A 57,671-nucleotide genomic window follows, 5' to 3' on the forward strand; every position below is an offset into this window, starting at 1 on the left:
ATACGTCAATATACTTACACACAGAAAATTATTTAGGATTGTTTATAAATATAGAAAATCATTTAGGATTGCTATAGAGAAGTTTCAGCACTTAAAAAGGAGCTATTTAGTGGGAGGGAACCTGAAGACTGGGAACTTAAGGGGCGCGATATTTGGCAAGGTGTGGGTTCATTTAAAAATTTTCCAAGGGAATTCCGTCTTCGAGCGTTCAAGAAAGTTTCTGAAACTATGAGTCAGTTACCTGGCAATATATTCGCTGTTCAAGTCAACAAAACAAGATTGCGCGAAACCAACGAAGATATTAAAGATGAAACTGGTTTGTATCGCTTAACTTTCAATCTCTTATTAGAGCAGCTAGATGCTTATCTAAAGCAATATAACGAAACTGGAATATTACTTATGGATTCGCGCTCAACTCAGCATACCAGTATTCAGGATGGGAGATTGCTCAGAGTATACCGAGATTGGAAATCACAAAAAAAATCTTCTAACTTTGTGGAACTACCTTTGTTTGGCTTCTCAGAATTTTACACTGGTTTGCAGTTAGCAGATTATGTGGTGTACTTGATCGATCGTAGTTCAAAAGAAGCAGGTACAGCCAGTGGTTCTACTGAATTGGAGGAAGCATTCAATCTACTTGAGCCGAAAATGCAGTTGTTGAAAATTCCTATTTTCCCGCATAAAATCAACTTTGAAGACCGCTAAAATGAACGGTAAGTTTAAATGCGAATCCACGACTATAATAGTCGTGGATTTCGCCCTTATTGAGAGCTTAACCTTCTTTTAAAAGGGGCTTAAAATAACTCTCTACGCCTTGGCGGGGCGTTATTTTGGTAGGGATGGTTTCTTTCAGGGAAAATGTATTTTTCAGGTTGACAGGCGCGCGGCATCTCAACCGCACCATAACTCCCCGTGCAGTTCGGGGCACCTTGTCTCTGACAGGCGCACGGTATCTCAACCGTACCATACCTCCCCGTGCAGTTCAGGGCACCTGTCATTTAATACCATTATATAGTATAGTAAGAGGTTTGGTCAAATATCGAACGCTCATAATTGGGGGATATTAATTGAGATTAAGATGATGCGATCGACAGCCAGCGAGCAAAAGAGCAAAATTACCACAACCTTGTTAGGGCCCCATACACATTTGAATGGTTAGAACTTTCTGACCCTATAGAGTCGCTGTGACGAGTATTGCTCCTCGAAATGCTGGGAACTGCACTCAACTTGAAAAACCTAAGATTGGAGGTTTTGCCGATTAGCCAGACCGAAACTTATCTGACAATTCTGTAGATTTACCCCCAACAGCTTGCAGATTACCTACATCTTCTCTACTCTTCCTTTCTACTCTTCCTTCGTGTCATAAGCGTCTTCGCGGTTCAATCATTCCGTACAATTGCAGTTTTGCGCTATGTTAGACAAAAAAATCTCAACAAGCGTACACAAGTGAAATACTTCTTCTTATCCGACGGCTGGAAAGTTGGGCGCGTCTGGGGCGTAGGCGGCGAGTGGAGTCACGCCGCCTGGAGGCGGGCGCCGGACATCCAACAGCTCAACCTCTGTCTTTTCGATCGCAACGAAAAAATGTGGCTCTACCGCGTAGAAGACGCCGTACTTATGGTAGAAGTCCAACCAGCAGTCCGTCCCGATCCCGCCGATCCCGCCAAAAATATCGGCAACGTCACCCTCACCAGACTGATCGATGCCGAGCAAGTCCTCGAACGCCTCGGGACGATCGCCGCCCGCTGCGAAATGGGCAACCCGCAACTAATGTAATGCTCAACATATTGCAATCGGTTCTAACACTCGATACACTTCTTTAAATAACTTTCATTTTTATGCCTCCACCTTTGAAGGTAGATGGCAGTCGGCAAAAGGCAGAGTTTAAACCCTGCAGGTAACTGCTGGGGATTCAGAATCTGATTTTTCCGTAAAAATAGACATCATCACTTACACCTTGGAGAACCGCAGTCAATGGGACTACCCTGGTATCGCGTACACACAGTCGTCTTAAATGACCCAGGCCGATTGATTTCTGTACACTTAATGCACACAGCCCTCGTGGCAGGTTGGGCCGGCTCAATGGCCCTTTATGAACTAGCAGTTTTTGATCCCACAGACCCAGTTCTGAACCCGATGTGGCGTCAAGGGATGTTCGTGTTGCCCTTCATGACTCGCTTGGGAGTTACGGGTTCTTGGGGCGGTTGGAGCATCACTGGCGAAGGTAACGTCGATCCGGGCTTCTGGTCCTTTGAAGGCGTCGCTGTCGCTCACATCGTCCTCTCGGGCCTGCTGTTCTTAGCAGCAGTTTGGCACTGGGTATTCTGGGACTTAGAACTTTTCAGAGACCCTCGCACCGGTGAACCAGCCCTCGACTTGCCAAAAATGTTTGGCATTCACCTGTTCCTCTCCGGCTTGCTCTGCTTCGGCTTCGGCGCATTTCACCTTTCGGGACTTTTTGGTCCGGGAATGTGGGTGTCCGACCCCTACGGCTTGACTGGTCACGTCCAGCCAGTGGCGCCTTCTTGGGGCCCTGAAGGCTTCGATCCCTTCAATCCGGGCGGCATCGTGGCTCACCACATTGCAGCGGGCGTAGTCGGCGTAATTGCCGGTTTGTTCCACTTGACAGTGCGGCCGCCGGAACGTCTTTACAAAGCCCTGCGGATGGGGAATATCGAAACTGTACTTTCTAGCAGTATCGCTGCCGTGTTCTTCGCAGCCTTTGTGGTTGCGGGTACGATGTGGTACGGTTCTGCTGCAACTCCGATCGAACTTTTTGGCCCGACTCGCTATCAGTGGGACAGTGGCTATTTCCAACAAGAAATCGATCGCAGAGCTCAAGCTAGCTTGGCCGGTGGCCAAAGCTTCCAAGAAGCTTACGAACAAATCCCCGAAAAATTGGCTTTCTACGACTACGTGGGCAACTCTCCTGCTAAAGGCGGTTTGTTCCGGGCCGGCGCGATGGTCAATGGCGACGGTATTGCTAAATCTTGGCTGGGCCATCCAGTATTTACTGACAGCGAAGGTCGGGTATTGTCGGTTCGCCGCCTCCCCAACTTCTTTGAAACTTTCCCAGTAATTTTGACGGACAAAGATGGGGTCGTTCGTGCTGACATCCCCTTCCGCCGTGCTGAATCAAAATACAGCTTTGAACAAAGCGGAGTTACCGTCAGCTTCTACGGCGGCGAACTTAACGGTCAAACCTTTAATAATCCTCTAGATGTTAAGCAGTTTGCTCGCGCTGCTCAAAAAGGTGAAGTATTTGAATTCGATCGCGAAACCTTGAACTCTGACGGGGTGTTCCGCACTTCGACTCGCGGTTGGTTCACTTTCGGACACGTTTGCTTTGCTTTGCTATTCTTCTTCGGCCATATCTGGCACGGTTCTCGGACAATCTTCCGCGACGTGTTTGCTGGAGTTGAGGCTGACCTGGAAGAACAAGTCGAGTGGGGCCTATTCCAAAAACTGGGCGACGTGACCACCAGAAGACAAGAACCTCTCTAAATTTCGCCAGCCTCGGGGTAGAGGGGAAACTTCCCCGCTACACAAAAACCCGGTTTCTTCAAGAAACCGGGTTTTTTTAGTTAATAATAAAACCAACAATTAAGATAAAATAATACGGCAAGGGAAGATAGGGAAAATTTAACATGGAAAGTGTTGCTTACATTTTGATTCTGGCTTTAGCCATAGGCGTACTATTTTTTGCGATCGCCTTTCGGGAACCTCCCCGGATTGGCAAATAATTAGCTATACGCCTGCGGCAAGTCCAAAATATCCTGAACCGGACTGCGGTTAGCCCGCATCATAAGTGATCCTCTTCGAGGGCTGCGCTAACGAATTTGGTGCGGGACTATTTTACCGCTGTTTGCTAAGTTATTTTTCTAGTCCAGCCATTCATCAGACCCTAAGCGGTTAGATGAATGGCAATTTGCTGGCAACGCCTGTTAAAATCAGCAATCATGCGCTGTTCCTCCTGCCAACACACAAATAGTCGCGTTCTAGAATCGCGTTCAGCCGAATCAGGTCAAAGCATTCGTCGGCGGCGTGAGTGTTTGAGCTGCCAGCACCGCTTCACAACTTACGAACGCATAGAATTTGTGCCGATTACGGTGATCAAGCGGGACGGCAAGCGCGAATCTTTTGACAGGTCAAAATTAGTCAGGGGATTGATTCGGGCCTGCGAAAAAACAGGTTTGTCTTCCGGGCATCTCGAAACCCTCGCAGAAGAAATCGAGGCGCAACTCCAAGGTCGATCGCTCCGAGAAATCGCCAGTTCAGAAATAGGGGAACTGGTGCTGTTGCACCTGCGACCCCTCAGCGAAGTCGCTTATGTCCGTTTTGCCTCCGTATATCGGCAATTTCGAGGTATCCGAGATTTTGTAGATACTCTAAATCACCTTCAGAATCCCCTCAACGAAGCTGAAGTTATAGAAAATGAGACAAATTTTGACGCAGATTTGCCTGATTCCGAAGCAGTCGATCGAGAAAGCCCAGCATCCTGCGCTACTCCCAGCTAAGCTCGCTTAAATTAATTTTAAACCAGTATGCGCGTAAGTTATAATGGTCTACTTGACTCGGAATGTTAAGATTAAACGTTTTAACACAGAGTATGGAGTAACAGTAATGGCAAGCGCTGGTGTGCAGTTGCACCCGGCAAAAGTTAGCAAAAACTGACTTTAGTAAAAGATTTGGAAAAAAGTTAACCGCTTTTTCACCAAAATCTCTAATATCTGCCGGCACACGAAAAACATGAAGGAGAGAAATCCTAGGAAACTATTCGCATGGTCAATCTCAAAACCACAGTCAAAGACATCGGCTTTACTCACGAAGATTTTGCAGCCCTACTTGATAAATATGACTATCACTTTAGCCCGGGCGATGTAGTAGCGGGTACAGTTTTTAGTATAGAACCCAGGGGCGCTCTGATTGATATCGGTGCTAAAACAGCAGCGTACATTCCCATTCAGGAAATGTCGATCAATCGAGTCGAAAGCCCTGAAGAGGTATTGCAATCAAACGAAACCAGAGAATTTTTCATTCTAACCGATGAAAATGAAGACGGACAATTAACCCTGTCCATCCGGCGCATCGAGTATATGCGGGCGTGGGAAAGAGTGCGACAACTGCAAGCAGAAGATGCCACAGTACGATCGCAAGTATTTGCCACCAACCGTGGGGGCGCACTCGTGAGAATAGAAGGCTTGCGAGGCTTTATTCCCGGTTCTCATATAAGTACCCGCAAACCGAAGGAAGAATTAGTCGCCGAAGAATTACCATTAAAATTCTTAGAGGTAGACGAAGACCGCAACCGCCTAGTGTTGAGTCATCGTCGCGCCTTAGTTGAGCGCAAGATGAACCGCCTCGAAGTCGGGGAAGTCGTCATCGGTACAGTACGCGGTATCAAGCCTTACGGTGCCTTTATCGACATCGGCGGCGTCAGCGGCTTGCTGCACATCTCGGAAATTTCACACGATCACATCGATACGCCTCATAGCGTCTTCAATGTCAACGACGAAGTGAAAGTGATGATCATTGACTTGGATGCCGAGAGGGGCCGGATTTCTCTCTCCACCAAGCAGTTGGAACCGGAACCGGGCGCGATGGTTAAAAATCGCGAATTGGTGTACGAAAAAGCTGAGGAAATGGCAGCTAAGTTCCGGGAGAAAATGCTGGCTCAAAAGCAAGCTAAAGCAGGCATAGACATTCCTGTAGACTCCATCGATGGTGATGACATCTCCGACGAAATACTCGAAGACGTGCCCTCAGCAATGGAAGAGGATGTGCCCGAAGCCGCACCCGAAGTAGCAGCAGAAGCCACACCCGAAGCAGTATTAGATGTAGAGGAAGAAATCCCTCCTGCGACGGAAGAATAACATCGCAGTTAGTGTGATTAAAAGAGGGAATTTTCCCTCTTTTTTTTTGAGTTATATCGCTCTGTGACTGTTGACTGTTGACTGTTGACTGTTGACTGTGAGTCAAAAAAATGAAAATTGCGCGAATTATTTGTGGGCAGTTTGATACGACTTTACGCCCGACTCCGGAAGCACGGATTTGATATCATTCCGAGGCAGCGGGAATTGATATTAGTCATTAGTCATTAGTCGCTGCTGGGTGGTTGACAATTCCCAATTCCCCATTTCCAATTGCCAATTGCCAATTCCCAATTCTTAATTACCGAGATTTAAGATATTACTGTAGACCGATGCAGCGATCGCACTTTGAATTAAAACAAGTGAAAGCGCGCTCAATCTGCCTAAATAGGCATGGCTTTTATGTTGCTAATTTGTTAACTTTTATAAAGGCCAGAGACATCCGCACAGGTGCAAACTCATCAGAATTCTCACGCCAGAACCAACCAGACGAGCAAAGTATACAACAAAATTATTATACATTTCTTGCCCTGACGCTCAAAGGCAAGTGGATCATGAACATTGAACTATTAAAAGAAAAATTAGAACAGCTAAAAAAACGTCCCAATTGTAGCAAAGGAACGATCGACCAAATCGAAAACTGGTTGACTGGTTCCCACATTTTGCAGAGATTGAGAATTAATCCTTATTACGTAGCAGGCGATACAGTCAAGAATGTTAAAAAAATTACTTCAGAATTTCTGCACGGAGTAAAAGCTGGTGTCTTCGACTTGCACTGGGATATCCACTGCCCCCACTGCAACATGATTACAGAAGAATTTAAGGACTTGGCAGACACATCAGAAATGTCTTTTTGCCCGATGTGCGAGCGCGAGTTTAAAATTGATTTGCTCGATCGTGTCGAAGTTACTTTTTCCCTAAACAAAGAAATCGAAGACCCGCAACTGCGGCCCGTCTGCGCTCCCCCCCCCGTACTCCAGAGCAAACTGCAACTGGTAACGCCTTTATACTGCACCGAATCCCAGACTGTCACCTTAGAAAACGGTCGATATCGGTACTGCTGTCCCCTGACTTTAGCTAAAGGGATTTTAAAGGTTGAAGGCGAAGAAACAGAAGACATACAAGAAATTAAACTCCAGCAGTTAGCCGGCCCAGATTTTGACAAAACAGAGCTAGCCGTGCGTCCGGGAAAAGTTAAGCTGGAACTAACTAATACCGATCACAATTTGTCCGGGTTGATTTTGCATTCAGATGAATTGCCCGATGAACTGACATTAGAACAACTGCCCCTGCGGCTATCAGGAATGCAACTGCTTCATCACCCGGATTATAAGCGTTTGTTCGGCTCTCAAGTAATATCGGAAAGAGAGCGAGTCAAGATTCGGGCGCTGACTATTATGTTTACCGATATTACCGGTTCTACCAGAATGTACGAAACGCTGGGAGATACGAAAGCTTACAATATTGTGCGCGATCATTTTGAAATTTTTTTTGAGTCTATTGAAAAATTTGGCGGGAAAGTAATTAAAACCATCGGCGATGCCGTCATGGCTTCCTTTATCAGCAACGAACAAGCAATTATGGCGGTCGTCGGTTCTGTGGCCCGTTTAAGAGAATACAATTCAACTCGCCAACAAGCAGAGTGGATTCAAGTCAGAATTGGTATTCACCGAGGTACGGCTTTGCTCGTAAATCTCAATAATTCGATCGACTATTTTGGTTCCACAGTCAACAAAGCTGCCCGGATTCAAAATCTTTCTAAAAGTGACGAAGTTTCGTTTTCCGAAGAAGTTTACAGCGACGAAGCATTTTTAACAGCATTAAAAGCTGCTGGAGTGTCCGAAATTCACAAACGAGTTGAAGATTTAAAGGGCATACAAGGCCCACAAGTCACTTATACTGCTAGAATTAATACGGAATCAGTAATCGCGCTGTCTGCTACACAGGTCGCTGAAAGAAGCTAAGTAGGTAAGCAGATATACTACTTAGTTATTGCCAGCCTCTCGTTGCGATCGTCCCAACAGCAGATATAGGTTTTCGATTGCCCTCAGATAATGGCTCCAACAGTTAGCTCATCCTGAAGCGACTGCCATTATGATGGCAACCTAAGCTCTGATAAAAATAGTCTGAATTAATCAGCAGCAGGCTTACCAGAGATGTTTGCGGCTCAATAACTGAAGTCGAGGACTTCACATCATGACTTCTCCTCAATTATCTCCAGAAAATACACCCGAATCGATCGCACCACCTGCCCTCGACATCGAACAATCAGCAAAAACCGATGCCCCCTTTCCCATTGTTGGGATTGCCGCCTCAGCAGGAGGGTTGAAAGCATTCACGCAGTTACTCAGCCATTTACCGCTAGATACGGGTATGGCGTTTGTGCTGATTCAGCATTTAGACCCCAATCACAAAAGTTTGCTGACCGAGATTCTCACCAGACAGACGCAAATGCCTGTTAGTGAGGTAAAAGACGGGATGGTTGTAGAGGCAAATCAAGTCTACATCATTCCGCCCAACACCAAGATGGTGCTATGTGAAGGCGTGCTACAACTATTACCACGCGAGAAGATTTATGGCAAATATATGCCCGGAGATGCGTTTTTTACGTCATTGGCGATCGATCGCGGGTACAAAGCAATCGCCGTAGTTTTATCCGGGGGAGACGGAGACGGTTCACTCGGGCTCAACGCCATCAAAGCAGCCGGAGGCATGACTTTTGCTCAATGTCAAGGCACGGCAAAATTCGACAGTATGCCGAATACCGCTGTTGCCACAGGCAATGTCGATTTCGTTCTGCCACCGGAAAAAATTGCCGAGGAACTGGCAAACTATAGTCGCCATCCCTTTCTCACGGGTTCGCTTCACCTGACACAAGTTGAGGAATCGCTCGCAGAGGGAGATGCCCTGGCAAGTATTTTTGCGCTGCTAAAATCGACCACAGGCGTAGATTTCAGCCACTACAAACCCACGACGATCGCTCGACGCATCCAGCGACGGATCGTGTTGTACAAGCTCGAAAGCTTAGATGATTATGCCCAACATCTTCGACACAATTCGGCTGAAGTCACAGCCCTGTATGGAGAAATCTTGATCCACGTTACCAGTTTCTTCCGTGACAGCGAAGCCTTTGAAAAGTTAAAAGAGCTGGTTTTCCCCACTATTACCCAAAATAAATCGGCCGAAACTCCGATTCGGATTTGGGTGGCGGGATGTTCCACAGGTGAAGAAGTTTACTCGATCGCCATTTGTTTGTTAGAGTTTTTGAGCGATCAAGCTATCCAGCCACCGATCCAGATTTTTGCCACGGACATTGGCGAACAGGCGATCGGCAAAGCGAGGTCTGGCGTCTACTCAGAAAACCAGATGGTAGATGTTTCACCAGAGCGACGTACTCGCTTCTTTATTCCCGAAGCAAGAGGTAGCTATAGAATCAGCAAGGCAGTCCGCGAACTCTGTGTATTTGCCCGACAAGACTTAGGCAGCGACCCGCCTTTTTCCAATATCGATTTAGTTAGCTGTCGCAATGTGCTGATCTACTTGGGAGAGTCATTGCAAAAAAAAGTGATGCCGATTTTCCATTACAGTCTTAAGTCAACGGGCTTTCTCCTGTTAGGCACTTCTGAGAGTACCGGAGAATTTTCCTACTTGTTTACTTCAGTGGATAAAAAGTCTAAAATTTATGCCAAAAAGTTGACGGCGACTCGTCCCAATTTTTCGTTTACGCCGAGTTCCTATCCCGTAGCTAAAGCACGTGAACGGCAGGAAGTTAAGGACAATTTTACGAATAGCTTTGATTTACAAAAAGAAACTGACCAACTGATTTTAAATCGATATGCCCCAGCCAGTGTGGTTGTCAACGAGCAGATGAAAATCTTGCAAGTGCGGGGAGACATCGATCCTTACTTGAGAGTGGTAGCCGGAACGCCTGACTTAAACTTGCTGACAATGGCAAGGGCAGGCTTGCTGGTTGAGCTTCGCACCGCGATTTATCAGGCACAAACGCAGAACGTAAGCATTAGAAAAGAAAGGGTATTGCTGGAATTGAGCGGACGATCGAGTATCGTCAATTTTGAGGTGATTCCCTTCCTGCCACAGGCAGCCGAAGGACGCTACTTTTTGGTGGTATTTGAAGAGGCTTCACCCCCGGTGCTTAACTTCAGCACTCTCCCTTCTGAAAGCTTCGAGCAAGCTGATTTAGTGCGCGAAATTGAGCTGATGAGGCAGCAAATTGCAGTCGCTAACCAAGAAAAAACTGCGGCTCAAGCCCAACTGCAAGCGGTGATCCAGGATCAGGAAACTCTAAACCAAGACCTTAAAGTTGCGAACGAAGAAATCCTATCGAGCAACGAGGAGTTACAAAGCACCAATGAGGAGTTAGAAACTGCCAAAGAAGAGATTCAAGCCACTAACGAGGAACTCACTACCACTAACGATGAACTTCGCAGCCGAAATATTGAACAAAGCCTGGTGAATAACGATCTGATAAATTTGCTTTCCAGTATCAATATCCCTATCTTAATGCTGACAAACGATTTACAGATTCGACGTTTTACGCCAACGGCACAGCAAATTTTTAGTGTGATTCCCACAGATGTTGGACGACCTTTTAGCGACATCCGTTCAACTCTAAACGTTCCAGACTTGGAACAGATGATTTTGGAGGTGATTGATACTCTCCAGACGAAAGAACAAGAAGTTCAAACTTTATCGGGATATTGGTACAACCTCCGCATTCGTCCTTACCGGACAACGGAAAACCAGATTGACGGTGTGGTAATGGTTTTGCTCGATATTGATGCTCTTAAACGCAGTGCCAGAACCTTGGAAGAAGCGCGAAACTACGCTGAAACCATTGTGGAAACTGTGCAAACGCCTTTAATCGTGCTAGATCCTGATTTCCGAGTGAACAAAGCAAATCGATCGTTCTATGAAACATTTCAGGTTTTATCCTCAGAAACAGCAAATATTTCGCTGTTTGAGCTAGGAAACGGGCAGTGGAATATCCCCCAATTGCGATGGATCTTGGAAGATATTCTAGTTAGTGATGTTCAGCTTGAAAACTTTGAGTGGGAATACCTGTTTGACCAGATCGGGCAGAAAACTATGCTGCTGAATGCTTGTAAACTTCAACGAGAAAATGAAGCTTTAATGATTCTGTTGTCGATCGAGGATATCACGGAGCGCAAGCAGTTTGAGGCAGTACGCTCGCAGTTATTACTGCAGGAACAAGTGGCCCGCCAACAGGCAGAAATGGCAAACCGTAGTAAAGATGAATTTCTGGCGAATCTCTCCCACGAGCTCCGCAATCCCCTGACTCCGATCCTGGGGTGGTCACAAATTCTGCGCTCTGGCAAGCTTAATGAAGCACAGGCTATTCGCGCCCTAGATGTGATCGAGCGCAGCGCGAGGGGGCAATCTCAGTTAATCGAAGATATGCTGGATATTTCCCGGATTACCAGTGGCAAGCTTCAACTGTGCATTTGTCCGATCGATCTGCGGTTAGTGGTGCAAGCCGCGCTGGAGGGGGTTCAATTATCAGCCGAAGCAAAAAACATTCAAATTGTTTCGCAGTTGATTTCTACGACTGTTTTAGGAGATATCAATCGCTTGCAGCAAGTTGTGTGGAATCTTCTGTCGAATGCGATTAAGTTTACTCCGGCGGGGGGACGAGTGGAAATCATGCTATCGACGATCAAGAATCATGCTCAACTTCGAGTCAGCGATACGGGAAAAGGAATTGGGGCACAATTTTTGCCATATATTTTCGATCGTTTCCATCAAGGCGATTCCTGCAGCACTAAGGCGAATCAAGGGCTGGGATTGGGTTTGTTGATCGTGCGTCACCTGGTTGAATTGCACGGGGGAACGGTGCAAGCCGAAAGTCCGGGCGAGGAACAAGGAACTACAATGACTCTGAGATTGCCGTTGCGATCGCTGCCTCCAGAGTTGACATCGGCGATCGATTTAAAGTCAACTGCTTTGGTAGGGCTTTTAAACGCCTCTAGCGAGCGCGTCCCCTCTTTAAAAGGCTTGCACATCTTAGTTGTGGACGATCGGATCGATACCCGGGATCTCTTAGAATTTGTATTCGACAGCTACGGGGCTGAGGTTTTGACAGTTGCATCTGCCAGAAGTGCGCTCGTTGCTATGAAGGAAAACCCCGGCAGATATGACGTGCTAATTTCCGATATCGGAATGCCAGAGGAGGATGGGTATTTCTTAATTCGAGAAGTGCGAGCTCTTGCTGCAGAAGCCGGAGGAGAAATCCCAGCCGTTGCGCTGACTGCGTATGCGAGCGGTAAAGAACGCGCAAGGGCGATCGAAGCAGGTTTTAAAACCCATATTTCCAAACCTTTTCAGCCAGTTCACCTAGCATTAATAGTTGCTAATTTAGCGGAAAGATTTTAATTTTTTGATTGTAGAGACACAACAACGTTGTGTCCTAATTTGGTAGGGTTACAACAAGAGTCATCTCCACAAAAGCCTGTTTTGAACAGGCAAGATGCCTGTTCCACAATAATTATTGGAGATGTCTAATGTTGTCTCATGATTTTGTAGGAATACAACGAGCGCGGGCAATTAAGAATTGCCAAAAATAGCGCAATATGGGAAAATAAAAAAATAAAAAAATTACGGAGTTCAGATTCTTGGTAAATATTAAATGTCGGGGTATTACCTTCTCAAATATCGAAGCCGTAATCTTTGACAAAGACGGCACTCTAGAGGATTCTCAAGAATTTTTGAGACTGTTGGGGATGAAGCGAGCGCGCCTCGCAGACGCTCAAATTCCGGGCGTTGGAGAGCCTTTGCAAATGGCTTTCGGTATCGAAAGCGGCAGCATTGACCCCACGGGCTTGCTAGCAGTCGGTAGTCGTAGGGAAAATGAGATTGTGGCGGCGGGATACATCGCCGAAACCGGCAGGGGATGGCTGGAATCTTTAACTATTGCGCGCCGCGCTTTTGACGAAGCTGACGAAATGTTTAAAAATAGTGCTGTTTCTCCTTTATTTGTCGGCAGTTTGGAAGTGCTGAAATATCTTTCCGAAGCGGGTTTAAAACTGGGAATTCTTTCGGCGGCTACAACAGTATCGGTGGAAAAATTTGTGAAACACCACGCATTAGCCGAGTGGATTCAGTTAGAAATGGGAGTGGATTCAACGGTTCATAAACCCGATCCGAAATTATTTTGGCAAGCTTGTGAGAAACTCGGAGTAAATCCCGCAGCAACTTTGATGGTGGGAGATTCAGCGGGCGATATTCAGATGGGTAAAAATGCGGGCGCGGCTGGCTGTATCGGGATTTGTTGGGGTAAGGCTCAGGTTAGTCATTTGGAAAATGCTGATGTGGCGATCGCATCTTTGGATGAACTTAAAATTTTAGCAGATTGAGCCAACCTCACATCAATTCCGGTGCCACCGGAATTGATATCAGTTCCTACGGACAACGCAAACCCAGAATTACGACATCTCTTTCAACGCCGTCAAGTTCGGCAACTTGCGGCAGATATCCCCAGCGCTGAAAGCCAAATTTCTCAAACAATCTTACACTAGGCTGATTGTGAGCAAAAATTATTCCTATTAGAGTTTTAAGCTTCAATTCTGGACTCCGCACAATTGCCGATTGCAATAATTTTTGTCCGATTCCGCAGCGTTGGCGATCGGGTGCAACGTAGATGCTAACTTCTGCTGTATGCTGATAGGCAGCGCGTCCGTAAAAAAGCTGAAAACTCAGCCAGCCAACAATATTTTGTTCTGATTCCATTACCAAAATCGGCCAGGAATTGGGGGAGTGTTCTCTGTACCACGGGAGGCGGCTTTCGACTGAGACTGGTTTTAAATCTGCTGTGGCCATTCTGCCCGGTATTGCTGCGTTATATATTTGGACAATTGCTGGCAAATCGCTTTCTACTGCGGATCGGATTTTCATCGTTTGGTTGACTGTTGACTGTTGACTCTTAACTAATGACTCTTGTACAGTTCCATAATATCGCTGACAGCCATCCGCGAATTTGGTCCCAAAGTCAGCGGCGATGTGTGTCCTCGCTGCAAGTGTTCTGCCGCCGCACAGCCGATCATTGCTGCGTTGTCTGTACAATATTTTAATGGCGGAAACAATACTCGCAAGTTGTGTTTTGCTGCTGCTGCTTGTAAGTGTTTTCGGAGTCCGCTGTTTGCTGCAACTCCCCCGCCCACTACAATAGTGGTAAGCCCGAAATTTACCGCGCAGTCGATCGCTCTTTTTGTTAAACCCTTGGCTACTGTTTCCTGAAAGCTGGCCGCAATATCATTAATTGTAGAGGCAGGCAAGATGCCTTCAGCACCCACATTGTTATTTTGTTTCTTGAGTTTCTGTACTAATTGCAAAACTGCGGTTTTCAAGCCGCTAAAACTGCTGTCGTAAGGATGGTAGCCGCCACCAGGCAAAGAAATTCTGCCTTCTGGTAGAGGGTATGCTTGGGGATTGCCAAGGGCGGCCAATTTGTCAATCAGCGGCCCGCCGGGATATCCTAGCTGCAAGAGTCTCGCAACTTTATCAAAAGCTTCGCCCGCGGCGTCGTCGCGTGTGTGTCCTACAGTTTCATAAACGCCGCAATCTTTGACATAAATAAAGCTAGTGTGTCCCCCGGAAACTAACAAACACAAAAACGGTGGCTGCAAGTCGGGTTCGGTAAGGTAAGAAGCGTAGATGTGCCCTTCGAGGTGGTGGACGCCTAAAAAAGGTTTTTGATGGACTATTGCCAAGCTTTTTGCCGCTGTCAGCCCGACTAACAATGCACCTACTAAACCGGGGGCACAAGTCGCTGCAATGCCGTCAATTTCTGACCAACTCAGGTTTGCTTCACCGAGACACTGGGCAATTACCTGATTGAGCATTTCTAGGTGACTCCGCGAAGCCACTTCCGGCACAACCCCACCAAACTGCTCGTGGATTTTAATTTGCGATGCTACAACATTGCTGCAAACTTGACGATTCTTAACAATTGCTGCTGCTGTTTCGTCACAACTTGTTTCGATTGCGAAAATGGTTGCCATTAACTGGTAATTTTATTTGATAGGTTAGTTATTGCTAGCTTAACTAATTCGGCGCAAGTCCCCCGCTCTACCTGTACTCAGGTTATTGTTAAGGGATTTTTGCCCGATCGACAGGTAAGGTCATCCTCTGATGCAATGAAGGAATATCCTCGCGGTATTGCTAGCTCAGCATTGACCTATGAAAACGGCAATCCCTCATTCTATTGGGCTTTGCCGCATCAATGATGGATACTTTACACTGTCAACAAACACGATCATCTGGATTCCAGATCGGCAAGTTGAAATGCTTGTACAAAAACTTATTGTTTTGTAACAAAAGGAAACAATTCCATGCGACGATTGTTTGCTGCAATTTTAGTGTTGAGTGTCTGGATCAGTTTTGCTCCAGTTGCTTCGGCTTACAATTTAGTGCCGTGCAAAGACTCTCCCGAATTCAAGGAACTGGCTAAAAATGCACGTTCTACCAATGGCGACCCGGCATCTGCGAAAGCAAGATTCGATCGCTATTCTCAAGCTATGTGCGGCCCAGAAGGATACCCCCACTTAATCGTAGACGGCAACTTGAGCAAAGCAGGGGACTTTTTGATTCCTAGCATACTGTTCTTGTATATCGCAGGTTGGATTGGTTGGGTCGGCCGTTCTTATCTGCAAGTTACCAAAAAATCAGCAACCCCAGAGGAAAAAGAGATTATTATCGACGTTCCTTTGGCAATCAAATGTATGCTGAGTGGCGTTTTATGGCCTCTGGCAGCTCTCACATCAATCACCAGCGGTGAAATGTTTGCGAAGGACGATGAAATTACTGTTTCCCCCCGCTAAAATTGGGAAATGGAGAAGAGCTAATAGCTAACAGTTAAATAATTAACTAGAAATTAGCAATTAGCGCGCTAGACCGATCGGCAATTACCAACTGTCTCGAATTTTCAGGAGCAGAATTCATGCAATACTTTGTCAAGTTTCTTTCGACAGCACCAGTATTGGCTATCCTTTGGATATCTATTCAAGCTGCTGCTTTAATTGAATTTAACCGCTTTTTCCCCGACCTGCTTTTCCATCCAATGCCTTAAGATTTGAGGGAAATTAGGTTGCAAAACCTAGGTAAAAGTTGAGAGTTTTGATTTTTGAATTATGAGTTACAGGTTAATTTAAAGCTCAAATATCAAAACTCTCAAACATACCAGTTCCTGCTATACAGCGCATAAATGGGTAAAATTCAAGGCTATCAACTATTTAGTTATCAAATTAGTTACAAATGACTAATGACTAATGACTAATGACTAATGACTAATGACTAATGACTAATGACTAATATTGTGAATCGATGAAGTCTTATCTCGCCGCAGCAATTCAAATGACTAGCTTGCCTGACCTGCAAAAAAATTTGGTTCAGGCAGAGGAATTAATCGACCTGGCAGTGCGTCGGGGTGCGGAGTTAGTTTCCTTACCAGAAAATTTCTCGTTTATGGGCGAAGAGGAGGAAAAGATTGCTTTAGCAGAGGCGATCGGCATCCAAAGCGAAAAATTCCTCAAAACGATGGCCCAACGGTTCCAGGTAACGATTCTGGGCGGCGGATTTCCAGTGCCGACTCCAGGGGGGAAGGTATACAATACTTGTTTGCTGGTAGACCCAAACGGCACTGAAGTGGCAAGGTACAGAAAAGTACATTTGTTCGATGTGGATGTTCCCGACGGCATTACTTACAGGGAATCGAACACTGTGAAAGCTGGTGAAGATTTGCCATCGCTTTATGTGTCGCCGGATTTAGGGACGCTGGGACTTTCCGTGTGCTATGACGTGCGGTTCCCGGAGGTGTACAGGCATTTGTCGTACAAAGGGGCTGATATTTTGTTCGTGCCGGCGGCGTTTACGGCTTACACTGGCAAGGATCACTGGAAGGTTTTGTTGCAAGCTAGGGCGATCGAGAATACTTGTTATATGATTGCCCCAGCACAAACTGGCCGCCACTACGGTCGCCGTCAAACTCACGGTCACGCGATGATTATAGACCCTTGGGGTGTTGTGTTGGCGGATGCTGGAGAGGAACCGGGTGTGGCGATTGCAGAAATTAATCCCGATCGACTAGAACAAGTCCGGCGCCAGATGCCATCTCTGCAACACCGGGTTTTTCTTTGAAGGAATTTTGAGATTAATTGGTCTCAAAATTTCATTCCCCGTCAGGGACAAGACCTGAAAACTTTTTATTCTAGCGAAGAATTGTGTCTTTCGTACACAAAAAAACTTAGCTGATGTGGGTGCGATCGACAACAATAAGCGGGTGGGGGCGGATTTACGCTGATCTATGAGTGATATTGTCGATCGGACGTGACTCTGACCCCGACTGCTTAATATATTGTTTTTTCCCGCAGATGAACGGTCAATAACTCGCGATAAAATATCTAATGCAGGTTCAATGGGCGTGCACTTCTGCTAAAAGGCGAATTGGCGAAAGTAGAATTGCACGAAATGCGTCTTTTTGGAGAAATGAAACACACTCTTTCGGTTTTGGTTGAAGATGAAGCGGGTGTCCTCACTCGAATTGCTGGTTTGTTTGCCCGTCGGGGTTTTAATATTGAAAGTCTGGCCGTTGGCCCGGCGGAACAAGGGGGAGTGTCTCGGATTACGATGGTTGTACCCGGAGATGACCAAGTTATCGAGCAGTTGACAAAGCAACTGTACAAGTTGATTAACGTGCTTAAAGTTCAGGATATAACGGAAATTCCCTGTGTGGAACGGGAGTTGATGTTGCTGAAAGTTAATGCTGCTAGCGGGACGCGATCGGAGATCATTGAGTTAGCTCAAATTTTTAGAGCGCGAGTTGTAGATATTGGTGATGATACGCTGACATTGGAAGTTGTCGGAGATCCCGGTAAAATGGTGGCGATCGTCCAAGTTCTGAATAGATTTGGGATTAAGGAAATTGCTCGTACTGGGAAAATTGCCCTGACGCGGGAGTCGGGGGTAAATACTGAGTTTCTCAAGTCTTTGGAAGCGAAAGTTTAAGTTAGTTGACTGTTGACTGTTGACTGTTGAGGGTTGACGGTTGACGGTTAACTTGTATTGGTCATTAATTAATTGTTGGCTATTAATTATTTAAACCAGCTAATATGGAAAGCTTGCCACACCTACAAGTTTATCAATTAGCTGAAAAAATATTAAACGAAATATGGTTTATTGTTAAAAAATGGGACGAGTTTACGAAGGATACGATGGGCAAACAAATAGTGCGATCGGCTGATAGTGTTGGTGCTAATATTGCAGAAGGACATGGACGCTATAGCTGCCAAGATAATCAGCGTTTTGTGAAAATTGCCCGAGGTTCATTAAACGAAACAAGACACTGGTTAAGACTTGCCTAAGCTCGAAATATTTTAACTCAAGAACAGATCGAGCGCCTGCATCCCTTATTAAATGAACTTTCACCAAAACTCAATGCCTATTTTAATTCACTCAAACAAATAGCCAAAGGTTAACAGTCAACAGCCCACACTCAAATTACCATTTAGGTTGACTTTCTATCAAAAGTGTGGCTGCGATGCTGTCTATCGGCTTTGAGAAAAAGTATCCTTGTCCGTATTCGCATTGCAGCGCTCTGAGTAAATTAAGCTGTTCGATGGTTTCGATTCCTTCAGCAATTACATCCATGCCTAAATGACTGGCTAAAATTAAAATAGTCTGTACAATCGCTTCGTTGCCTTCATCTTCAGTCATGCGGCTGACAAAAGCTTGATCGATTTTTAAAGCATCAGTTGGAAAAGTGTGCAGGCGGCTCAAAGAAGAATAGCCAGTGCCGAAATCGTCAATATATAATTGAATTTCTAAATTTTTCAATTCCGCGAGGATAGCCACTGCTGATTCGGCATTCTCCATGATAACGCCTTCAGTAATTTCTACCTTTAAAGTGCGAGGGTCAAGCTGAGTTTCTTGTAAAATTTCGCTAATGCGATCGATTAAATCCGGTTGTTTAAATTGTTGGTTAGAAAGGTTGACGCTGACAGTCAACGGCGGATTTGCTGGGAATTTTTGGTGCCACTCGTGGATCTGATGACAAGCCGATCGCATCATCCACCAGCCCATAGGTATAATCAATCTAGTTTCTTCAGCTACTAAAATAAACTCGCCAGGAGATACGACACCCCGCTGCGGGTGATACCACCGCAACAGCGCTTCAAAACCGCTGATTCTACCAGTAACTAGAGAGACGATAGGCTGATAGTAAAGCTGAAATTCCTGGGAGTCTAAAGCGCGTCGCAGGTCGTTTTCCAGTTGCAAAAGGGCGACGGCGCGAGTGTGCATACTTAAGTCAAAAACTTCGTGGCGAGCTTTGCCCAATCCCTTAGCATGATACATGGCAGCATCTGCATCTCGGAGCAGTTCTTCAGGCCGATCGTACAATATGGACAACGGGACATTGGGAACAGGAGAATCAGAAGGTAAGCAAGACAAAGAAGTTTCCCGATCGATATTTCCCAGATTTTCGGGACTCGACAGTTTGCTGGTTTCCCTGGGATACGGAGGAAAACCAGAACAAACAATCCCAATGCTAGCACTGGTAAAAACTTGATACTCGTTAAGGTAAAAAGGCTCTGCCAGTTCCGCCTGCACTCGTTCGGCAATCTGGATCGCATCCTCGGCGCTTTTGATATTTTCCAGCAAAATAGCGAATTCGTCGCCACCGAGACGGGCAACGGTATCTCCAGCGCGCAAACAGATTCCCAGGCGCTGCGCGATCGCGATCAGCAACCGATCGCCCACTAAATGCCCCAAACTGTCGTTAACAACCTTAAAGCGATCGAGATCGATAAACAGCACTGCAAACAAAATCTCGGGGCGACGTTTTGAAAGATCGATCGCGTGCCCCAAGCGATCCATAAATAAAGATCGGTTGGGCAAACCGGTTAGCATATCGTGCAAAGCATCGTGTACTAACTTATCTTCGGCTATTTTGCGGAGGGTAATATCTTCGACAGTGCCTTCGTAGTAAAGTAAATTTCCGTCAGGGTCGCGAACTGCCCGGCCGTTCTCGGAAACCCAGATAGTAGTGCCGTCAGCGCGGTAAACTTGGGACTCGAACTCTGACACAAAACCGTGTTTTTCGATCGCGCGCAAAAACTCGACGCGCCGGTTGGGATCGAGGTAAAGTTGGCGGTCTATGTCTTGGATATTCGCGATCAATTCGGTGGCCGACTCGTAGCCGTAAATTCTCGCCAAAGCAGGGTTAGCGCTGAGGTAGCGTCCGTCGGTCGTTGTCTGGAAAATGCCTTCGATCGCATTTTCAAAGATACTGCGGTATTTCTCTTCCGCCTGTTGCAGCGCGAATTCTGCCTGCTTGCGATCGGTGATATCGGTCAACGTGCCGAGATAGCCTAGAACTTCCCCGCTTTTGGTCATTTCTGGCACTGCTTGCCAAAATACCCAGGTTGTGAAGTCACCGTTGCAAAAGCGGTACTCTAACTTACAGGGCAACTTGTCTGTGACAGCGCGATACCACTGGCTCAAAACGCGCTCGCGGTCTTCGGGATGCAAACTTTGCGCCCAACCTTCGCCTAGTGCCTTTGGTGCAGTTAGTCCCGCCATCTCCAAAAATCGCTCATTGACGTACAAGCAATCTCCAGCAGCGTCGGCGCGGAAAATCCCGACAGGCAGTATTTTTGCCAAGGTGTAATAGCGGTATTCGCTTTCTAGTAGCGCGCTGGCAGCTACTTTCGTCTCGGTGATGTCAAACATTGCGCCTTGAAGGATGACAGACTTGCTTGCTTCATCGCGAACTGCGGTCGCTTGATCGCGGAACCAGACGACTCGGCCGTTGCGGGCGATCGCGCGGTATTCTGAAACCAGCGACCCCTCGCAGAAAATATCTTCTCCATCGCTGAATTTCTGTGTGGCGTTTTCAACTAACACCCGATCACGGTCTTCTGGGTGAACGAGTTTCAACCACAGGTCAGGGTCTGCTCTCCATTCAGCTACAGAATAACCTAGAAAAGTCTCGATTTGCGGGCTGATGTAAAGTTTGGCAGCCTTGCGGTTGAGGGGAGAAATGTAGGTGACAGCGGGCATTTGTTCTACCAGGGCGCAGTATTTCGCTTCTACAGTGGACAGTGCTGCTTCTAGGCGCTGCCGCTCTAATTCGGCGGCGGCCCGTCCGGCAAAGATGCTGAGAATTAATCGGAATTTGGCAAGATGTGCTTCGACCAGGGGTCGATCGTGGAAAATACAAATAATGCCTAAAGGTTCGCCGTAAGAGTTTTTCAGCAAGACTCCCAGGAAACTGCGCGCACCTGTAACTACCGGTCTGCGGTCTTCTGGAAAGGTTTCCCCGAGGTTGTCGGGACAGGAATACATTCCCGCCTCCAGCACCCGCGCTTCGGGAGTATTGGCGGTGTCGCACTCAAAGTTTGGCTGCTGCTGTCCGTCGCTCCAAAAACTGATAAGTTGCAATCTATCGGCAGCAGCATCGGTGCGTGCCTTCGACTTGATCGATTTGGCAGCTACGGCGGTGCGAACTCCGAGTGCTGAGGCTAAGTGGCAAACTAAGGCATCAAAGAATTCTGCTCCCCCCGGCGAATCAGTACCTGCTAGGATTTCGCCCAGCAAATCTTCCTCTAATTGCGCGAAAGCATTAACTTTGGGAGGATTCTCGGCATTCGGGCGATCGGGATTTTCCCCCCTCGAACCCGAAATGCTCAGACTTAGGGTTTTGCTGGTTCCAGGCCCCACAATAGGCGAAGAATTCACAGTTAGGCGCTGTTGCTTCGCAAAGAATACAGCACGGCTTATACCTAAAACTTTACCCAAGAAGCTGTCAGTTGCCGGCCACCGATTTGAGTTGGGGAAAATCAAAAAGTTTTTCCGCATTTTCAATCCTGCAGATAAATCGTCGGGCTTTAAGTCTACCAACTGCCGTTGCTCTTGGGCTAGCGGTAGACTGGAAGGCCTTCGGTGCCACTTGAGATAAATCGCGGACACCACGGCTAAAGTCGCCAATAATCCCAGAAGATATGCAAGAATCTCAAAGTAAAAAAATAAATCTAGATCGAACATCGATTAGCACCGCTCGACAATTGTTGTAGTTATCTGAAGCCAATCTATTTAAAAATAACTAAGTATCGTCACGGATGGGTAACGAATACAAGGTCAGATCGCCACGAAGGCGACAAGAGAGTTAACAGTTCACAAAAAACCTGGCAATACTTGACATTACCGAACTTTTTGTGTTTTTTTTCGTACAGGCTGAACCCGTGCAGGTGAAATTGTAAACACATATATACGGTTGTGGCACTCCTCTAATGGGGTAAGTTTACGTTTACTTTTCTAATCATATTTAACGCTGCATTTACATCAGCATTAATCCGACTTTCATTCCAAGACCGAAACCACCCGCGTTTACCCCTCTTACCCTGGCAAGAGTCTTGCTTACCGACAGGCTCTAAATCCCCAAAACTGCACTTATTTGTATAATATGCTTGTGTAACTATTACCTTGATACCGACTAACTCAGTTTTGTAAGTAATAAATTTTATGAGCGGGATATGAGGACTTACTCCAAAAATGAGATATTTTTTTTCTAATTTGATATTTTGTTTTACCCTCACATTTGTGCCAATAATTAACTGGATTATTTTCTCATCCCCCAACCGCTTGACAATCCAACTTCTGGTCTGCTGAAGGTAGTTTTCTAATTGCTTGTTTCGATTAAAGGTGATTTGTTGGATTTGGCGCGTGGTAGATTTTCCCTGGTCAAATTTTGAAAGTAAAAATGCTCTGTGGTGATTGACACCTTTATTAATTGATTTGAGAGGTTTTTTATCATAAATAGTTGGAGTAAATGTTGGCTTATTAGATGTCACAGCGACGAGGTTATCAATCCCTAAACATATACCTGCTCTGAGATGGTAATTTAAATCCACCAACCTTACAGGCTTTAGATTAGCCACCTCAAAAAGGTATAGCGCTTTTGCAGGAACTACCCTTACCTTTATGACATTTTGGGAGTTTGTAGAAATTATTATGTCACTTTGAGATAAATAAATTAGTCCCTTATTGGGGTTTATCCCCCTTTTTTCTATGGATTGGTTATCAGAACTGAACAAGTTACCTGTACAGATTTTAGGTTGGTATTGGGGGATGCTGGGGAGGAATAAAAATGTAGGTATATTTCGGTCATAAGCTCTTCTTGACTTTTGGCAATCCTCCCAAGCGTGAACAATTTGTTTGAGAACTTGATTGCTAATTTTAGCAGGGAATGATTGAGAGAAGTCTCTAGGTTTTAAGATGGCAAATAACTGTGTGATAATTTTAGTACCACTAACTTTAGGTTCAGAAGTGAAAAAGTGTTTCCTCATAAATATTTACCATGATCGTTGAGATTTTTGGATAGAAATGATAAGTCATCAAACTGTTTATAAAACTGATGCTGACGATCTATGTAAGGCCTTTCAACAACAATCATAAATTTTGGGATAAACGAAAAGTTTTTTGTTGCTTTGCTAAGCAATATACAATAAAGTCTAGGGATTATCTGATCTAGTGTAACACCCATGATGAAAGCGATCGTTTTTCAAACCCCCGGAAGCCCGTCCGTGTTGAAACTGCAAGATATCCCCGCCCCTACTATACAAACAGAAACTGAAGTTTTGGTGCGGTTGCGAGCGGCTGGTATCAATCCGATAGATACTAAGTTGCGATCGCGCGGCACTTTTTACCCCGATAAAGCTCCTCACGTTTTGGGGTGCGACGGTGCTGGAGTCGTAGAGGCTGTCGGTGCTGGTGTGCAAAGTTTCCAAGTGGGAGACGAAGTTTTTTTCTGCAATGGCGGTATGGGCGGGTCGATCGGTACTTATGCTGAATTTGCCGTTGTAGACGAACGCTTTCTCGCCCTCAAGCCTGCTGCTTTAAGTTTTGCTGAGGCGGCGGCGGCACCGTTAGTTTTAATTACAGCTTGGGAATCGCTGTACGATCGAGGGCGCTTGGAAGCCGGCCAAAAAGTGCTGGTTCAAGCTGGTGCAGGCGGTGTCGGCCACGTCGCGGTACAGTTGGCGAAGTTGCAGGGGGCAGAGGTTTGCACGACTGTTAGCTCTGAGGAAAAAGCCAATTTTGTCAAGCACTTAGGTGCAGATTCAGTTATTTTATACAAAAATACCAATGTTGTCGATGAGGTTTTAACTTGGACTCAAGGACAAGGAGTTGATTTGGCTTTCGATACAGTCGGGGGAGAAACTTTTTACCAAACTATTCCGGCTGTGAAGATTTATGGAGATTTGGTAACAATTTTGGAACCCGATCCAGCTTTGGGCAATTTGAAAACAGCGAGAATGCGGAATCTGAGAATTAGTCTGGAATTAATGTTAACCCCGATGCTGGAAGGTTTGGTGGAGGAACAGGAACAGCAGGCTCATATTTTGCAGAAGTGCACTCGTTTGTGCGATCGCAACTTGCTAAAAATTCACGTCAGCAAAACTTTTCCTCTCGAACAAGCGCAAGCAGCTCACGAACTGTTAGAAACAGGATCAGTAACAGGTAAAATAGTGCTTGAAATTGCGGGTGGTTAATAATGCGGATGGTTAAATAAGAAATTCACAACTGATATCATGTCCGGTCGAGGAACCGCGATTTTTGTAGGGCGGGTTCACCAAGAATACCTGCCAATAATTGACAATCTCAAAAACTTGCCCCGACCCGAATATTATGGTTAATCGAGCGGACATGACATGAAATTATTGGAGAGAAAGGTGCAAAATCCTGGTTAATAATTTTGAGAGAGTTCTCGCTAATTCAACGACCAAGGTGAATCTTGGTTTTATATCAAATCCGTTGGCATCGGAATGATTCATCTGTCTCTTCCGTTTCTCTGTATCCTCTGCGGTTTAATCATTCCAATACAACCGGAATTCATATTATTACGCTGATGATTAAAAGGCTGGCAGCCTAAAAGATGTCAAATCAGTTCTATAAACAAGAGCGAAAACCGCATAGGAAAAATGCCGCTGTAGATCGAGAAATTTGGGCGTCAACTGCTGAAGTTGACACGACGAAAGGCGCGGCGCCGTGTCCTAATTTGGGGTAACTAACGGCGATTGACTTGTAACCAAATTTCCAGCGTCACCAGCAGCCACAGCTTCAGCCCATAGCGGGGAAAAACTTCGCCACGATAGTTTAGCCACTCGCGGATTAGTGTTCGATCGAGGTAAGGCGCGATCGCCGCATGACGATTCAGCAGCAACGATCGCGCTTGCCGCTGCCAATCCCTTAAAAACCACTGCTGCATCGACATCACCATGCCGCTTTTCGGACGGTTGACAATGACATCGGGCAGCAAATCCGCCACAGCAGCTTTGAGAACCGCTTTTTCCTGCGCGCCCGAAAGCTTATATTCTGGGGGAATTTGCAAACTTAGTGCCACCATCCGCGCATCGAATAGGGGCGATCGAGCTTTTAGTCCCGCCGCAGCCGTGAGATTATTCACCTTGGTCAAAATGTAATCGGCTCCTTTAAACTCAATGTTGAGCCGCATCAGCCTATTCAAAAACGTCGTTTCTGTCTGTTGCAATTCCTCACCAAAGACGGAAGGCGCATTCTTCACCTTTTCCCAAACCTCCGGCTTCAGCAAACGTGGCAAATCCACATAGCATTTTTGAAACGAAGTCAAGTAAGCTGCCATCGGATCTGGTTTACCCTGAATCGAACCGTACAAACTGTTGAGTAACATCGGCTTATTTTTCGGCCCGCCAAAGCACGGATCGCCGCCTTCGCCATTGAGTACCACGTCTGCGAATTGCTTTGCCGATCGCCCCAGCAGCAAATTTGGCACCGTCAAGCCTTCCCCCACCGGATCGTCCATCGCCGCCAACGTTTCCGGTAGCAACTCCCAAATTTGCTTTGGCGAAACTTCTAAAATATGGTGCTCAGTGCCACAATGTGCTGCGACGAGGTTGGCAAATTCAATCTCGCTGGGATATTGAGCGCCAAAGTGCATGGAAAAAGTGTGCACCGGACGATCGTGCAGCCTTGTGGCGATCGCCGTGACGCAACTTGAATCAATACCGCCCGAAAGATATGCTGCGACTGGTTCTCCCGCTGGTAGCGCTTCCTGCACCAGTTGTTCCAAAAGCGATCGCACTTGTTGACTGTGCCATTCCAAAGGGCGATCGGCGTTAGTAATTTGCTCCTGTGGCTGCCAGTATCTCTGCGCCTCAACTTCCGGTAAGTACAGGTAGCTACCGGGCCGCAACTCTCGCACGGCTTTCCACAGCGTTTGTGCTCCGGGTACAAACGCACAGCACAAGTAGTCGCGCAAAGCAACTAAATCAAGTTCTCGATCGTGATACGGATTGAGCGATCGCAGTCGAGGCGCGATCCAGCGAGTCGTTCCTGTACGGGTACAATAGAGCGTTTTGGCTCCCACGCGATCGCGCCCCAGACACAAGGTTTCCTCGTCTCTATCCCACACGGCAAGGGCAAATTGTCCTGACAGCAAGCTCAGTGTTTTAGTACCGTACTGCTCCCACAGCCGCGCGACGATCGCCAAATCGGTCAATCCATCTGTGTCAATCTGTTGTTTGAGCATGGGGCTGCGATCGAAGCAGCAGTCACCTACCAGCACAAATCGCTGATGGGGGCTGAAGGTGGGTTCAGCTCCGATTATGGCAAAACCGGAAGTTTCCCAAGTTGCAGGGTGCGATCGGGCTTCTGGGCCCCAAGCAATCACCCAATTCGGGTTAATCAACTTCTGATTTTGCATCGATTTAATTAGCTTAAAAAACGTTTGAAAGTAACTTATAAATCAAGCGAAAAATAGCTGTTCCAGCGATCGCACCCAAAGCACCCAACCATCCCACAAACAACACGCCAGTGATCGGAGAATTCGGATAAATCGCAAGTGCCGCCGTCTGTAAAGCCGGGAAAAACCACAGCAAAGCCAGAGTACCTGCACCAATAATCAACATCTCAGTTTGTTCGATCGCCCTGCGGTACTGGCCGTAAATCAAACCCGCCACAATCATCCCCAACAATCCGATACTCAAGCCTGGAGAGGGAAACAAACTCGTCAGGGCGATCGCCAGCAACCCCCCCTCAAAACCCGTAAACGCCGCCCCCGACAAAACCTCCCAAATCGAAAAAGTCGCTCTCTGGGAAGGTTGCAGCCCTCCTGGAGGAGTTGCAGGAACCCGTACAGGAGGCGGCTGAGTCGGTTGAATAGGTATCGGAGGCGGCGCCACCACGACTGTAGGTGGTTGAGAATGTTGTTGAGGCCGAGACATCAGAGCCGCTTCCACCTCACTCGCAGATTGAAACCGCTGGCTAGGAGCTGATAATAACATTCGATCGAGAACGTGAGCCAAACGCGAACTTACCTGCACCCGCGACTGCCAATTCCACTCGTTTCTGTAACTATCAAACAACTCCGTCGGCTGCAAACCACTCAGCAAAGTAATACAAGTTACAGCCAAAGCATACAAATCCGTTGCCGGATAAACTTCTTGCCCGCTCATCTGTTCTGGGGGAGCATAACCCAAAGAATAAATACCAGTCGAAGCTTTTGCACTCCCAACACTTTGTGTTACTTGTTTAACAGCCCCAAAATCTAATAAATAAAGCCGACCGTTTTTACCCCGCATAATATTAGCAGGTTTAATATCTCGGTGAATCGAACCGCGAGAGTGCACAAAATCGAGAACCTTCAAAATTTCCCGCAGCACCTCCACCGTTTCCGCCTCTGAAAATCTGCCTTTAACAGCTAGTTCATCCTCCAAATTTTTACCGTCTATAAATTCTTGAACCAGATAGAAAAACTGATCGTTTTTTCCCGGCTGCAAACTCGCAACAGTCAGCTCAAAAAAAGCCAGCAAACTCGGAATTTGGGAATGTTCGTTTCCCAGTTCTTCCAGCACCGCCGCTTCCCGTTCAAACAGAGTTTGAGCGATTTGTAGCTGGGGCGGAGTCAGACTTACCGACGGCTGCAAAAGTTTAGCAACGCACTGCCGCATCGCGGGAGTATAGCGGTCTCTGGCCAAAAATGCCGCCCCAAAACCGCCTTGACCCAACAACCTCACGGGCAAATAGCGCCCGCTCAAAATCATGGGCATCCCGCAAGCCGTGCAAAACTTTTGCTGCACGGTTTTCAGCAGCGAACTGTCATCGAGGTCGGGAAAAGAGTTTTGAGGGCGCGGGCAGCCCGGTCGGGTGCAGTAAACTTCCATTTTTGTTTGCTAAGAAGAACGAAGAGGGAAGAAGGAAGAGGGAAGAAGGAAGAAAAAGCGATTGTTAAATCAGATTTGGATTTCTCAACTAACCGCGAACTGCTAACTGCCAGCGACCTAAGAGATTAACTTCCCGCTGAGTTCGGAGTTGCTATTTCTATGAATCCCAAATCGAGCGCCGGGGGTTCTTTCTTCTCCAGGATGGTCGAATAAGTAGCAAACTGCGGCAAAATTTCATTGCTGAAAGCCTCTGCTGCTTTAGAACGGTAGCGGTTGGGGTTGTAAATCAGCGACAAAATGCGAGTTACCAAAACTTCGTCCATTTGAGATTTGTGCAAGACGCCCATGAGCAACTCTTTTTCGATCGCCGAAACCGAGACAAAAGCAGCTCCCAGCCCGGACTGAACGGCATTTTTAATGGCTTCGATCGAATTTAGTTCCATCTCGATTTTCAAGCGGCGCGTGTCAATGCCGCAGCGAGTCAGTACCTGATCGATTACTTTGCGGATCGTAGACTGCGAATCGAGGGATATAAACTGCAATTTGTAAAGGTCTTCTTTTTGGATAGTTTCTTGTTGTACCATCGGGTGAGACGGAGGAAGAATTAAAGCCAGTTCGTCCTCAGCGTAAGGAACAATTTCTAAAGCTTCTACAAGTTCGGTAGGAATTTCTCCGCCAACAATTGCCAAATCGATTTGCCCGTTAGCCACACTCCACGCCGTGCGGCGGGTCGAGTGAACGTGAAGCTGTACTGCTACATCCGGGTACTTTTGGCGAAACATCCCGATCATCCGGGGCAGCAAATAGGTTCCCGTTGTTTGAGAAGCGCCGACGATCAAAGTACCGCCTTGGAGATTTTGCAAGTCTTCCAGAGCTCGACAAGTTTCCTGGCAAAGCGATAAAATTTTCTCGCCGTAACTCAGCAGCAGGTGTCCGGCTTCGGTCAGTTGCGCCCGCCGCCCCCCCCGGTCAAACAGCGGCACGTCCAATTGTCTCTCTAAGTTTTGCACCTGCAAGCTAACTGCTGGCTGGGATACATAGAGGCTGTCCGCGGCGCGTTTGAAGCTTCCTTCAGAGGCGATCGCCTTGAGAATGCGTAACTGGTCTAAAGTGAAAGGAAGGTCAGACATATATCTAAATTGTCAGTTGTCAGTTGTCAGTTGTCAGTTGACGGTTGACGGTTGACTGTAGGCAGCGAACAGCAAACAGCGAACAGTCAACAGCGAACAGTCAACAGCGAACAGCGAACAGTCAACAGCGAACAGTGAACAGTTAACTGACTGATAACCGCTGAATGCTCCCATAGATACTTTGTGACACAAATTGGCCGAGAATCAATAACTTTTCTTAATATTTGCAATGACGATCGACTTGGCGCTCGACTCCCACTTTGTTATTCTGGGCCTGTTACTGGTTTTTGCGATCGCCCACAGCGGTTTAGCAGCCCTTCGGCCAAAAGGCGAAAAGCTGATCGGGCCGAGACTTTACCGCGTTTTGTTTGCCCTTGTCAGTTTGCCGCTAGCCGTCATTCTGATTGTCTACTTTTTCAATCACCGCTACGACGGCCTGCAGCTTTGGCAAGTACAGGGCGTTCCCGGAGTTAAACCCGCAGTTTGGATACTTTCGGCAATTTCCTTTCTGTTTCTGTACCCAGCAACTTTCAACCTCCTAGAAATTGCCGCCGTCCAAAAGCCCCAAGTTCACCTCTACGAAACTGGCATCATTCGTATCACCCGTCACCCGCAAATGGTGGGACAACTGATTTGGTGCGTCGCCCACACCCTGTGGATTGGCACTAGCTTTACCCTTGTCACTTCCATCGGTTTGGTACTTCACCACCTGTTCGGAGTGTGGCACGGCGACAGGCGGCTTCAGGCTCGTTTTGGAGAATCCTTTGAAACCATCAAATCTCGAACCTCAATCATGCCTTTTTTGGCAATCCTACAAAAGCGTCAAACCCTTGATTTGCTTGAGTTTCTGCGCCCTTCCTACCTAGGTGTAGTCATTTTTACGGGCCTGCTGTGGGAAATTCATCCTTTTTTGATGCGTGTCACTAGGAACATATACTGGTAGCATGATCCCTAGGATAGAAAAAAAATTATTAAATTTTGAGGGCTCATGGTGTTGTCGGTTAGCGAACGCACTTTTGCACAAGAGGTGTTTCAAGCCTCTACCCCCGTTTTAGTTCACTTTTCGGCTCCTTGGTGCGGTTTGTGCCGCGCGATCGACCCCACGCTTAAGACTTTTGAGGCACAGTGGGCAGAAAAAGTCAAGCTGGTTGGGGTGAATGCCGATCAATGTTTCAAGTTGGCCCACACTTATCGGCTGACAAGTTTGCCCACGCTGATTTTGTTTGAGGGCGATAAAGTTCGATTTAGATTGGAAGACTACAAAGGACGCGAGGAACTGCGGCGGACTCTGGATTCCTGGATGCTCGCGGCTCACGTAGCTTCCCCATCTCAACGGCTGCAACTTCAGGAAGTAGCCAACAGGTAACATTTTTAAGTCCATAGCTGTTAGACCCCCGACTTCTTAAAAAATTCGGGGATATAACACCTATTGTGCCGGTAAGTACAAGATTTAACGAATTTAACACGTGTTAATACCACCATGTCTAATTTAGTTAATAATGTTGACTTGCTCCCTGCCTCCGAAGCGGAAAATCTCAAAGCATTAGCACTGTCTAATACAGAAATTGACGAAAAGCTGCGCCCGGTGCCCGTGTTTGTGATTACAGATGCTCAGGGTGCTCCCCTCATCTCTACTGTTCCCAAACAAGGTGAGGGTCAAACCGGCAATGATTCAGTGGCACGAATTTTTATCAGCCAGCAGGATGCTCAAGCTTTTATCGATCAACTGAAAACTACAAACCCTCAGTTGGCGGCCTCCGTGCGCGTGACGCCGGTGTCGCTAGGGGAAATTTACCAGCTTTCTCAAGCAAATAAAGGCACGCCGGAGGAGATCCAATTTTCTTACGTTCCGGCTCCGCAGCAGGTGCAGTTGGCTAAAACTGTACTTCAGCAGACTGGTCAACAGGTTAACGAGTTCAACGGTGTACCTCTGTTTTTGGCAAGAGGTGGCCCGGAAAATGGTTATTTGACGATTCAGCGCAACCAGCAAGAGGTGATTCCCTTGTTTTTTAACAAGGAAGAACTGCAGGAACTGGTGGAGCGCTTCCAGCAGCAGCAGCCGAATCTCACTGCCACAATTAAGATTGAGGTGGTGAACTTGGAGAGGGTTTTGGAAGCTTTGCGTACTGAGGACGACGCGTTCTTGAACCAATTGATTTTGATTCCCTCGCAGGAGTCGCGGGAATTTGTGCGGCAGCTTCCTGGAAGTATCACAGACTTTGAGCAGTTGAGCGTTTTTAATAAGTTATTGACTGCATCCGTTAGCGGAGGTTTTTTTGACTTAACTCTTGGCAATGATTTATTTCAAATACCTCCAAACAGTGCGACCCAATTTCCTGGCGGCGTGCGAGCCTTAGACGGTAACGATACCGTGAGTGGTTCATCAAATGATGATGTAATTAATGGGAATGCTGAAAATGATGTGCTGCGCGGCGGCGCTGGTAGCGACTTGCTGCGGGGTGGCAAAGGCAGCGATTTAATTTTCGGAGATGATGGCAGCGATCTGCTCACCGGCGGTCAAGATAATGATAGTCTAGACGGCGGAAGTGGCAGTGATTTTTTGCGGGGAGGTAGAGAAAAGGATACTCTCAACGGCGGCGAAGGCAATGATTTTTTATTAGGCGATGCAGGTTTTGATATTCTTACCGGCGGCGGCGAAATAGATAATTTTATTATCAAAATAGATGTTGATGCAGGGGTGCGGGATGCAAATTTTGCCGATCGAATTACCGATTTAAATCAAGGGGATAGAATTGCGATCGCGGGCAGTATCACTCTTAATGACCTCAATTTCACGGCCGAGGGTGCAAACACGCTAATCTTGTTAGCTAATGGCGACATTTTAGCGAATGTTTTAAATGCAACACCGGCAACTGTTCGCAGTTCCACATTCATCGCATCCACTACAGATTCGATTCTAAACTTGGGGTAATCGCGATCGACCTCCGCAATATCAGTTTCACGGGCATTCATTCATCCCGACTCGGTTCGGGGTGAGATTTATGGCACATTAACTCCTAACAACCTAAATCGATAAGGCCGCCAACTCAGCATACTTCAAAAAAAATCAAGCATTTATGCCCAGTCGTCCAAGCCTGTGTCACAATTGTTTACAGTTTTGTCAATCTAGTAGAAACTTTAAACTACCTATCAGTCATGGAACTGCTTTATCAATACGCTTGGCTGATTCCAGTCCTGCCGCTGGCAGGCGCAATGCTAGTAGGTCTAGGCTTAATCACCTTTAACCAGGCAACCAACAAACTCCGACAAGCGAATGCGATATTAATCGTCTCCGCGCTCGGAGGGTCAATGGTACTCTCTTTCGCATTGCTGTGGAGTCAACTACAGGGCCACGCACCCTACACCCGCAGTATTCAGTGGGCTTCTGCTGGCGACTTCTCGCTGAATATGGGCTATATTATCGACCCCCTAACGTCGGTGATGCTGGCGATCGTCACTACGGTCGCCTTTTTGGTGATGATTTACACCGACGGCTACATGGCTCACGATGACGGGTACGTGCGCTTTTACGCCTACCTGAGCATCTTCAGCGCGTCGATGTTGGGTCTAGTAATCAGCCCGAACATCGTTCAGATTTACATTTTTTGGGAACTCGTAGGTATGTGTTCGTACCTGCTAGTCGGATTTTGGTACGATCGCAAACCCGCTGCTGACGCTTGCCAAAAAGCTTTTGTCACCAACCGCGTCGGCGACTTCGGCCTGCTGCTGGGCATCCTCGGCATTTACTGGGCCACCGGCAGCTTTGAATTTGAGGTGATGGGCGAACGCCTGCACTCATTAGTCGAATCCGGTGCTCTTTCGGCGACTCTGGCGACAATCTTCGGCGTCCTCATATTTTTGGGACCAGCAGCCAAATCCGCTCAATTCCCCCTCCACGTCTGGCTACCAGACGCAATGGAAGGCCCGACACCGATTTCGGCCTTAATCCACGCCGCGACAATGGTAGCCGCTGGCGTATTCCTGATCGCTCGGATGTACCCGGTGTTTGAAGGGTTGCCGGCAGTCATGAATTTGATCGCCTGTACAGGCTGTTTTACGGCATTTATGGGCGCTTCGATCGCGATTACCCAAAATGACATCAAAAAAGGCTTAGCCTACTCCACCATCTCCCAACTCGGCTACATGGTGATGGCAATGGGCGTCGGCGCTTACAGTGCCGGACTTTTCCACTTGATGACTCACGCTTACTTCAAAGCAATGCTGTTCCTGTGTTCAGGTTCAGTGATTCACGGTATGGAAGCAGTTGTAGGCCACAACCCCGCACTCGCTCAAGATATGCGAGTCATGGGCGGCTTGCGGAAATATATGCCGATTACCTCTGCTTGCTTTTTAATCGGAAATTTGGCAATCTGCGGAATTCCGCCGTTTGCTGGTTTTTGGTCAAAAGACGAAATCCTCGCCAGCGCCTTTGCAGCAAATCCCGCTCTGTGGGCTGTTAGCTGGTTGACGGCCGGGATGACCGCGTTTTATATGTTCCGGATGTATTTCAGCACCTTTGAGGGCGAATTCCGGGGCAATGACAGCGCCATCAAGCGTCAACTCTTGCAACCCGGTCTTGTTTTTGGCCCGGGAGCAATGAACGTTAAGGAATTGGCATCAACTGGCGACAGTCACGATGAGCACGACCATTTGCCTCACGAATCTCCTCTGACAATGGCTCTGCCGTTAGTGTTGCTGGCGGTACCTTCTGTGTTTATCGGTTTTCTCGGTACGCCGTTTGCCAATTATTTCGAGCAGTTTGTTCGCGCTCCAGGCGAGTCTCTCGAAGAAGTTTTGGCACACGCTGCTGAGTTCAATTTGACGGAATTTTTGATTATGGGCGGAAGCTCTGTAGGTATTGCTTTGCTGGGCATTACTTTGGCTTCTCTGATGTATTTGAGCCGTAAAATTGACGCAAGTGCGATCGCCCAAAAAATCAAACCGCTTTACGAGTTCTCCCTCAACAAGTGGTATCTCGACGATATCAACGATTTTCTTTTTGTCAAAGGCAGCCGCCGTTTAGCGCGGCAAGTCATGGAAGTTGATTTGCGAGTCGTCGATGGTGTCGTCAACTTAACCGGGCTTATCACCCTGGTTAGCGGCGAAGGTTTGAAATACTTTGAGAGCGGTCGCGCTCAATTTTATGCCCTGATTGTGTTTGTCGCAGTTCTGGGTTTTGCGATCGTTTCTGGAGTCGGTTAAATCTGTAGGGACACGGCCTTGTCCATTGGTGTCAACAACCATGTCAAACCTAGTACGGGTCTGCTCTCTGACGATTAGGGTTCGACCCCCCCTTCTTAAGGGGGGGACAGGAATCTTCTCAAAGTCCCCCTTCTTAAGGGGGATTTAGGAGGAGCTAGACTCAGGTAAAAGCAATATTTATCAAGGATTTTAGGCTTAAGTTTACACGCTTTGGGCATGACCGTATCCCCACTAGGAGATATTTTAAAAAATGGTATTAGGTTAATAAATCACAATTGACAATTAGCAAATATAGCAATCCTTGCAGGAGTCATAAATTTTTTACCCCACCACAACCCTCCCCTTGGCAAGGGGAGGGAGTAAGAAATTCACAAATGATGCGAGGATTGCTATAGAAATAAATCTTTCATTAAACTTAACTGTTGCGATCGCATAATTTGTCCAAATAATAGCAAAAAAAAATGTTCCGTCTAAAGAAAGTATAAAATTTAGGCTAAAATTGCCAAAATGTGTTTAAACCTAATAACTGATGGATCATTTTAAAACGCAATGGATACAGCTAACTTTCCCTGGTTAACAACAACAATTCTGTTTCCCATTGCTGCGTCCTTGCTGATTCCTTTAATTCCCGATAAGGATGGCAAGACGGTGCGGTGGTATGCCCTAATTGTGGGTTTAATCGATTTTGCCCTACTTGTTTACGCTTTTTACACTCAGTACGACTTCAGCAATCCAGATTTGCAACTGGTAGAAAGCTATACTTGGGTGCAGCAACTCGATTTGAATTGGTCGGTGGGTGCTGACGGTTTATCGATGCCGCTGATTTTGCTGACTGGTTTTATTACTACGCTGGCTACTTTAGCAGCTTGGCCGGTCACATTTAAACCGAAGCTTTTTTACTTTTTGATGCTGACAATGTACGGCGGCCAAATCGCAGTTTTTGCCGTGCAGGATATGTTGCTGTTTTTCCTGGTTTGGGAACTAGAATTAGTCCCGATTTACCTGATTTTGTCCATCTGGGGCGGCAAAAAGCGCCTCTACGCAGCAACTAAGTTTATCCTGTACACCGCAGGCGGTTCGCTGTTTATTTTGCTTGGCGGGCTGACGATGGCGTTTTACGGCGATACGGTGACTTTCGATATGCGGGCGATCGCAGCTAAAGATTACGCCCCGAATGTAGAATTGATCCTGTATACAGGTTTCTTAATAGCTTACGGCGTCAAACTGCCAATTTTTCCGCTGCACACTTGGCTGCCTGACGCTCACGGCGAAGCAACCGCACCCGCCCATATGTTGCTAGCAGGAATTCTGCTAAAAATGGGCGGCTACGCTTTGCTGCGGATGAATGCGGGAATGCTCCCAGATGCTCACGCTACCTTCGCACCGATTTTAGTAATTTTGGGTGTGGTAAATATTGTTTACGCCGCCTTAACTTCTTTTGCTCAGCGAAATTTGAAGCGGAAAATTGCTTATTCTTCGATTTCGCACATGGGGTTTGTGCTGATTGGGATAGCTTCGTTTACCGATTTGGGAATTAGCGGTGCAATGCTGCAAATGGTTTCCCACGGTTTAATTGGGGCGAGTTTGTTCTTTATGGTAGGATGCACTTACGATCGCACTCACACCCTCATGCTCGACGAAATGGGCGGTGTAGGACAGAAAATGCGTAAGGTTTTTGCCATGTGGACTGCTTGTTCTATGGCTTCTTTGGCTTTGCCGGGAATGAGCGGTTTTGTAGCAGAACTGATGGTGTTTGTGGGTTTTGCAACCAGCGATGCTTACAATCCTGTGTTTAAGGTTTGCGTGGTATTTCTAGCTGCTGTCGGGGTGATTTTAACTCCGATTTATCTGCTGTCGATGTTGCGCGAAATCTTCTACGGCCCTGAGAATAAGGAATTGTCGGAACACGAGGAATTGGTGGATGCGGAACCGCGAGAAGTGTTTATTATTGCGGCTCTGTTAGTGCCGATTATTGGCATTGGTTTGTATCCGAAGATGCTGACTCAGGTTTACGATGCGACTACTGTACAGTTGACTGCAAAATTGCGCGATTCTGTGCCGTCGCTTGTGGCTAAGGCTGCTGCGGATAAAACTGTGTCTCTGCGTGCTCCGGCGATCGAGCCGAGTAAGTTGTGATTTGAACCAGATGTAGGAATAAAACCCCAAACCCGATTTTAAAATCGGGTTTGGGGGTTTTCTATAGATAAAATTATCACGATTCAGAGAAATGCTTTAATATCTTTTCAATAACCCTAAATATCTCTTGAAACTCTCCAAAATCAAAGTCATTAAAACCATCAATACCTTCAAAAATGTAAGCGGCAAACTTATCTTTTGAAAGCGCCACATTATTATCATTTGTATCAAAAACATTATTATTTATTATTTTTAGCTGGTTACCTTTGATTTTATTCCTATCAGGATAGATCAGACCGTCTTGATGTCTTCCACTTTTTTCGCTGAATTCATTACTTAAAAATAATCTTCGAGCATCCTTATCTTCTCTCTTAATTTCGTTGTCTTTATAATAAAGTTCTATACATATTCCGTCTCGATCTGAACGATGTCGAGGAACTGGTATTGCAAATGAATATACTCCGTTTCCCCAGTCTTTGAATCCTTTAGCATCATCATGAGTTTTTTTTATAAAGTCAGGTTCATCTCGGTCAAAAATTGCAATTATAGGCTGAATCTGTTTGTTTTTACAGAAATGCTCACAGATTTTAAGTAGCTCACTACTGCCCTGTTTCTGTTCATCTAAGTCTTCCTTATACTCTAGTTTGAATTCATAGGTAATACCATTATCACTCAACCATTTGAAAGCTGATTTTAGATGCTTTATATCCGTTTTTCCTTCACTCCAAATAAGAGGTGTTGGTAAGATATTCTTTTCCTCTACAACTAGCTTTTGAGGATTGTAAATATCCAGCTTTGCATCGCTTACTAGGTCAGGAGCAAGCTTTTTTAGCCATTTTAAAAATTTTAAGTAAATTGGATCGTCAAACCCTCTAACTGAACCAATAAATTCAATTCTCCCTCTAATAATATTTCTAAAACTATCGGGAATAGTATCTAAGCGATGCTTTTCATCAAATCGTTCCCAAAACTCAGCTTCTGCATTCTCAACACCATATTTTTCCCAGGCATGAAGCACAGCACGAACTTGTCGAATATATTTACGTTTTACATTTAGCTTTTCGTTTACTGTAATTCCAGTAACTTCTTGACGCTTATATCTACTTTGTAATCTAACTTTTGACTCATTGACTAAAAATCCATTATCTTCAATAATATTTTTTAATTCATTACCTAAACTCAGTTGTTCTGATTCTCTAGAGAACCAAGCTAAATGAGGTGGAAATCTTGGTCTTGATGTAGAAAACGTAATATCATCAGCATATCTAGTATAAATACATTGATATTTCTGTGCTAATCGCTGTAATTGAGAATCTAGTTTCGCGCAAATCATGTTCGAGACGATGGGTGAGGTTGGTGCACCCTGTGGTAGCTGGTTTTCATGGCAACAGATCTGAGATAGGATTGTTGCAACTTCGTCAGTACAACTGTATGGACGAGACATCAGAAGTCCACGAACCCTGCCAAAATTAATAGACGGGAAAAAATCTTTCAGGTCAAGATTCAAAACATATTTTTGTCTAAGATGCTGTTTCGCGTTTGTTACAATACTTTTTCCAATAGTAAAACCATGTGTTGATGGCTTTGGTTGATATACGCTTCTAAAAACTTGGTTCAATTTTTGTTGAATTATCTTAAGAGATGTCTGGGGCGTAGAGATTACTCTGCAACCTCCAGATTTTTTGGGGATTTCAAATGTAGTATAGGCTTTGCTAATAGGATAAATATACAAATGATACCTAAGTTGGTAATCACTTATTTCAAGAAATGTTGCAATATCTTCACGAGTTTTTAATTGATAAAAATTTTCTTTCAGTTCTTTTTCTGAAAGGTTTAGGGAAGTAGTACCCATAATTCATCAAGACTAAATTAAAGAGCTAGATACTCGAAACGTATTCCAACCTAATAGCACACGCCGCGATCGGCGTCAAAAGCTCACAACAGTGAGTACATATGGTACTCCTTGTAAATTTGCCGCCGCAGGATCAACAGCGGTAATCAATCTTATTTGAGTATCTAGCCTTCGTAAGTATAACACAAATATCAAGCTGGTCATCAAAAATTATGGTGGATGTGACAGATCTGCTATGATTAAAGCTGTTGCGTTTGGCTTAAAAATCAAGCTGTTTGAGTTTAACTTTCTGAGAACGTTCACTGCGGTTGTTGAAAAAGACCCTGCCACTGCTTTATATGTAGGCTATGTTCCCGCTTTCTAAGAGAGCGCATTCTCAAGGAGAAACTTTAGACGAGCTACAAGCGAACCTGCGTGAAGTGATGGAGAGGCTGTTGGAAGATGAGACTCCAGCCTTAAATCGCCCTTCAATTCGGTACGTTAGCCAAGCCCTCGAAGAGGCTCGCTCTCTTAATTTCTATCCTTATTGTTATGCCAAAAGTGCGATATTTGTCAAGAACCATCGCACCCTCGCAAGTTGTAATTTGAACCGGATGCGAGGAAGAAAACCCCAAAACCTCGATTATTAAATGGGTTTTGGGGTTTTCTATTTTTTTTTCGACGGAGCTTTGAGGATTCTTATTACTTTTGTTTTGCCCGATCCCAGTAAGTTTTGAAGCAAGGCGCTAAAATCCAATTCAGATAGCGATTAAAATACAGATTGCAAGCTTATTGGCTTTCTAGAATGCAAAATCAAGAGTCACCTATTGTTTTCGATCGAGAACGCGCTTCTTCCTACGACAAAAGATTCGCTAAATTCGCTCCGGTGCGCGACGCACTTCATTTACTGATCCGCTTTGTACTTTCTGAACTTCCTATCGATGCACGGATTCTCTGTGTAGGTGCGGGAACCGGCTTGGAATTGATTTATCTGGCTCAAGCGTTTCCACAGTGGCAGTTTACTGCGGTAGAGCCTGCGGCACCGATGCTTGACATCTGTCGCCAGCGCGCCGAAGAGTGCGGTATCGCGTCACGTTGCACTTTTCACGAAGGCTATCTCGATTCACTGCCCGCATCGCACTCTTTCGATGCGGCGACTTGCCTTCTGGTTTCTCACTTCTTTATGCAACAAGATCAGCGGCGCAACTTTTTCAGTCAAATTGCTTCACGACTTTGCCCTAACGGATATTTGGTCAGTGCGGATCAGGCTTCCGATATGTCTACTTCAGCGTACCAAAGCCTTTTGGAGGTTTGGCTGCGAATGCTGAGGTATTCCGAAATGCCTGCTGAGGAGATTGAAAAGTTTCGTGCTTCTTATGGTCGAGATGTTGCTGTGCTACCGCCACTTGAAGTCGAATCAATAATTGCATCCAGCGGCTTTGATACACCTGTATTGTTCTTACAAACCCTTCTGATTCATGCCTGGTATGCTAGGCGAACACCACCCTCGCTAGAAGTGTAGTTATCAACAGCCGCCGAAAAATCTCCTGAAGTGGACTGACAAAAACCAAGTGTGACGTTGCTTTCGTTTTCTGGAAGCCCCAGAACCGAGTCGCGCCGAAGAGCGAGCGCAATACCCAATACTTTAAAATTACCATAAGGTCGATCGCCCTTCCATTCGGTATTGCGATCGCTCTTTTAGTTTCTAGCCTTATGGTTGTTATACGGAGAGTGCGCTCTTTGTTAAGGGCGATCGCCCGGAGTAAGTGAGGTATCATATTTACAGTGTAACTGATAGCTATAATTTATAATTATGAACTTACTCCAGTTTAAAATATTCATAAATATGAATAGAATTAGAGGCGCTGAGAAGGAATTGCGCCCAGACTTTTTCAAGATTTCTCTTCATAACTAGAACTGATCATTGTCTGTTTAGGACTACAGGAAATAGCAATAACAACTACTCATCAGGTTGGGCTTTGCAAAGCCAATTTTTGAGAGTCCTGTCTAATAGGAATCTGAATGATGAACTCTGCTCCCTGACCGGGATGAGAAACACACTTCAACTGTCCGCGGTGTTTTTCTACCACAATCTGGTAGCTGATTGACAGCCCCAGACCCGTGCCCTTCCCTACGGGTTTCGTCGTGAAGAACGGGTCGAACAACCGCCGGTTCACTTCCTCTGTCATACCGGGCCCATTGTCGCAAATGCGAATCACAACAAATTGCGGAGCTTTCCGGGCCGGGGCGAGGTTCTGGGAATCCACCTCAGCCGAAGAAAATGTAGAGCTTTCGGCAAGGGGGGGATTGGAAATCGGGGATTTTTCTTCTTCACCATACCTCACTGAGGTGCGAATTGCGATCGTGCGCGCCCCCCTTTGGTCATGAAGAGTGTCAATCGCATTCGCCAGTAAATTTACAAACACCTGGTTCAGTTGGCCCGCATAGCACTCCACCAGTGGCAGCGGGCCGTACTCTTTAATTATTTGAATAGCAGGCTGGTCTAATTTGGCTTGCAGTCGGTGCTGCAAAATCAGTAGGGTGTTATCGATGCCCTCATGGATATCGACCTCTTTCATTTCCGCTTCATCCAGTCGCGAGAAGTTTCGCAGGGAGAGGACAATTTCGCGAATTCGGTCTGCCCCCACCTTCATCGAATCCAGCACTTTGGGTAAGTCTTCCATCAAGAAATCTAATTCGATTGCCTCAATATCCTCAACAATCGCTGCTGTGGGATGGGGGTATTGTTCTTGATAGAGTTTCACCAGTCCTAGTATGTCTTCACAGTAAGTCCTGACGTGAGTTAGGTTGCCATATATGAAGTTAATCGGGTTATTGATCTCGTGGGCCACCCCGGCAACCATCTGTCCCAGGGAGGACATTTTCTCAGTCTGAATTAGCTGGGTCTGGGTGCGCTTGAGTTCTTGGAAAGAAAGCTCTAATTGTTCGGCTTGTTTTTTTAATTGCGCTTCTGATATTCGCAGAGCTTGCTCTATCTGCACGCGATCGCGAATTTCCTGGCTCAGGAGCAGATTTTTTTCCTTTAATTCCTGCGTCCTCTCTTCCACCTTATGTTCTAAAGTCCGGCTGTAATCTTCTAATTGCTCATTGGCTTGTTTCAGGTTGTCAGTCGCCTCAGACAAATTGGCATAGAGTCGGGCATTTTCCAGGGAAATCGCCGCTTGAGAACAGATGGCGGTTAAAACTTCTAGGCGATCGGGAGTAAACGCACTCCTTGTCAGATTATTTTCCAAGTAAAGCAGACCAAGGAGCTTTCCTTTATGGACGATCGGCATACATAAAACGGACTTGGGTTGGGCGTTAACTATATAGCTATCCCTGGTAAAAATTCCCTCCTGACTCGCATCCTTTAAAACCACATTTTTCTGAGTTCTAGCCACATAATTGAGAAGAGAAAACGGCAATTTTTGACTCGTTTCTATTGGTGTGGATTGCAGCACCACTCCCTCATTATTATCTATGGTTGCCGTCCCTTCTACCACCAGTTGACCATCTTTTTCTAAAATTAAGTAGCTTTTTTCAGCTCCAGCATTCTCAATCGCAATTTTCAATAACTTAGAAAGCAGACTTTCCAAAACTATTTCGCCAGAAATAGCTTGAGCAGATTTCATCACAGAGGCGAAATCCAGTGCTGCAAAACTCCCCGTAGTCGTCGAGCACGTCGTCCGTGATACGTCGAAGCTGGGAGTTTCTTTAGTCAGTATTCGCGAGAAGAATTCAGGATATTCTTCTGATAAATCCTGCACTTTTGCTTTTGCTCCCCAGCGAACATAGCCATAGTAAGCATCCGTCAAATAAATCTCCGCTATCTTCTCCCGCCCGCGAGAGAAATAAAACTCGGCAGCCCGTTCATTAGCTAGGGCTTCTTCCTGAATGTATCCCTGTTCTCTGGCTCCTTGAATGCTAGCGTCATAATACTCCATCGCTTTGCCAATTTTACCCAATACCCGCGCTTTCTCCGCCTCCACTAATTCGTACTTATGCTGGAAGTTAGACGGGGCATGAAATGCCCATTTCTGCATTTTTTCTTGATTAGCTTCAACTAAGCTGATGTATTGCTGTTGTTCGGCGTGTGAAGCTTGAGGATAAACAGCGAGTAGAGCGAGGGAATAATAGAAGTTGTGAGGAGCAGAAACTACCATTCCAATCACGCTGACTGCGTGTTCGGCGGCTAAACTGGCATTGGCAACGGCATTCTTTGGTTCTTTAAATAGATACAATAGAATTGTTTTGGCTAGATAAGTAATAAACAGCAAAATTCTATTGTTAGTTTCAATAAAAACAGGCAACATTTGTGTTTCATTAAAACTTTTGCCTGCCAACTGACATTGGGTCTCAGATTCATTTTGAAGATTTAGCGTCAATTGGTGAAATATCTGGATGTAATAGATAGAATAATCTTGTTTTAGTTTGAGCGCTAAATCAAGATATTGCTTTTGTTCCTCTTCTACAATGTCTAATCGTTCGCCAGTTAAAAATATGCTCGCACAATAGACAGTAACACAATAACCGGCATATTCTATATCTCCAGTTTCCACTCCACTTTGAAACGCTGATAGTAATGGTACTAAAGCTTTTTGAGCTGGCTCTTTCCAGTGTATAACCAAGCCATAAAATAATTGATTAACTTTACATTTAAGCGAGTTAGCATTAAATTTATTCAACAACGTTAATCCCAAGTTACCCGACTGATATGCGGCATCTATATCCCCTATTACCGAGCACAGTATTACACTATAAAAAGCATACGCAAAAGCCGCAAAAGGCGAATGACCATACTCCCTGCAGATTTTAACCAAAGTCACTGCAAGTGGGGTCAAAATTGCGGGATTAGCAGTAACAACAGGAGAAATAAGAGAAGTCAGTATACTTAAAGCCGCTATTTTGTAAGGGTCTGTCATCTCTGGGATATTGTCTAAGTCTGCGATATCTGGCAACTCAACCAGAAAATCCCCGTTACCCTCGTCATTTGACAAGGAAACACCCAGCATATCCAGCACTTGCAGCCCAGTATCAATGGCTTTTAACATCTGATTTTGGGCCATATAATACTGGATTTGTAGCTCGTATACTTTCACTTTTTCGAGCAGAGTGCTAGCTTGTTGCAGAACAACTTCAGCAAGAATTGCTGACTTTTCGTAATTGGTATTAATATATTCTGCTTCCACCGCTTCTACATACAGTGCTAGTGTCAGATCGTAGTTACTCTGCCAACTGTTTTCGGCCAAGAGTTCTAACCCTACTCTTAGTTGCGTGACAGCAGCTTCATAAGCTGACGCTGCTTTGGCTTTTCGACCAGCTATTAAATTTAATCGGGCTAGACGATCTTTTTTTGCCTGATTGGTGATGAAGCCAGCCCCAACATTTAACTGATTGACAATCTCAAAGATATTTTCTTCAATCTCCTCTGCTGGAGTATGCTCCAGTAGCAGTTCACCAATTTTTAAATGGGTCTGTTGTTTATGAGATTCCGGAATAAGAGAATACGCCGCTTGCTGCACCCGGTCATGGAGAAATTTGTAAGCGATAGGCGCGTGATGGCTGTAAGGCAAAAGACCAGGTGAGCATGATAGCAGAGAAGAATCTGGAACTATTGTCTCATTTCCTTCCCTGCTCATTTCATCGGAGGTAAAAACGAGAGGGATTTTGTAGGCTTCGCTCAGGGGCAAAACCAAGCCAGCCTGAAGCGCTTCCCACAAATGGGCCGCCGTTTCCGACTGAGATTTTTCCTTGACAATAGCCAAAACGTCTAAATTAAACTTGTCTCCAATACAGGCGGCTAATTTTAAGACCTCCTGCGTCTTCTCCGGGAGTTTTTGAATATTTCTGGCAATCAGTTCGACGACATTATAATCCGTGATGCCTACCGCTTGAATTTGGTTCAATGACCAATGCCAGCACCCAGCACTGAAATCAAAGGTCAATAGCTTTTCTTGATGCAGAGTAGCGAACATCTGAGTCAAGAAGAAAGGATTGCCTTGGGTTTTATTGAAAAGTAGCTCTGCCAATTCAGAAACCCGGTTTCTCGGAACAGAAGACTCATTCAGGGTATCCGCTACCAGCAAGCTGACGTTGCCAATATCCAAAGGACGGAGGGTGATATTATTTACAACCGCCCCATTCTTTTGAATCTCATCCAACGTCAGCATCAACGGATGCGTCGGACTGACTTCGTTATCTCGATAGGCTCCCATCAGCAGTAAATATTGGCTGTCCGGGTCACAAATAAGCAGATGAATCAACTTGAGCGATGCCGAATCTGCCCACTGTAAGTCATCCAAAAAGACGACGAGCGGGTGTGAGGGTTTAGTAAATACATGAATGAATTCTTTAAACACGCGATTAAAGCGATTCTCGGATTCAGATGGCCCCAATTGCGGAACAGCTCTTTGAGGGCCGACAATCAGTTCGACTTCGGGAATGACATCTACTATGACTTGGCCATTGGAGCCTAAGGCTTCTAAAAGTTGCTGTTTCCAAGTCGCTAGTTTTTCCGAACTTTCGGTTAACAGATGTCGCATCAAGCCTGCGAAAGCTTGAATCAATGAAGCATAAGGAATATTTCGCTTTAATTGGTCAAATTTACCGGATATAAAATACCCCCGCTGCCGGAGAATGGGTTTTTGAACTTCATTCACTAAGGAAGATTTGCCAATCCCTGAGTAACCGCTCACTAGCATCATTTCGCTGTTTCCGGCGGAGACTCGCTCAAAGGCTTCCATCAAAGTGGCTACTTCTTGCTCGCGGCCATATAGTTTTTGGGGGATAAGAAATTGTCCAAATTTATCCCTCTTACCGATGGGAAAGTTGCCAATTTTCCCATGCGTTTGCAGTTGATGACGGCACATTTCTAGGTCAGCTTTTAGCCCCAGGGCGCTTTGGTATCTGTCTTCAGCGGTTTTGGCTAATAGTTTCATTACGATGTCAGAAATCGCTTCGGGAATCTCACCGATATGCTCATGGGGTGGCACTGGTCTTTTAGCTATATGGCAGTGAATTAATTCCAGGAGGTCGGTGGCTTGATGCGGCAGCTTTCCAGTCAGAATTTCATAAAAGGTGACACCTAATGAGTAAAAGTCGGTGCGGTAGTCAATTGAGCGATTCATCCGCCCGGTTTGCTCTGGAGACATATAGGCGGGGGTGCCTTCTAGCAAGTTGGGATTGCTGAGGCTCTGGTTTTCTCGCTCTAGGTACGTGGAAATGCTAAAATCTATGATTTTAATCTTATCTGTTTTGGAGTTGATAATGATATTTTGCGGTTTAATATCTTTATGGATAATCTTATTTTCATGCAGTTGAGCTAGGGTCTCTGCCAAAGGAATTGCCAGACTTAGAAATTCGCTTATTTCAAGGTGTTTAGCGGCGATTAGGTTTTTCAGAGATTTTCCCCCAAAATCTTCTAATATCAGCGCCAGACCGTTATTATGCTTTTGTAAAGAGTGAGCTTTGACAATCCCTGCCATGTCCAGAGTTTTAAGGATTTTATATTCATGTCTCAACCGCGCGATTTCTTCTATTGTGGGATACTCGGCTTTGAGGGTTTTTACTATAACCTGAGTTTGCTCCGACTCCCGAACCCCCCGATAAATAACTGTATTGACACCTTCATGAAGCGGCAACGATAATAGTTTGTAACCGGGCAGCGTGGTTTTCATATTCGTTTTTTCCATGAGTACGATTATTCTGGCCTGGAATTGATAGAGGGAAATCGGAGACGGCGATGTTCGATCGCCTGTTGGGAAAAATTAAACGAGCAGGGAATCAGCTTATTAGCAAGTGGCAATATTTTATCCGCTCATTCAATGCTAAAGTGCATCAGGGTCGGATATTTATCTATAATACTTCTGCTGGAGTTGGACAAGTAAGAATGCCCATCCACATAAATTATCCGATCGCACTACCTCAATCATCTGTTTAAACGTCTCTCGCTGTACTTCGCACAGATGCTTAAAGTTTTCCGAACTCAGGTTTTTTACATCCCAGTAGCTTACCTGTTTCAGCATGAATTATTCCAACTTACTATTATACATCTTACTACAACATATTTGCAGCACTGCGACCGAGCGCTAGTGTTCGCATCGTGCGAAACATTTGTATGAGAGCAGCATACCCCCCAAAAATTGAGTTAGAAGATAATCTTGGCAAGATGGTCATCCTTGATATAGAAACAGGCGACTCTAAAGTTGATGAAAATGGTTTACACGCTGCTGATTACCTGAGTGCGAAACATCCAAATGCTAGACTCTTGGGTATCCCTATTGGATATAAACTTGCTGCATCTGTAGGTAGTGTCATTGAGCGTCTCTCTAAGTAATTTCACGTATGGTAGGTGATAGATAGGCTAAACTTAATTTTATTGGATTTTGCTTGAAAGTCAAGCTGTTTGAGTTGGAATTCATAAGAACGTTCACTGCGGTGGTTCCGAAAGACTCTGACCCTGATTTATATGTACTCTATGTTCCCGGTTTCTAAGAGAGCGCATTCTCAAGGAGAAACTTTAGACGACATACAAGCTAACTTACGTGAAGCGAGTGAAATGTTGTTGGAAGATGAGAATCGAGCATTAAATCGACCTTCTATTCACTACGAGATTCACTTAAGTACGATCGCTCTTTTAGTCTTTACCCTTAATTATTCTAGTTTCTTTAGTTGCGAGGATAGCAGCGAATACTAACCGGACTGCAACTTATGCTAAACATCAATGGTATTTGCATCACTTGCCAAACAATCCTATGATGGTTCATCATAATCTTGATGATTGTTTCGTTTCATTCTTCTAACTAAGCTAATATGCGATCACTTGTCTTGACTCTAGTTCTCATCTGTTTAGCCACCCCTGCTGTTGCCACAACCTGCGAGGAAAGCTTTCAAAAAAAGGGGGACTTTTTGAATGGTGCCGCCTTTTCTGCACGTGTTCAGGTTGAGGGGTTATCGATAGAGAGAGCATTTTCCCAATTACGACCCATTTTGGCCCGCGAAGGCATCAAGACTCTCAGCACGGATCTGAACTTAGGTGTAATGAAAGCAGAAAATCCCGCCACAGCATTTCAGCGTGCTTTGCCAATTGATGTATTTGCCTCAATGGACGGCAATCTATTAAATGTTGAGATGATCTTTACCCTTCCCAGTGGGGTGGGTGCAAGTAAAGACACGGTGAAGGGATACTTGTGTGGTGCACTAAATCAATTATTGCCCCGAACTACAAAGTAATATCTAATCATTCATTTGATGAATTGTAGTTTCCCACACTCGATCGCAATACCCCATACTTCAAAATTATCAGTAGAGCAATCGCTCTTCAATTAAGTGCGTTAGCGAAGCCCTCGAAGAGGATCGCTCTTGGGGTTTCTAGCGTTAAGTTTATTGGTGGATGTTCTGCATCAAGTGGGATGGAGAGCTTTTTACACTTGGCAAATGCTGTTTTGTCGCGGAAAGCTGTGCAACCATTTCTGCACGAGACGAAACCTCAAGCTTACGGAACATTCGCTTCAAAGCTTGCTTCACTGAATTCTCAGTAATCCAAAGTTCCCTCCCGATTTCTGCGTTGGTTCGCCCCAAAGCAACCAATTCGGCAATTTGCAATTCACGAGGCGTTAGGCGTGAGGTCTTGAAAGGTTGGTGTTGCGATTCCCTACGGAATAGCTTCGCTTCGCGTACTGTTGCAGTCCAAACAGACAAATGCAAACAGATCGCACTCAAATCGGCTAGATTTTCTGTATCGAAAGCGGGCATTGACTGTTCGCGGGTGCAACCCACTACACCCATTAATTGACCGCGACTGACAATCGGCCCCGCCATCACGTGCCAATGATCGGGTCGGGGACAAATTATTGTCCAAACCTTGGGAGATGCCACCAATGCTTCATGGACAGGAGCGTGGCGCTCCGCTAAATAACGCACAACAGGATTGTGTTCGATCGATAGCCCAACTTTCAGTATTTTCTGAAGATTACTATCTACCAAGGGCAGTTGATCGAAGAAAAAGATTCCCGATCGTTTAGCTGCAAAATACTCACCGATTTTGGGCAGGACTTGCGATCGCAAATCTTGTTCGTCCTTTATCTGGTCGAGCGCTTCAAATAAAAGCTGCAAGGGACTGTTCATGTTCATGGTGTCAAAAAGAGTACCCGATCGAGGTCTAGAAGCATTGCAATACTCGAATTATATTATCCTTGTAAACTCCAAAGCAACTTGACATGACAACCAGTTCGGAAATCGAGCCTGAGCGCACTCCCACACGTGTGATACTCATCAGCTTTTATGTGACTTCAATCATCTTTAATATCTGCTTGATTGCTCAGTTATTAACGGTTGGAGTTGCCTACTTCAATAATCCTGCATGGTGGAATATTCATGTTTGGTTCGTGCGAGGGTACAGTGGGCTGTCATTAGTATTACTGGGATGGTCGTTAATCGCGCCCTTCTCACGCAGAATACGAAATCTCGCCGCAAGTTTGCCAGTGCTGCTTGGGCTACAATTTTCCAGCATTCATCTCAAAAGTCCTCTTCACCTGGAAATACTCCATCCTCTAATTGGATTTACATTACTCTATATTTCTTCAAGCCTTGTACATTCCCTAGGGCGCACTTTATCGCCCACCAACAATCATAACCATTAAATTTGAGAGGTATAAATGACGCAAGATACAATTTTTAGTCCCTTCTTTGCAACAGTGTTTCTAACATTCTTAGTCTGGGCGTATATGTACATCCGCCGTATCAGTTTTATCACCAGTATCAAGCTCGCTCCGAATGAACTTGCTGTACCGGGCGCACTCGCACAAATTTCGCCACCAAGCGTATCCAATCCATCAGATAACCTAAAAAACCTGTTCGAGATTCCGGTACTTTTCTATGCGCTTGTCCTATACCTGTTCTTGACAAAGCAGGTGGATACAGTGTATGTGAACGCCGCGTGGGTATTCGTTATATTTCGTACATTGCATAGTGCTGTTCATTGCACATTCAATCTCATCATACTTCGGTTCTACCTCTACCTATTTGCCACACTTGCGGTGTGGTTCATCGCGATCCGCGCAGCAGTTATCCACTTTGGCACAATCAATTAACCTCGTTCCAATGAGGTAGAAGTTATCAACAGGCGCCGAACAATGAGGGTGCAGCGGAAACTCCACCCTGTTTCTGCGTGTGTATTTGTGGTCTGGCGGGGCGGTCTGCCACTGAACCGAGTGGCTAGATCGCGATCGCAATACCCAATACTTTAAAATTACCAGTAGAGCGATCGCTCTACAATTCTGTGCGAGTAGTATAATAGAGGAGAGATTGATCCCCCGATTAAATTTCCATGTATAGACCAACTGCTTTTCAAGAAGACAATATTGATAAACTGGTTGCTTTCATGAGAGCCAATAGTTTTGCAACATTGGTATCTAGCGTAGAGGCTGTACCTTGTGCTTCACATATTCCTCTCGTCATCGCAATGCAAGGGGAGGTCGTAAAATTGAGCGGTCATCTCTCGAAGCAAAATCCTCAATGGCAAGCCTTCGGATCTGCTGAGTCATTGGCTATCTTTACCGGGCCGCACGCTTACATTTCCCCTACACAGTATGAAAAACACGAGAGCGTACCAACATGGAACTATATTGCTGTTCATGCGTATGGTGCTCCCAAAATCATCATGCTCAATGACTCACCAAAAGCCATGAACAAGATGATAAATCAGATGATAGACGCCTACGAGGTTGACTACCAATCCCATTGGGACGGTTTATCAAATCAATTCCGTGAAGGGATGATGGATGGTATTGTAGGATTTGAGATGACTGTAACTCGACTGGAAGGAAAGTACAAGCTCAGTCAAAACCGCACCCAAGTCGATCGAGAAACTGTGTCAAACACACTACTACAGAGTTTAGATCCGGCCGCTCGTGCGGTGGGTGTCGAGATGAAACAGAACCTGGAATCGAATTAGACTGTGGAGCGCACAATTGCTGCTGCTTAAATTTAGGATGAAGGGAAAATTAAACATTTAGCTTTGACTAATTTTAATGATGTTTTAGACCCACCTGCTGTGGGGTTCTATCCTTGGTCTTAGGCTGGAAGTATCCGAACATTAGGCAGATAATTCTAGAGTGTTTAATTTGATACTAAATACTACGGATGTCGAGCGGTTCGGCCCTATTTTTGAGAAATCTAGAGATTTGTATAAGTCGATTGGGGACTGCGACGAGGACTATCGGCGGTGAGAGGGTTGCGAAAATTAGTCGATCGGGATATGATTTTTTTTCTTCAAATCTCTTTCTAATTTTTATAACTCCATGAGGAGGCAGACCGACATAAAAGGTATATCATAACCTTAACCGGATCATTTCTTCCCAGATATGTTCTACTGTTCTAATCCCAGGTGTTCTCATCCTTTCAATCCCGACAACTCTAAATTTTGTCAAAGTTGTGGCCAGCCCGACCTCACGCCTCTATTTAGAAACCGCTACCGCGTGATTCGACTGTTGGGCGAAGGGGGATTTGGGAGAACTTATGAAGCGGTAGATACGGATCGCATGGACGATCCCTGCGTAATTAAGCAGTTTGTACCCCAATTTCAAGGAACCTCAGCACTTGAAAAAGCCTCACAATTGTTTAAAGAAGAAGCGAAACGACTTTACGAACTCGGTGAACATCCCCAAATTCCTCGATTAATTGCTTATTTTGAACAAGACAAGCGACTTTATTTAGTACAAGAGTTGATTGAGGGGCAAACTTTACTAGCAGAATTAACTCAGCAGGGTGTTTTTAGCGAAGAAAAAATTTGGCAGTTGTTGGCAGATGTACTGCCGATTTTGAAATTTGTGCACGATCGCCATGTCATTCACCGAGACATCAAACTTGAGAATATCATGCGGCGCCGTACCTCTGTTAGCTCCTCCCTGCCAAAGGCGGGAAATTTTCGGAATTCAGCTTTCCGAAGGGGAGGGCGGGGAGAGTTAGTTTTGATAGATTTCGGCATTTCCAAACAAGTGACGGGCTCCCTAATGAGCAAAGTAGGCACGACGGTAGGAACGCCCGGATATTCCCCTGTAGAACAAATGCGCGGTCAAGTTTTCCCCGGAAGCGATTTGTACAGTTTGGGAATAACTTGCCTGAGACTGCTAACTCAATGTTTGCCAAAAGTTGACGGTTCCGATGACCTTTATGACCCGATAAACGGCGGCTGGATGTGGAGAGAACGGTTGCCAGCAGGCACAAAAGTCAGCAGCGAGTTGACAAAAATTTTAGATAAGTTAATTGAAGATTATCTCAAAAATAGATATCAATCTGCTGATGAAGTAATCAAAGCTTTAAATCTCTATTGTTTACCTCCCCAACCCCCTTTTGTCAAGGTAGGACAACTTGCTTTAAATTCTTCTGTGACCAAGGGAGGGCCACTTGCTTTAAATTCTTCTGTGACAAAAGGAGGGCCCCTTGCTATCCATACTCCGCTCAATAAAAGCGGACAAATCAATAGCAATATCTCTGTCAATAGCAGGGTAAAATCCCGCACCAATCCGCCTCCGAACCAGGTTTCGCAGAAAATGCCCGCTGTCAAAAGCACTTTTAAATTTCAGGTGGTGACAGTAGACAAGCGCGGGAAGCAAACTAATGTTAACAGCGGGCAAGCGCGTTTTTTTGAAGAACATCTTGGTAGCAGTACACTGCTGGAAATGGTATCTGTTCCTGGCGGTACTTTCCTCATGGGTTCTCCAAAAAATCGGGGTGACAGCGACGAAAAACCGCAGCACCCAGTAACTTTAGGCTCTTTCTATATTAGCAAATTTCCAGTCACTCAGATGCAGTGGACAGCAGTGGCGGCCCTGCCGGAAATTAAAATATTTCTCAATCCCGATGCTGCCCGTTTTAAAGGTGCAAATCGACCTGTAGAAAATGTATCTTGGTACGAGGCTGTGGAGTTTTGCGATCGACTTTCTCGCAAAACTGGTAAGAATTATCGCTTGCCTAGCGAAGCCCAATGGGAATATGCTTGCCGGGGGCAAACTACGGGGCCGTTTCACTTTGGGGAAACGATTACCAGCGAGTTAGCCAATTACAACGGAAATTCTAATTACGCTGATGCGCCGAAGGGAGTTTATCGCTTTCAAACGACAGATGTTGGCAGTTTTAAACCTAATGCTTTCGGATTGTACGATTTCCACGGAAATGTTTGGGAATGGTGCGCTGATTCTTGGCACAATAATTATAACGGTGCGCCTGCGGATGGTAGCGTTTGGGAGTCTGACGGGGACTCTTCGCTGAGGTTGTTGCGGGGGGGTTCTTGGAACGATCATCCTCCGAATTGTCGCAGCGCGTGTCGCCTCAGATATCAGCCGGATTGCAAGGCTAGTATTGTGGGTTTTCGAGTGGTTGTTTCTGTTGTTTAAGAATGGCGATTCCCTACGGGTTAGCTCCGCTTCACGCTATTTTTAAATTAACTAAAACTCAACCAGCTAAAAACTGTTTCAACAGTCAATTCTAACTCAATCCCCTTAAGTATTGGCAAATTAGTTGCACCTTCGTACAACTCCACTCTTTGCCCGGAAAATACCGCTAAAATACTTTCTTCTTCTGGAATCATTAACCACCCCAATTCAGTGCCTTGTTGCGAACAAGCAAGTAATTTAGCAAGCACTTTTGTTTGGCTTTGTTCGGGAGAAAGAATTTCAATCGCCCAGTCTGGATAAATTTAAAAGCGGTTAGCAATTCTACCCGATGGTAGAAAGGGAATTTTTTCCCACCGGAATACTGCTACATCTGGGACGAGTGATATACCGCCGAAAGTGCAACGCAACTGTGGAAAAGCATAAGCAATCTTTGGTGTTTCGACTATTTGGTTGATGACATTGCAAAGCTTACCTTGCAATCTGCTATGTTCACCTTGAGGCATCGGTTTTTGAATGATTTCTTTGTTAATATATTCGGAAGCTGGCTCCGTTTCTGGAAGTTTGAGGAACTCCTCTAAGTTGGGCGTTATTTTAATGACTGTAGTCATAGGTAAAGTAGATTTTAGATTTTAGATTTTAAATGGGATAGATATCAGAACCCCGACTGTTTAAAAGTCGGGGTTCTGATATCTATAAGGACAAATTTTTGCCTTAACTAGCCTTCTTTTGAGGAGCGACTATGCGTTCCACACTCATAGCAGCCACGCTCAACGTCACCACAGCCATGCCGAGAATTGCCACAGGCTGTAACTTCTCATTGATAACTAGAAAACCGAAGAGTGCGGTCATTGCCGGCCCCAAAGTGCCAATTACTGACGCTAAGGCTGCCCCCGCAAAGCGGATGGCAAAATTATTCAAAAGATAGCTAAACAGCGTCAGCACCCCTAAAACAACGCCTCCCAAAATCAAACCAGGCCAAACATTTTGGTCGATTTTAGGAGAAAAATTTTCCGACAGTGGCACCCACAAACTCAGGGAGGAAAATACAAAAATCGCGGCGAAATTAACTAAACTAAAAGGAATTGGGTGCAGCTTGCCCGCAGCCATTTGCGTCAGCAATACGTAACCTGCAAAGGTAATCCCAGAAGCCAGTGCCGCAGCGACTCCCACTCCAACATTGCCGCCGCCCGGAGCTGGGGCCGCAAAACTCGGCCACCCAGCTAAAATCAGACCTGCGGTAATCCCGACTATCGCCAAAAAGCCGACTCTGCTGGGGCGAGAACCAAACAAGATCCAAGAACCTAGTACGGTGACGATCGGGTAAATAAAGAAAATCGTAATCGCAATCCCCGCTGGAATATTGCCGATCGCCAAATAAATCAAAACCTGAGACAAAAACAGAAAAAATGCGCTTCCTAAAACCTTGCTCCACAAAGCTCGATCGCCAGACTGGAACAACCGTCTAATATCTTTCCAGACAGAAGGATACAGAAATGTCGCCAAAATCGGCATCAAAGCCATCACCACGATCAGCCGCATCAACAAAATCAACAAAGAATTTCCAAAACCTGGAGTCACCACCCCCGGAAATTCAAACAAGCCAAAAACCACCCGAGGATTTTTGCCTTTAATCAGAATTCTTAAACAAACATTAAACAGCGACAATACGACCGCCGAAGACAAAGCCAGCACCAAACCTGTCTGTACTTGAGAAGATGCTTTAGCGGTTGCTGGAGAGGGCACTGAAGAGGGTTCCGGCAGGGATTCCCGCGGCCTTTCCACAGGTGTTGGCTGCAGAAGTTGCGGGCGGACAGAATTAACAGAATTAGTTGATTCCTCGACATAGGAATCTTGAGCATCGAAAGGATTCTCAAGATATTCTTCTTCTTCTTCGAGTTCTTCCCTGATGCGGTTTACGAGATTTTGTAACAGCTCTTCCCCTTGCCGCTCTAGGGTTTGCATATTATTGAGTCGCACGGAAAGCTCGCTTTCATAGCTGCTCAAATCTTGTTCCAGCATCTGGAAACTGCGATCGATCCTTTCATCCAGCGCCGCCAACAACTCCGAGGCTCGTTCGTCGTAGTTGCTCGGCGGCAGGGGTATCGGGAACTCGCCGCTGGGAATAGGGCTGCTGAGTGAATTTCCCGAGTTAGCGCTGAGTTCGTTGAACCGCTGCACCAACAAATCCTGCAAATTGTGAGCCAAAACTTGAGCCAACTGCTTCAGCCACAATTGCTGCTGCTGAATGTATCGCCCAGACAGAGATTCCATTTGCTGAGACTGCAATTTGCGATATTGCTCCCGGAGGTCTTCAATATCTTCAATCAGGTGATTTTTTTCAGTTTGCAGCCGAGTAATGTCTTGATTTAACTGGCCTTTGACATTTTCATGCAAAGCGTCCAGTTCTTGCATTACTGAGTGGAGGACTTCTTCTGCTGATTGTGCATCCTCTGGCTCGCCCTTTGACGAGTATACGTTCCGCTGCGCCATTAGCCTATAACCTCTAATTTAAACTGCACGTTCAGTGTTCTTAAGTATTGTGACAAATCAGGTCGCAAGTTCTAGTGAGTGGCTCTAAAAGATTGCGGACACTGTTGAATCAATAGTAGTCGCTAAGCTACAAATGTGAGAAAATTGCGTGAAGCAAAGCTATCCGGCAGGGAATCGCCCCAAGAACACTTTGTGCAATTAGAAATCATACTACAGCATGACCTCTCCACGGATTGCTCCCGGTAATTCTCGCATCTAACTCACCCGATTGCACCCGAATCACAAGCCTAAGAGCCCGTTCCGCGACTAAATTTGATTGGGGGGTGGCACTCCTAGCCCCTCAATGGATAACTTGATGCTGCAGCCAGAAATCCGGTTTCTTTTGCCCGCCTTTCTCCGGCACTCCCGCACCCAGGTTTATGATTTTAACAGTTCCGATCTTTTGCTCGCGAAAGTTTTAAGAGGCGATCGCACCCTGAAAAAGCCACCCCCGCGCCATCCAAAAATTAACACATCTCATCCCCCAAGAGCAACAGATATGGCCTCCGAAATTTATGACAATTCCTTTACAAGCGATATAGAAAAACTGAATATTTCCTCAGAAGCCGAAGTGTTTGTCTTTCCGGCATCCTTTGCCCAGCAGCGCTTGTGGTTTCTCGACCAATTCGCACCGGAAAACCCTTTCTATAATGTAGTAACAGCACTGCGCTTAACTGGTTCCCTCAACTTAACAGCCTTAGAGCAAACCTTCAACGGAATAGTGCAGCGACACGAAACTTTGCGAACCACTTTTGCAGCGGTATCAGGTCAACCAGTGCAGATAATCTCTCCCGCTTTCAAGACTAATTTAAAACTATTAGAGCTCCAACATTTGCCACCCGAACAACGGCAAACAGAAGCAAAGAAACTCTCCGCAGCCGAATCTCTCCGCCCTTTCAATTTATCCACCGGGCCGCTGATGCGAGTAACCATCCTGCGGCTGACAGAAACCGAGCATATTCTCTTGCTAAATATGCACCACATAGCCTCCGATGATTGGTCGATCGGTGTGCTAATTCAAGAACTGGAGGCTATCTATACAGCTTTGATAAATCAACAGCCATCTCCCCTGCCAGAATTATCACTTCAATATGCCGACTTTGCCGAGTGGCAGCGCGAATGGTTGCAAGGTGAAGTATTAGAAACTCAGCTAGCTTATTGGCGGCAGCAATTGCACGGAATTTCAGTGTTAAATTTGCCCACAGATCGCCCTGCACCAGCTAGGCAAAATTATCGGGGAAAAACTCACTATTTAGAACTGCCTCAAAATCTGAAAAACGCACTTGTAGCGCTCTCGCAGCGAGAAGGAGCGACTTTATTTATGACAGTCCTCGCAGCATTTCAAACTTTGCTTTACCGTTACTCGCAACAAGAAGATATTGTTGTAGGTTCGCCGATCGCCAATCGCAATCGAAGCGAAATAGAATCATTAATTGGTTTTTTTGTCAATACTTTAGTGCTGCGAATAGACTGCTCGGGAAACCCGACATTTCGAGATTTTTTGGGCCGGGTGCGGGAAGTAACCCTGGGAGCTTACGCTCACCAAGATTTGCCTTTTGAGAAGCTCGTCGAGGAATTGCACCCAGAGCGATCGCTCAATCGCCACCCGCTTTTTCAGGTGGTATTTGGCCTGCAAAATGCGCCTGTGGACGAGCTAGAATTGCCCGAATTAAAGTTGAGTGCTTTTCATTTGGAGACTCAAACAACGCGCTTTGATTTAGAGCTGCATTTGTGGGAAGCTGCGGATAAGTTTAGGAGCAGATACGGCGAACATTGGGAAGATTCGGAAGGTCTCCGAGGCTTAGCTGTGTACAATACGGATTTATTTGATGAAGTTACGATCGCCCGAATGCTGAGGCATTTTAAAACGCTGCTGGAAAGCATTGTGGCTAATCCCGAACAAAGAATCGCTAACTTACCTTTATTGAGCGAGGATGAAGTGAATCAATTATTCAGAGAATGGAACGATACTCGGACAGATTATCCTCAAAATAAGTGCATTCATCAGTTATTTGAAGAGCGAGTCCAGCAGCATCTGGAGGATGTCGCCCTAACTTTCGAGGGCCAGCACCTCACTTACAGAGAACTCAACAGTCGCAGCAACCAACTGGCGCGCTACCTGCAAAAACTGGGCGTGGGGGCGGAGGTTTTAGTGGGGCTTTGTGCAGAGCGATCGATCGACCTAATTGTCGGGATGTTGGCTATACTGAAAGCGGGAGGAGCCTACCTACCGTTAGATCCGAGCTATCCGCGCGATCGGCTAAACTTGATGCTGGAAGATGCTCAAGTTAAAGTCTTGCTAATTCAAGATAAATTGATTGACAATTTCCGAGACTTCTCAAACTCGGTGA

41 protein-coding genes and 3 pseudogenes (1 of these 44 running past the window's edge) are annotated in these 57,671 nt (G+C 45.8%); 30 read left to right on the plus strand and 14 right to left on the minus strand.

Going from position 1 to position 57,671, the window contains the following annotated elements; translation table 11 throughout:
- Nucleotides 1–87 precede the first annotated feature (87 nt).
- The 9 genes and pseudogenes from QUA42_RS03695 to QUA42_RS03735 all read left to right on the plus strand — a co-directional run.
- Nucleotides 88–705 (plus strand): annotated as a pseudogene (locus tag QUA42_RS03695) (DUF3800 domain-containing protein); the annotation flags it as partial.
- Between the two features lie 741 nt (nt 706–1,446).
- A complete protein-coding gene (locus QUA42_RS03700) occupies nt 1,447–1,776 on the plus strand; it encodes a hypothetical protein (protein WP_333135220.1) in 330 nt (109 codons plus the stop codon).
- A 198-nt stretch (nt 1,777–1,974) separates the two neighbouring features.
- The gene (gene psbB, locus QUA42_RS03705) at nt 1,975–3,504 is read left to right on the plus strand and encodes a photosystem II chlorophyll-binding protein CP47 (RefSeq protein ID WP_333064826.1); all 1,530 of its coding nucleotides are present in this window, start codon (nt 1,975–1,977) and stop codon (nt 3,502–3,504) included.
- A 143-nt stretch (nt 3,505–3,647) separates the two neighbouring features.
- Complete coding sequence (locus tag QUA42_RS03710) at nt 3,648–3,743, plus strand: photosystem II reaction center protein T (RefSeq protein WP_006635641.1); 96 nt, start codon at nt 3,648–3,650, stop codon at nt 3,741–3,743.
- Nucleotides 3,744–3,959: 216 nt separating this feature from the next.
- Entirely contained in the window at nt 3,960–4,517 is a 558-nt protein-coding gene (gene nrdR, locus QUA42_RS03715) for a transcriptional regulator NrdR (RefSeq protein ID WP_333135502.1), read from the plus strand.
- A 264-nt stretch (nt 4,518–4,781) separates the two neighbouring features.
- The gene (locus QUA42_RS03720) at nt 4,782–5,873 is read left to right on the plus strand and encodes a 30S ribosomal protein S1 (RefSeq protein WP_333135222.1); all 1,092 of its coding nucleotides are present in this window, start codon (nt 4,782–4,784) and stop codon (nt 5,871–5,873) included.
- A gap of 551 nt (nt 5,874–6,424) precedes the next feature.
- Entirely contained in the window at nt 6,425–7,834 is a 1,410-nt protein-coding gene (locus tag QUA42_RS03725; RefSeq protein ID WP_333135224.1) for an adenylate/guanylate cyclase domain-containing protein, read from the plus strand.
- Between the two features lie 232 nt (nt 7,835–8,066).
- Nucleotides 8,067–12,281, plus strand: coding sequence for a chemotaxis protein CheB (locus tag QUA42_RS03730; protein ID WP_333135226.1), 4,215 nt, complete (start codon nt 8,067–8,069; stop codon nt 12,279–12,281).
- A gap of 239 nt (nt 12,282–12,520) precedes the next feature.
- Complete coding sequence (locus QUA42_RS03735) at nt 12,521–13,261, plus strand: HAD family hydrolase (RefSeq protein ID WP_333135228.1); 741 nt, start codon at nt 12,521–12,523, stop codon at nt 13,259–13,261.
- 46 nt (nt 13,262–13,307) lie between these two features.
- Here the strand turns inward: QUA42_RS03735 and QUA42_RS03740 are convergent, their stop codons facing one another.
- Both QUA42_RS03740 and tsaD read right to left on the minus strand, forming a co-directional pair.
- Nucleotides 13,308–13,799, minus strand: coding sequence for an N-acetyltransferase family protein (locus QUA42_RS03740; RefSeq protein ID WP_333135230.1), 492 nt, complete (start codon nt 13,797–13,799; stop codon nt 13,308–13,310).
- Nucleotides 13,800–13,831: 32 nt separating this feature from the next.
- Nucleotides 13,832–14,905: a tRNA (adenosine(37)-N6)-threonylcarbamoyltransferase complex transferase subunit TsaD gene (tsaD, locus tag QUA42_RS03745; RefSeq protein ID WP_242721136.1), complete on the minus strand. Its 1,074-nt coding sequence runs from the start codon at nt 14,903–14,905 to the stop codon at nt 13,832–13,834.
- Nucleotides 14,906–15,235: 330 nt separating this feature from the next.
- Between tsaD and QUA42_RS03750 the strand changes: the two genes are divergently transcribed.
- The 5 genes and pseudogenes from QUA42_RS03750 (at nt 15,236) to QUA42_RS03770 (ending at nt 18,376) form a co-directional block, all read left to right on the plus strand.
- Complete coding sequence (locus QUA42_RS03750) at nt 15,236–15,724, plus strand: Photosystem I reaction center subunit III (protein ID WP_333037176.1); 489 nt, start codon at nt 15,236–15,238, stop codon at nt 15,722–15,724.
- Between the two features lie 119 nt (nt 15,725–15,843).
- Nucleotides 15,844–15,972: a photosystem I reaction center subunit IX gene (gene psaJ / locus QUA42_RS03755; RefSeq protein ID WP_333037175.1), complete on the plus strand. Its 129-nt coding sequence runs from the start codon at nt 15,844–15,846 to the stop codon at nt 15,970–15,972.
- 254 nt (nt 15,973–16,226) lie between these two features.
- Complete coding sequence (locus QUA42_RS03760) at nt 16,227–17,039, plus strand: carbon-nitrogen hydrolase family protein (protein WP_333135233.1); 813 nt, start codon at nt 16,227–16,229, stop codon at nt 17,037–17,039.
- Between the two features lie 348 nt (nt 17,040–17,387).
- Nucleotides 17,388–17,906: an acetolactate synthase small subunit gene (ilvN, locus tag QUA42_RS03765; protein ID WP_333054405.1), complete on the plus strand. Its 519-nt coding sequence runs from the start codon at nt 17,388–17,390 to the stop codon at nt 17,904–17,906.
- 104 nt (nt 17,907–18,010) lie between these two features.
- A pseudogene (locus QUA42_RS03770) lies at nt 18,011–18,376 on the plus strand (four helix bundle protein).
- Nucleotides 18,377–18,398: 22 nt separating this feature from the next.
- Here QUA42_RS03770 and QUA42_RS03775 read toward each other — a convergent pair.
- Both QUA42_RS03775 and QUA42_RS03780 read right to left on the minus strand, forming a co-directional pair.
- A complete protein-coding gene (locus QUA42_RS03775) occupies nt 18,399–21,944 on the minus strand; it encodes an EAL domain-containing protein (RefSeq protein ID WP_333135237.1) in 3,546 nt (1,181 codons plus the stop codon).
- Nucleotides 21,945–22,186: 242 nt separating this feature from the next.
- A complete protein-coding gene (locus QUA42_RS03780; RefSeq protein ID WP_333135239.1) occupies nt 22,187–23,245 on the minus strand; it encodes a transposase in 1,059 nt (352 codons plus the stop codon).
- A gap of 198 nt (nt 23,246–23,443) precedes the next feature.
- Here QUA42_RS03780 and QUA42_RS03785 point away from each other — a divergent pair, with 198 nt between their 5' ends.
- A complete protein-coding gene (locus QUA42_RS03785) occupies nt 23,444–24,451 on the plus strand; it encodes a zinc-dependent alcohol dehydrogenase family protein (protein ID WP_333135504.1) in 1,008 nt (335 codons plus the stop codon).
- A gap of 515 nt (nt 24,452–24,966) precedes the next feature.
- Here QUA42_RS03785 and QUA42_RS03790 read toward each other — a convergent pair.
- The 3 genes from QUA42_RS03790 to QUA42_RS03800 form a co-directional block, all read right to left on the minus strand.
- On the minus strand, nt 24,967–26,640 hold the full coding sequence (locus QUA42_RS03790) for an asparagine synthase-related protein (protein WP_333135241.1): 1,674 nt from the start codon (nt 26,638–26,640) through the stop codon (nt 24,967–24,969).
- 13 nt (nt 26,641–26,653) lie between these two features.
- Nucleotides 26,654–28,099: a serine/threonine-protein kinase gene (locus QUA42_RS03795; RefSeq protein ID WP_333135243.1), complete on the minus strand. Its 1,446-nt coding sequence runs from the start codon at nt 28,097–28,099 to the stop codon at nt 26,654–26,656.
- A gap of 125 nt (nt 28,100–28,224) precedes the next feature.
- On the minus strand, nt 28,225–29,229 hold the full coding sequence (locus QUA42_RS03800) for a LysR family transcriptional regulator (RefSeq protein ID WP_015174889.1): 1,005 nt from the start codon (nt 29,227–29,229) through the stop codon (nt 28,225–28,227).
- Nucleotides 29,230–29,458: 229 nt separating this feature from the next.
- Here QUA42_RS03800 and QUA42_RS03805 point away from each other — a divergent pair, with 229 nt between their 5' ends.
- From QUA42_RS03805 to ndhD1, 5 genes are all read left to right on the plus strand, one after another.
- Nucleotides 29,459–30,172 (plus strand): NnrU family protein, encoded by a 714-nt coding sequence (locus QUA42_RS03805; protein WP_333135245.1) that lies wholly within the window; start codon nt 29,459–29,461, stop codon nt 30,170–30,172.
- Nucleotides 30,173–30,217: 45 nt separating this feature from the next.
- Nucleotides 30,218–30,595, plus strand: coding sequence for a thioredoxin family protein (locus tag QUA42_RS03810; RefSeq protein ID WP_333135247.1), 378 nt, complete (start codon nt 30,218–30,220; stop codon nt 30,593–30,595).
- Nucleotides 30,596–30,709: 114 nt separating this feature from the next.
- A complete protein-coding gene (locus QUA42_RS03815; RefSeq protein WP_333135248.1) occupies nt 30,710–32,161 on the plus strand; it encodes a Tic22 family protein in 1,452 nt (483 codons plus the stop codon).
- 224 nt (nt 32,162–32,385) lie between these two features.
- Nucleotides 32,386–34,431 carry an NAD(P)H-quinone oxidoreductase subunit 5 gene (locus tag QUA42_RS03820; protein WP_333135250.1) on the plus strand — a complete coding sequence of 682 codons (2,046 nt, stop codon included), beginning with the start codon at nt 32,386–32,388 and terminating at the stop codon, nt 34,429–34,431.
- 549 nt (nt 34,432–34,980) lie between these two features.
- Nucleotides 34,981–36,567, plus strand: a complete 1,587-nt coding sequence (gene ndhD1, locus QUA42_RS03825; RefSeq protein WP_445242207.1) for a photosynthetic/respiratory NAD(P)H-quinone oxidoreductase subunit D1 — start codon at nt 34,981–34,983, stop codon at nt 36,565–36,567.
- A gap of 76 nt (nt 36,568–36,643) precedes the next feature.
- On the opposite strand, the gene QUA42_RS03830 is transcribed toward ndhD1, so the two are convergent.
- On the minus strand, nt 36,644–38,419 hold the full coding sequence (locus tag QUA42_RS03830; RefSeq protein WP_333135252.1) for a reverse transcriptase domain-containing protein: 1,776 nt from the start codon (nt 38,417–38,419) through the stop codon (nt 36,644–36,646).
- 347 nt (nt 38,420–38,766) lie between these two features.
- On the opposite strand from QUA42_RS03830, the gene QUA42_RS03835 reads away from it, so the two are divergent.
- Nucleotides 38,767–39,048: a hypothetical protein gene (locus QUA42_RS03835; RefSeq protein WP_333135254.1), complete on the plus strand. Its 282-nt coding sequence runs from the start codon at nt 38,767–38,769 to the stop codon at nt 39,046–39,048.
- A 155-nt stretch (nt 39,049–39,203) separates the two neighbouring features.
- Nucleotides 39,204–39,920, plus strand: coding sequence for a class I SAM-dependent methyltransferase (locus QUA42_RS03840; RefSeq protein ID WP_333135256.1), 717 nt, complete (start codon nt 39,204–39,206; stop codon nt 39,918–39,920).
- On the opposite strand, the gene QUA42_RS03845 is transcribed toward QUA42_RS03840, so the two are convergent.
- From QUA42_RS03845 to QUA42_RS03855, 3 genes are all read right to left on the minus strand, one after another.
- Entirely contained in the window at nt 39,889–40,176 is a 288-nt protein-coding gene (locus QUA42_RS03845; RefSeq protein WP_333135258.1) for a hypothetical protein, read from the minus strand. The two genes, QUA42_RS03840 and QUA42_RS03845, sit on opposite strands and share 32 nt — an antisense overlap.
- Before the next feature lie 189 nt (nt 40,177–40,365).
- Nucleotides 40,366–46,074, minus strand: coding sequence for an AAA family ATPase (locus QUA42_RS03850; RefSeq protein ID WP_333135260.1), 5,709 nt, complete (start codon nt 46,072–46,074; stop codon nt 40,366–40,368).
- A 174-nt stretch (nt 46,075–46,248) separates the two neighbouring features.
- Nucleotides 46,249–46,422, minus strand: coding sequence for a hypothetical protein (locus QUA42_RS03855; protein ID WP_333135262.1), 174 nt, complete (start codon nt 46,420–46,422; stop codon nt 46,249–46,251).
- 92 nt (nt 46,423–46,514) lie between these two features.
- On the opposite strand from QUA42_RS03855, the gene QUA42_RS03860 reads away from it, so the two are divergent.
- From QUA42_RS03860 to QUA42_RS03870, 3 genes are all read left to right on the plus strand, one after another.
- Entirely contained in the window at nt 46,515–46,733 is a 219-nt protein-coding gene (locus QUA42_RS03860) for a hypothetical protein (RefSeq protein WP_333135265.1), read from the plus strand.
- 132 nt (nt 46,734–46,865) lie between these two features.
- Nucleotides 46,866–47,093: a hypothetical protein gene (locus QUA42_RS03865; protein ID WP_333135266.1), complete on the plus strand. Its 228-nt coding sequence runs from the start codon at nt 46,866–46,868 to the stop codon at nt 47,091–47,093.
- 116 nt (nt 47,094–47,209) lie between these two features.
- Complete coding sequence (locus tag QUA42_RS03870; protein ID WP_333135268.1) at nt 47,210–47,629, plus strand: hypothetical protein; 420 nt, start codon at nt 47,210–47,212, stop codon at nt 47,627–47,629.
- 150 nt (nt 47,630–47,779) lie between these two features.
- Here QUA42_RS03870 and QUA42_RS03875 read toward each other — a convergent pair whose 3' ends face one another.
- Nucleotides 47,780–48,529 carry a LuxR C-terminal-related transcriptional regulator gene (locus tag QUA42_RS03875; protein ID WP_333135270.1) on the minus strand — a complete coding sequence of 250 codons (750 nt, stop codon included), beginning with the start codon at nt 48,527–48,529 and terminating at the stop codon, nt 47,780–47,782.
- 86 nt (nt 48,530–48,615) lie between these two features.
- Between QUA42_RS03875 and QUA42_RS03880 the strand changes: the two genes are divergently transcribed.
- From QUA42_RS03880 to QUA42_RS03895, 4 genes are all read left to right on the plus strand, one after another.
- Nucleotides 48,616–49,038, plus strand: a complete 423-nt coding sequence (locus QUA42_RS03880; protein ID WP_333135272.1) for a DUF6220 domain-containing protein — start codon at nt 48,616–48,618, stop codon at nt 49,036–49,038.
- Between the two features lie 15 nt (nt 49,039–49,053).
- Complete coding sequence (locus tag QUA42_RS03885; RefSeq protein ID WP_333135274.1) at nt 49,054–49,488, plus strand: MAPEG family protein; 435 nt, start codon at nt 49,054–49,056, stop codon at nt 49,486–49,488.
- Between the two features lie 236 nt (nt 49,489–49,724).
- Nucleotides 49,725–50,351: an FMN-binding negative transcriptional regulator gene (locus tag QUA42_RS03890; protein WP_333135276.1), complete on the plus strand. Its 627-nt coding sequence runs from the start codon at nt 49,725–49,727 to the stop codon at nt 50,349–50,351.
- A 409-nt stretch (nt 50,352–50,760) separates the two neighbouring features.
- Nucleotides 50,761–52,791 carry an SUMF1/EgtB/PvdO family nonheme iron enzyme gene (locus QUA42_RS03895; RefSeq protein WP_333135278.1) on the plus strand — a complete coding sequence of 677 codons (2,031 nt, stop codon included), beginning with the start codon at nt 50,761–50,763 and terminating at the stop codon, nt 52,789–52,791.
- 47 nt (nt 52,792–52,838) lie between these two features.
- Here the strand turns inward: QUA42_RS03895 and QUA42_RS03900 are convergent.
- Both QUA42_RS03900 and QUA42_RS03905 read right to left on the minus strand, forming a co-directional pair.
- Nucleotides 52,839–53,399: pseudogene (locus tag QUA42_RS03900) on the minus strand (Uma2 family endonuclease).
- Nucleotides 53,400–53,502: 103 nt separating this feature from the next.
- On the minus strand, nt 53,503–55,281 hold the full coding sequence (locus tag QUA42_RS03905; RefSeq protein WP_333135280.1) for an EamA family transporter: 1,779 nt from the start codon (nt 55,279–55,281) through the stop codon (nt 53,503–53,505).
- A 538-nt stretch (nt 55,282–55,819) separates the two neighbouring features.
- On the opposite strand from QUA42_RS03905, the gene QUA42_RS03910 reads away from it, so the two are divergent.
- On the plus strand, nt 55,820–57,671 hold the 5' portion of the coding sequence (locus QUA42_RS03910; RefSeq protein WP_445301288.1) for a non-ribosomal peptide synthetase. The gene runs 1,484 nt beyond the window's last position; the window shows 1,852 of its 3,336 coding nt (coding positions 1–1,852); the start codon lies at nt 55,820–55,822; the stop codon falls past the right edge of the window.

It is taken from the genome of Microcoleus sp. Pol11C2 (assembly GCF_036701505.1).
In the GTDB taxonomy this organism is placed as follows: Bacteria; Cyanobacteriota; Cyanobacteriia; order Cyanobacteriales; family Microcoleaceae; genus Microcoleus.

What these genes read in the sequence shown, in the direction of transcription:
- psbB (WP_333064826.1), top strand. Translation starts at nt 1,975, where the DNA reads ATGGGACTACCCTGGTATCGCGTACACACAGTCGTCTTAAATGACCCA.
- QUA42_RS03710 (WP_006635641.1), top strand. Translation starts at nt 3,648, where the DNA reads ATGGAAAGTGTTGCTTACATTTTGATTCTGGCTTTAGCCATAGGCGTA.
- nrdR (WP_333135502.1), top strand. Translation starts at nt 3,960, where the DNA reads ATGCGCTGTTCCTCCTGCCAACACACAAATAGTCGCGTTCTAGAATCG.
- QUA42_RS03720 (WP_333135222.1), top strand. Translation starts at nt 4,782, where the DNA reads ATGGTCAATCTCAAAACCACAGTCAAAGACATCGGCTTTACTCACGAA.
- QUA42_RS03725 (WP_333135224.1), top strand. Translation starts at nt 6,425, where the DNA reads ATGAACATTGAACTATTAAAAGAAAAATTAGAACAGCTAAAAAAACGT.
- QUA42_RS03730 (WP_333135226.1), top strand. Translation starts at nt 8,067, where the DNA reads ATGACTTCTCCTCAATTATCTCCAGAAAATACACCCGAATCGATCGCA.
- QUA42_RS03740 (WP_333135230.1), bottom strand. Translation starts at nt 13,799, where the DNA reads ATGAAAATCCGATCCGCAGTAGAAAGCGATTTGCCAGCAATTGTCCAA.
- tsaD (WP_242721136.1), bottom strand. Translation starts at nt 14,905, where the DNA reads ATGGCAACCATTTTCGCAATCGAAACAAGTTGTGACGAAACAGCAGCA.
- QUA42_RS03750 (WP_333037176.1), top strand. Translation starts at nt 15,236, where the DNA reads ATGCGACGATTGTTTGCTGCAATTTTAGTGTTGAGTGTCTGGATCAGT.
- psaJ (WP_333037175.1), top strand. Translation starts at nt 15,844, where the DNA reads ATGCAATACTTTGTCAAGTTTCTTTCGACAGCACCAGTATTGGCTATC.
- QUA42_RS03760 (WP_333135233.1), top strand. Translation starts at nt 16,227, where the DNA reads ATGAAGTCTTATCTCGCCGCAGCAATTCAAATGACTAGCTTGCCTGAC.
- ilvN (WP_333054405.1), top strand. Translation starts at nt 17,388, where the DNA reads ATGAAACACACTCTTTCGGTTTTGGTTGAAGATGAAGCGGGTGTCCTC.
- QUA42_RS03775 (WP_333135237.1), bottom strand. Translation starts at nt 21,944, where the DNA reads ATGTTCGATCTAGATTTATTTTTTTACTTTGAGATTCTTGCATATCTT.
- QUA42_RS03780 (WP_333135239.1), bottom strand. Translation starts at nt 23,245, where the DNA reads ATGAGGAAACACTTTTTCACTTCTGAACCTAAAGTTAGTGGTACTAAA.
- QUA42_RS03785 (WP_333135504.1), top strand. Translation starts at nt 23,444, where the DNA reads ATGAAAGCGATCGTTTTTCAAACCCCCGGAAGCCCGTCCGTGTTGAAA.
- QUA42_RS03790 (WP_333135241.1), bottom strand. Translation starts at nt 26,640, where the DNA reads ATGCAAAATCAGAAGTTGATTAACCCGAATTGGGTGATTGCTTGGGGC.
- QUA42_RS03795 (WP_333135243.1), bottom strand. Translation starts at nt 28,099, where the DNA reads ATGGAAGTTTACTGCACCCGACCGGGCTGCCCGCGCCCTCAAAACTCT.
- QUA42_RS03800 (WP_015174889.1), bottom strand. Translation starts at nt 29,229, where the DNA reads ATGTCTGACCTTCCTTTCACTTTAGACCAGTTACGCATTCTCAAGGCG.
- QUA42_RS03805 (WP_333135245.1), top strand. Translation starts at nt 29,459, where the DNA reads ATGACGATCGACTTGGCGCTCGACTCCCACTTTGTTATTCTGGGCCTG.
- QUA42_RS03810 (WP_333135247.1), top strand. Translation starts at nt 30,218, where the DNA reads ATGGTGTTGTCGGTTAGCGAACGCACTTTTGCACAAGAGGTGTTTCAA.
- QUA42_RS03815 (WP_333135248.1), top strand. Translation starts at nt 30,710, where the DNA reads ATGTCTAATTTAGTTAATAATGTTGACTTGCTCCCTGCCTCCGAAGCG.
- QUA42_RS03820 (WP_333135250.1), top strand. Translation starts at nt 32,386, where the DNA reads ATGGAACTGCTTTATCAATACGCTTGGCTGATTCCAGTCCTGCCGCTG.
- ndhD1 (WP_445242207.1), top strand. Translation starts at nt 34,981, where the DNA reads ATGGATACAGCTAACTTTCCCTGGTTAACAACAACAATTCTGTTTCCC.
- QUA42_RS03830 (WP_333135252.1), bottom strand. Translation starts at nt 38,419, where the DNA reads ATGGGTACTACTTCCCTAAACCTTTCAGAAAAAGAACTGAAAGAAAAT.
- QUA42_RS03835 (WP_333135254.1), top strand. Translation starts at nt 38,767, where the DNA reads ATGTTCCCGCTTTCTAAGAGAGCGCATTCTCAAGGAGAAACTTTAGAC.
- QUA42_RS03840 (WP_333135256.1), top strand. Translation starts at nt 39,204, where the DNA reads ATGCAAAATCAAGAGTCACCTATTGTTTTCGATCGAGAACGCGCTTCT.
- QUA42_RS03845 (WP_333135258.1), bottom strand. Translation starts at nt 40,176, where the DNA reads ATGATACCTCACTTACTCCGGGCGATCGCCCTTAACAAAGAGCGCACT.
- QUA42_RS03850 (WP_333135260.1), bottom strand. Translation starts at nt 46,074, where the DNA reads ATGAAAACCACGCTGCCCGGTTACAAACTATTATCGTTGCCGCTTCAT.
- QUA42_RS03855 (WP_333135262.1), bottom strand. Translation starts at nt 46,422, where the DNA reads ATGCTGAAACAGGTAAGCTACTGGGATGTAAAAAACCTGAGTTCGGAA.
- QUA42_RS03860 (WP_333135265.1), top strand. Translation starts at nt 46,515, where the DNA reads ATGAGAGCAGCATACCCCCCAAAAATTGAGTTAGAAGATAATCTTGGC.
- QUA42_RS03865 (WP_333135266.1), top strand. Translation starts at nt 46,866, where the DNA reads ATGTACTCTATGTTCCCGGTTTCTAAGAGAGCGCATTCTCAAGGAGAA.
- QUA42_RS03870 (WP_333135268.1), top strand. Translation starts at nt 47,210, where the DNA reads ATGCGATCACTTGTCTTGACTCTAGTTCTCATCTGTTTAGCCACCCCT.
- QUA42_RS03875 (WP_333135270.1), bottom strand. Translation starts at nt 48,529, where the DNA reads ATGAACATGAACAGTCCCTTGCAGCTTTTATTTGAAGCGCTCGACCAG.
- QUA42_RS03880 (WP_333135272.1), top strand. Translation starts at nt 48,616, where the DNA reads ATGACAACCAGTTCGGAAATCGAGCCTGAGCGCACTCCCACACGTGTG.
- QUA42_RS03885 (WP_333135274.1), top strand. Translation starts at nt 49,054, where the DNA reads ATGACGCAAGATACAATTTTTAGTCCCTTCTTTGCAACAGTGTTTCTA.
- QUA42_RS03890 (WP_333135276.1), top strand. Translation starts at nt 49,725, where the DNA reads ATGTATAGACCAACTGCTTTTCAAGAAGACAATATTGATAAACTGGTT.
- QUA42_RS03895 (WP_333135278.1), top strand. Translation starts at nt 50,761, where the DNA reads ATGTTCTACTGTTCTAATCCCAGGTGTTCTCATCCTTTCAATCCCGAC.
- QUA42_RS03905 (WP_333135280.1), bottom strand. Translation starts at nt 55,281, where the DNA reads ATGGCGCAGCGGAACGTATACTCGTCAAAGGGCGAGCCAGAGGATGCA.